Origin of the sequence: Psychrobacter nivimaris (genome assembly GCF_904846365.1) — a bacterium.
Lineage (GTDB): Bacteria > Pseudomonadota > Gammaproteobacteria > Pseudomonadales > Moraxellaceae > Psychrobacter > Psychrobacter nivimaris_B.
This window is the reverse complement of sequence record NZ_CAJHAL010000002.1, coordinates 57,672-115,342: the sequence shown is the minus strand read 5'-3', so window position 1 is coordinate 115,342 and position 57,671 is coordinate 57,672. Positions and strand designations below refer to the sequence as shown.

General features: G+C 42.7%; 42 protein-coding genes (1 of these 42 only partly in view). 18 read left to right on the top strand and 24 right to left on the bottom strand.

The annotated features are described in order from the left end of the window. Positions 1-6 precede the first annotated feature (6 nt). Complete coding sequence (gene fdxA / locus JMX63_RS01490) at positions 7-330, bottom strand: ferredoxin FdxA (RefSeq protein ID WP_160021089.1); 324 nt, start codon at positions 328-330, stop codon at positions 7-9. Positions 331-536: 206 nt separating this feature from the next. After that, positions 537-3,647, bottom strand: a complete 3,111-nt coding sequence (gene mutS / locus JMX63_RS01485) for a DNA mismatch repair protein MutS (protein WP_201570384.1) — start codon at positions 3,645-3,647, stop codon at positions 537-539. 453 nt (positions 3,648-4,100) lie between these two features. On the opposite strand from mutS, the gene secA reads away from it, so the two are divergent. Beyond that, a complete protein-coding gene (gene secA, locus JMX63_RS01480) occupies positions 4,101-6,902 on the top strand; it encodes a preprotein translocase subunit SecA (protein WP_201570374.1) in 2,802 nt (933 codons plus the stop codon). Positions 6,903-7,143: 241 nt separating this feature from the next. Further along, entirely contained in the window at positions 7,144-7,677 is a 534-nt protein-coding gene (locus tag JMX63_RS01475; protein WP_201570365.1) for a hypothetical protein, read from the top strand. A gap of 124 nt (positions 7,678-7,801) precedes the next feature. On the opposite strand, the gene JMX63_RS01470 is transcribed toward JMX63_RS01475, so the two are convergent. From JMX63_RS01470 to JMX63_RS01450, 5 genes are all read right to left on the bottom strand, one after another. Beyond that, positions 7,802-8,368 (bottom strand): YsnF/AvaK domain-containing protein, encoded by a 567-nt coding sequence (locus JMX63_RS01470; RefSeq protein WP_201570363.1) that lies wholly within the window; start codon positions 8,366-8,368, stop codon positions 7,802-7,804. Between the two features lie 246 nt (positions 8,369-8,614). Then, positions 8,615-9,463: a DUF2382 domain-containing protein gene (locus tag JMX63_RS01465; protein ID WP_201570361.1), complete on the bottom strand. Its 849-nt coding sequence runs from the start codon at positions 9,461-9,463 to the stop codon at positions 8,615-8,617. 398 nt (positions 9,464-9,861) lie between these two features. Further along, a complete protein-coding gene (locus tag JMX63_RS01460) occupies positions 9,862-11,043 on the bottom strand; it encodes a thiolase family protein (protein ID WP_201570359.1) in 1,182 nt (393 codons plus the stop codon). 109 nt (positions 11,044-11,152) lie between these two features. Then, complete coding sequence (locus JMX63_RS01455) at positions 11,153-12,493, bottom strand: homoserine dehydrogenase (RefSeq protein WP_201570357.1); 1,341 nt, start codon at positions 12,491-12,493, stop codon at positions 11,153-11,155. A gap of 446 nt (positions 12,494-12,939) precedes the next feature. Beyond that, positions 12,940-13,794 carry a DsbC family protein gene (locus JMX63_RS01450; protein WP_201570355.1) on the bottom strand — a complete coding sequence of 285 codons (855 nt, stop codon included), beginning with the start codon at positions 13,792-13,794 and terminating at the stop codon, positions 12,940-12,942. Positions 13,795-14,199: 405 nt separating this feature from the next. Between JMX63_RS01450 and JMX63_RS01445 the strand changes: the two genes are divergently transcribed. After that, positions 14,200-15,141, top strand: coding sequence for a DUF808 domain-containing protein (locus JMX63_RS01445; protein WP_057758232.1), 942 nt, complete (start codon positions 14,200-14,202; stop codon positions 15,139-15,141). Between the two features lie 116 nt (positions 15,142-15,257). Here JMX63_RS01445 and JMX63_RS01440 read toward each other — a convergent pair whose 3' ends face one another. Then, positions 15,258-19,442 (bottom strand): Rne/Rng family ribonuclease, encoded by a 4,185-nt coding sequence (locus JMX63_RS01440; protein ID WP_201570353.1) that lies wholly within the window; start codon positions 19,440-19,442, stop codon positions 15,258-15,260. A 1,188-nt stretch (positions 19,443-20,630) separates the two neighbouring features. On the opposite strand from JMX63_RS01440, the gene JMX63_RS01435 reads away from it, so the two are divergent. Next, entirely contained in the window at positions 20,631-21,641 is a 1,011-nt protein-coding gene (locus JMX63_RS01435) for an RluA family pseudouridine synthase (protein WP_102078082.1), read from the top strand. Between the two features lie 132 nt (positions 21,642-21,773). After that, positions 21,774-22,481 (top strand): HAD family hydrolase, encoded by a 708-nt coding sequence (locus JMX63_RS01430; protein ID WP_102078083.1) that lies wholly within the window; start codon positions 21,774-21,776, stop codon positions 22,479-22,481. A gap of 123 nt (positions 22,482-22,604) precedes the next feature. Here JMX63_RS01430 and yihA read toward each other — a convergent pair whose 3' ends face one another. Continuing rightward, complete coding sequence (gene yihA / locus JMX63_RS01425; RefSeq protein ID WP_102078084.1) at positions 22,605-23,375, bottom strand: ribosome biogenesis GTP-binding protein YihA/YsxC; 771 nt, start codon at positions 23,373-23,375, stop codon at positions 22,605-22,607. 404 nt (positions 23,376-23,779) lie between these two features. On the opposite strand from yihA, the gene JMX63_RS01420 reads away from it, so the two are divergent. From JMX63_RS01420 to JMX63_RS01405, 4 genes are all read left to right on the top strand, one after another. Then, positions 23,780-24,115 carry a c-type cytochrome gene (locus JMX63_RS01420; protein WP_201570344.1) on the top strand — a complete coding sequence of 112 codons (336 nt, stop codon included), beginning with the start codon at positions 23,780-23,782 and terminating at the stop codon, positions 24,113-24,115. A gap of 318 nt (positions 24,116-24,433) precedes the next feature. Beyond that, positions 24,434-25,102 carry a c-type cytochrome gene (locus tag JMX63_RS01415; protein ID WP_101205531.1) on the top strand — a complete coding sequence of 223 codons (669 nt, stop codon included), beginning with the start codon at positions 24,434-24,436 and terminating at the stop codon, positions 25,100-25,102. 354 nt (positions 25,103-25,456) lie between these two features. Next, positions 25,457-26,590 (top strand): hypothetical protein, encoded by a 1,134-nt coding sequence (locus JMX63_RS01410; protein ID WP_201570342.1) that lies wholly within the window; start codon positions 25,457-25,459, stop codon positions 26,588-26,590. Next, on the top strand, positions 26,578-26,949 hold the full coding sequence (locus JMX63_RS01405; RefSeq protein ID WP_227673200.1) for an RnfH family protein: 372 nt from the start codon (positions 26,578-26,580) through the stop codon (positions 26,947-26,949). The genes JMX63_RS01410 and JMX63_RS01405 overlap by 13 nt, the downstream gene beginning before the upstream one ends. A gap of 33 nt (positions 26,950-26,982) precedes the next feature. On the opposite strand, the gene JMX63_RS01400 is transcribed toward JMX63_RS01405, so the two are convergent. Continuing rightward, entirely contained in the window at positions 26,983-27,402 is a 420-nt protein-coding gene (locus tag JMX63_RS01400) for an outer membrane protein assembly factor BamE (protein ID WP_201570340.1), read from the bottom strand. Between the two features lie 317 nt (positions 27,403-27,719). On the opposite strand from JMX63_RS01400, the gene fur reads away from it, so the two are divergent. Continuing rightward, complete coding sequence (fur, locus tag JMX63_RS01395) at positions 27,720-28,154, top strand: ferric iron uptake transcriptional regulator (RefSeq protein ID WP_057758249.1); 435 nt, start codon at positions 27,720-27,722, stop codon at positions 28,152-28,154. A gap of 298 nt (positions 28,155-28,452) precedes the next feature. On the opposite strand, the gene JMX63_RS01390 is transcribed toward fur, so the two are convergent. Together JMX63_RS01390 and JMX63_RS01385 are read right to left on the bottom strand one after the other, a co-directional pair. Further along, complete coding sequence (locus JMX63_RS01390) at positions 28,453-29,574, bottom strand: PilT/PilU family type 4a pilus ATPase (RefSeq protein ID WP_165598362.1); 1,122 nt, start codon at positions 29,572-29,574, stop codon at positions 28,453-28,455. A 132-nt stretch (positions 29,575-29,706) separates the two neighbouring features. Next, positions 29,707-30,762 (bottom strand): type IV pilus twitching motility protein PilT, encoded by a 1,056-nt coding sequence (locus tag JMX63_RS01385; RefSeq protein WP_057758253.1) that lies wholly within the window; start codon positions 30,760-30,762, stop codon positions 29,707-29,709. A 354-nt stretch (positions 30,763-31,116) separates the two neighbouring features. On the opposite strand from JMX63_RS01385, the gene JMX63_RS01380 reads away from it, so the two are divergent. Next, entirely contained in the window at positions 31,117-31,833 is a 717-nt protein-coding gene (locus tag JMX63_RS01380) for a YggS family pyridoxal phosphate-dependent enzyme (protein ID WP_101205534.1), read from the top strand. A gap of 46 nt (positions 31,834-31,879) precedes the next feature. On the opposite strand, the gene JMX63_RS01375 is transcribed toward JMX63_RS01380, so the two are convergent. Further along, the gene (locus tag JMX63_RS01375; RefSeq protein WP_201570338.1) at positions 31,880-33,154 is read right to left on the bottom strand and encodes a hemolysin family protein; all 1,275 of its coding nucleotides are present in this window, start codon (positions 33,152-33,154) and stop codon (positions 31,880-31,882) included. 212 nt (positions 33,155-33,366) lie between these two features. Then, positions 33,367-35,058 carry an NAD+ synthase gene (locus tag JMX63_RS01370; RefSeq protein ID WP_201570336.1) on the bottom strand — a complete coding sequence of 564 codons (1,692 nt, stop codon included), beginning with the start codon at positions 35,056-35,058 and terminating at the stop codon, positions 33,367-33,369. Between the two features lie 874 nt (positions 35,059-35,932). On the opposite strand from JMX63_RS01370, the gene JMX63_RS01365 reads away from it, so the two are divergent. The 3 genes from JMX63_RS01365 to epmA all read left to right on the top strand — a co-directional run bounded on the left by JMX63_RS01365 (position 35,933) and on the right by epmA (position 39,357). Next, positions 35,933-37,060, top strand: a complete 1,128-nt coding sequence (locus JMX63_RS01365) for an AI-2E family transporter (protein WP_101205537.1) — start codon at positions 35,933-35,935, stop codon at positions 37,058-37,060. 108 nt (positions 37,061-37,168) lie between these two features. After that, positions 37,169-38,278: a 4-phosphoerythronate dehydrogenase gene (locus tag JMX63_RS01360; protein WP_101205607.1), complete on the top strand. Its 1,110-nt coding sequence runs from the start codon at positions 37,169-37,171 to the stop codon at positions 38,276-38,278. A gap of 50 nt (positions 38,279-38,328) precedes the next feature. Then, positions 38,329-39,357, top strand: coding sequence for an EF-P lysine aminoacylase EpmA (gene epmA / locus JMX63_RS01355; protein WP_102090784.1), 1,029 nt, complete (start codon positions 38,329-38,331; stop codon positions 39,355-39,357). 158 nt (positions 39,358-39,515) lie between these two features. Here epmA and JMX63_RS01350 read toward each other — a convergent pair whose 3' ends face one another. The 6 genes from JMX63_RS01350 to JMX63_RS01325 form a co-directional block, all read right to left on the bottom strand. Next, positions 39,516-40,157, bottom strand: coding sequence for an NAD(P)H-binding protein (locus JMX63_RS01350; protein ID WP_201548558.1), 642 nt, complete (start codon positions 40,155-40,157; stop codon positions 39,516-39,518). A gap of 235 nt (positions 40,158-40,392) precedes the next feature. After that, positions 40,393-40,842 (bottom strand): YaiI/YqxD family protein, encoded by a 450-nt coding sequence (locus JMX63_RS01345; protein ID WP_102093310.1) that lies wholly within the window; start codon positions 40,840-40,842, stop codon positions 40,393-40,395. Continuing rightward, entirely contained in the window at positions 40,842-42,230 is a 1,389-nt protein-coding gene (locus JMX63_RS01340) for a 5-(carboxyamino)imidazole ribonucleotide synthase (protein WP_201570334.1), read from the bottom strand. Before JMX63_RS01340 ends, JMX63_RS01345 begins: the two co-directional genes overlap by 1 nt. Before the next feature lie 197 nt (positions 42,231-42,427). Next, positions 42,428-42,979 (bottom strand): 5-(carboxyamino)imidazole ribonucleotide mutase, encoded by a 552-nt coding sequence (gene purE / locus JMX63_RS01335; protein WP_101205542.1) that lies wholly within the window; start codon positions 42,977-42,979, stop codon positions 42,428-42,430. 107 nt (positions 42,980-43,086) lie between these two features. Beyond that, on the bottom strand, positions 43,087-44,043 hold the full coding sequence (locus tag JMX63_RS01330) for a metallophosphoesterase (protein WP_101205543.1): 957 nt from the start codon (positions 44,041-44,043) through the stop codon (positions 43,087-43,089). Positions 44,044-44,146: 103 nt separating this feature from the next. Then, the gene (locus JMX63_RS01325; protein ID WP_101205544.1) at positions 44,147-44,755 is read right to left on the bottom strand and encodes a rhomboid family intramembrane serine protease; all 609 of its coding nucleotides are present in this window, start codon (positions 44,753-44,755) and stop codon (positions 44,147-44,149) included. Positions 44,756-45,178: 423 nt separating this feature from the next. Between JMX63_RS01325 and JMX63_RS01320 the strand changes: the two genes are divergently transcribed. Both JMX63_RS01320 and JMX63_RS01315 read left to right on the top strand, forming a co-directional pair. Continuing rightward, positions 45,179-46,825, top strand: coding sequence for a hypothetical protein (locus tag JMX63_RS01320; protein WP_101205545.1), 1,647 nt, complete (start codon positions 45,179-45,181; stop codon positions 46,823-46,825). Positions 46,826-47,119: 294 nt separating this feature from the next. Beyond that, complete coding sequence (locus tag JMX63_RS01315) at positions 47,120-48,715, top strand: OmpA family protein (RefSeq protein ID WP_101205546.1); 1,596 nt, start codon at positions 47,120-47,122, stop codon at positions 48,713-48,715. A 112-nt stretch (positions 48,716-48,827) separates the two neighbouring features. Here JMX63_RS01315 and nagZ read toward each other — a convergent pair whose 3' ends face one another. After that, a complete protein-coding gene (gene nagZ, locus JMX63_RS01310; protein WP_101205547.1) occupies positions 48,828-49,904 on the bottom strand; it encodes a beta-N-acetylhexosaminidase in 1,077 nt (358 codons plus the stop codon). Positions 49,905-50,357: 453 nt separating this feature from the next. On the opposite strand from nagZ, the gene JMX63_RS01305 reads away from it, so the two are divergent. Beyond that, a complete protein-coding gene (locus tag JMX63_RS01305) occupies positions 50,358-52,568 on the top strand; it encodes a carboxy terminal-processing peptidase (protein ID WP_102078101.1) in 2,211 nt (736 codons plus the stop codon). A gap of 545 nt (positions 52,569-53,113) precedes the next feature. Here JMX63_RS01305 and JMX63_RS01300 read toward each other — a convergent pair. After that, entirely contained in the window at positions 53,114-53,599 is a 486-nt protein-coding gene (locus JMX63_RS01300) for an FKBP-type peptidyl-prolyl cis-trans isomerase (protein WP_057758283.1), read from the bottom strand. 313 nt (positions 53,600-53,912) lie between these two features. On the opposite strand from JMX63_RS01300, the gene JMX63_RS01295 reads away from it, so the two are divergent. Further along, a complete protein-coding gene (locus tag JMX63_RS01295; protein WP_227673199.1) occupies positions 53,913-55,943 on the top strand; it encodes a M61 family metallopeptidase in 2,031 nt (676 codons plus the stop codon). 171 nt (positions 55,944-56,114) lie between these two features. On the opposite strand, the gene copM is transcribed toward JMX63_RS01295, so the two are convergent. After that, complete coding sequence (copM, locus tag JMX63_RS01290; RefSeq protein WP_101205550.1) at positions 56,115-56,978, bottom strand: CopM family metallochaperone; 864 nt, start codon at positions 56,976-56,978, stop codon at positions 56,115-56,117. A gap of 221 nt (positions 56,979-57,199) precedes the next feature. After that, positions 57,200-57,671, bottom strand: the 3' portion of a protein-coding gene (locus JMX63_RS01285) for a pseudouridine synthase (protein ID WP_101205551.1). The gene runs 143 nt beyond the window's last position; 472 of the gene's 615 nt are visible here — the last part of the coding sequence; its start codon lies off the right edge, out of view; its stop codon occupies positions 57,200-57,202.

Below are 57,671 nucleotides of genomic sequence, written 5' to 3'. Positions count from 1 at the left end.
AACTAGTTACTTCTCTAAATACTGAATCTTGCCTTCGACACCATCCCACTTTTCAGCTTCCGGCAATTGCCCTTTCATTTCAGTGATATTCGGCCATTTTTGTGCCAAGTCAGCATTTAGCTCCGTAAACATCTCTTGCCCTTTGGGCACTTCATCTTCTGAGAAGATAGCATTGGCGGGACATTCAGGCTCGCATAGCGCGCAGTCGATGCACTCATCAGGATCAATGACGAGGAAGTTCGGGCCTTCATAAAAGCAGTCCACAGGACAGACTTCCACACAGTCGGTGTATTTGCAAAGAATGCAGTTATCTGTAACGACAAAGGTCATAGTGATGTCTACCTGTTATTGGATTGGCTGATATAGTCAATCTCTTTCAAGAGAATTATTGTTTCAGCCTTGCCTGAAGTATTATTTATACCTCTGCGCTCAGCTGCAGTGTAATTCTTTCAAATTAAATAAACTATAAGGGCTATATAGAATAGTTGGAAAATAAAGCGTATTTTAGCGCCTTTACTACACTTTGACAATTCCCTTTAATGACTAATGATTTTCTTAAGATGATAAAGTAAATCATGCGCTTGCTTAGGTGTCAGGCTATCAGGATCAATCGTACTTAGCTCGTCCTGTAGGCTAAATAGCTGATTTTGTTTTGGATTACTAATTGCGTCTGATGTTTGAGCGGTATAACTTACTTCTTGATTGAGAGTAGCATTATTATAACTCTCTTGCCGTTTATCCTTTACTGACTTAGTTAATTCATTTTTATCATCAACAGTTATTACTTTATCTACGGTTAAATGGTCTGACTGTAAGTTGTCTGCTAAATAGCGCTTAGCATCCTTTAGCACTTGGGTGGGAATACCAGCCATTTTTGCGACATGCAGCCCAAAGCTAGAACTCGCTGCGCCATCTTTAATTTGATGCAATAGCAATAACTGACCATCGATTTCACTGGCGGCTACGTGAACGTTACGGATATTAGCATGGTGGTTACCAGTACCCTTTGTCAATTGTGTCAGCTCAAAATAGTGAGTGGCAAATAATGTCAGGCAGCCAATCTCGACTAGGCGATTGACACAGGCATGAGCAATGGCAAGACCGTCAGTGGTGGCAGTACCGCGGCCGACTTCGTCCATTAATACCAGTGATTTGTTCGTTGCTTGATTTAAGATATTGGCCGTCTCAATCATCTCTACCATAAAGGTCGATTTGCCACCTGCCAAGTCATCAGCTGAACCAATACGAGTAAAAATGCGGTCGATATCACCAATATGAGCACTAGCTGCTGGCACAAAGCTGCCGCAATGAGCGAGTAGGACTATCAAAGCCGTTTGGCGCATATAGGTAGATTTTCCACCCATATTAGGACCGGTAATCAGAAGCAGTCTTTCAGGGGTATCATCAATACCTAATGCACAGTCATTGGCGACAAAGTGGTTTGTACTTAGTGAGTTACCGTTCCTGCTGTTGGCGTTTGTCTGATTTAATGCCGCTTCAACCACGACGTGACGACCTTGACGAATATCAATATTGGTTTGGTTTTTGGTCACTAATTTGCTTTGGTCTTTTGCATGTAGACCCATGATTGGGCGCTGCCAATTATAGGTCATGGCAAGCTGGGCCCAATTGCTTAGCACATCTAATTGGGCGATAGCAGCACTAAGCTGCTGTAGGTCAGCCAAGTGTTGGTTTAATTGAGTGAGCAGCTCTTGATATAGCTGCTTTTCACGAGCCAACGCCAAGGACTGGGCGCTTAGATATTCTGTCTCGACCTCCTTTAGCTCATCAGTGATAAAGCGTTCACTGCTTTTAAGCGTTTGCCGACGGATAAAGTGGGCAGGGGCATTTTTCGCCTGCATTTTGGACAATTCAAAATAGAAGCCGCTGACTTTATTAAAGCCGACTTTTAGACTCGGTAATTGATTGTCTTGACGGGCACGCTCAACCATCTCGTCTAGCGTCGATTGAATATTGTCATGCAAATGGGTAAGGCGATCAAACTCTTCATCATAGCCCGCCGCTAGCATTCCTCCATCGCGGATATGCGCGGGCGGCTCAATGACAATAGCGCGCTCAATTAATTCGGCGATGGATTGAACAGCAGGTAACTTAGCTGGTAATTGCTGCATCAGCATCGGTAACAGGCCAGTGTCTTCATGGTTGATACCTGACTCTGTCAATAGGGTAGTAAGCTGAGCGCTACTAGCGATACCATCGGCGAGCTTGCGTAAGTCACGAGGCTTGGCACTCATTAGCCCGATTCGACTACTGATTCGTTCAATATCGCCAATAGTATTCAGCGTTTCTCGTAAACGTGTAACCAGTGAGCTATCTTTCAAATCCTGGTTTGACTCAATTGAGTCACTCTCTGGGCTTAGCAAACAAGTTATCGCATCTAGACGCATATTGATACGTGAATGCTGACGCAGTGGACGCTTCATTTGCTGCACGAGTAGGCGCTTTCCCATCGGGGTCTGACAATGATTCAGCACAGATATCAAAGAAGTGCCATTGCTACTAACAGGGGTAAATAGCTCGAGATTTTTCTGGCTATTGGCATCGATAATTAGGTAGTCATCACTATACTCGACAATGAGTTGGTTCACTTGTGGTACATGGCGTTGCTGAGTCTGACGCGCATAGTGGATAAGCGCAGCGCAGCTGGTTTGTGTAAGTGGAGCCTCAGCAATACCTAATCCATCAAGACGCTGGACTTCGAACTGCTGACAAAGCGTGTCACTGGCATGCTCACGATGAAAGTCATTGGCAGCCACTTCTATAATAGGGCAGTCTAGATTTTGTCGTAACCACAGTAGCCACTCTGAATCATTGCTTCCAATGCTGCCGCCAACGCCACCAATACTATCGCTGAGTGCTTCACTAATGATGCACTCACTGGGTGCAAAACGTGCTAACACAGTAAGCATTTGAGTTTGCAGACCATCTATATCGTTTTTATCTGCTATTAGTGTCTGGGTAGTCAGTGTACCTGCAGCCAAATCCATCTGGCTAACGGCTGCTTGTAAAGTCTGGCTATTGTCTTGCGTTTTCATAGTCGCAATATCGATGGCGACCACAGTTGGCGTATGATTAGGTGCAATCAATGCGTCATCAGTAATAGTACCTGCGGTAAGCGTCTTAACTACTTCGCGGCGCATGATGCTACCAGCAGCAGATTTGCTTTTGTCTTTTTTCTGTTTATCGCCCATCGCAGGGACGTTGGCCTTGTCACTAGCATTGCTAGCTGTTGATTCGTCAATTTGCTCGCATACGACTACTGTCTGACCGGCAGCGATCAAGCGTGCCATATAGCTATCGGCTGCATGAAACGGCACACCCGCCATGGCTATCGTGTTGCCTGCCTTATCCGTACCACGGCGCGTCAGTGTGATATCTAGTATTTGCGCCGCACGCTTAGCATCGTCAAAGAACAGCTCATAGAAGTCACCCATCCGGTACAAGAGCAATGCTTGTGGATAGTTGGCTTTCATGGTTAGATATTGCACCATCATCGGCGTATGGTCTGCTAGGTTATAGACGTCATCGCCTATACTTAAGCAGGCAGAGTTCTCTTGTTTTAATAAGGGTTTTTCTGATGAAGTAGGAGTTGACGACTGATTTTGTCCAGATGGTTTTACGGTCATGCAGAGTCTCTTATAGTGCTTTAATGAGTGTTAATAAGTATTTTATGATAGGGGTGCTAAGGGTTATTTGTCTTATATATGAGCTTGATATATAGCTTTGGCTTTATCAATAAGCCAGTTACTTATAGATAAATGGCTTAACGACAAATTTTGAGCCAAGATGCAGTAGTAGCAAGCGTATAAAAATCAAAATGTGAAAAATAATAAAGTCGCTGAAAAAGCTAAGAAATTTAACAAGGTATTCGCTATTTTAACACGTCCTACTAGGTTTTTACTGTGGCAAATATCTACTTGCTGCCCTTGTATCCATCAGCGTCATAACCATATATAATGACGGCACACTTAATTGGGCGATACTAAATTAGGTAGTACTTAGTCGGGTGATGACAAGGCAGAGAGCTAAGCTTTGGCTAATGCGCACTAATTATCGAATATTCCATAGGTCAAAAAATTATGTTATCAAAGATTATAGGCAGTGTGGTTGGCACCAAAAATGACCGCGAATTAAAACGCATGCGTAAAGTGGTCAGCAAGATCAACGCACGAGAGGCTGAAATACAAGCCCTGTCTGATGAGCAACTACAACAAAAAACTGAAGAATTCAAAGCCAGACATCAAGAAGGCGAAAGCTTAGATGCATTATTGCCAGAGGCGTTTGCTGTCTGCCGCGAAGCATCGTTACGTGTCAACGGCATGCGTCACTATGACGTGCAGCTGATTGGTGGTATCACCTTGCACGAAGGTAAAATCGCTGAGATGAAAACTGGTGAAGGTAAAACCCTAATGGGAACCTTGGCCATGTATCTAAACGCGATCAGCGGTAAAGGGGTTCATCTAGTCACGGTCAATGATTATTTGGCTGCACGTGATGCTGAGCTAAACCGTCCGTTGTTTGGGTTTTTGGGTATGACTGTTGGTGTGATTTACTCACAGCAGCCGCCACAAGAAAAAATCGAAGCTTATCAAGCCGACATTACCTATGGTACCAATAACGAATACGGTTTCGATTATCTGCGCGATAACATGGTCTTTAGCCTTGCTGAGAAAAAACAGCGCCCGTTAAACTTTTGTATTATCGATGAAATTGACTCAATTCTGATTGATGAGGCTCGTACGCCGCTTATTATTTCAGGTCAAGCTGAAGATTCTTCACGCATGTATGCGCTGATTAATACGATTATTCCTGTGCTGATTCGTTCAAAAGACGAAGAAGCAAACAAGAACAACGAAGAAGAAGACTTCTGGATTGATGAAAAAAATCGCCAGATTGAAATCAGCGAAAAAGGCTATGAAAAAATCGAGCGCTTCTTAATCGAAGTGGGTGAGCTGGGTGAGAATGAAAGCTTATATAGCCCAAGTCGTCTGCCACTTTTGGCTCACGTTCAAGCGGCCATCCGTGCGCATCACGTATTTGTCAAAAACGTTCACTATATTGTGGATGAAGGCGAAGTGGTTATCGTTGATGAAAATACAGGTCGTACCATGCCTGGTCGTCGCTGGTCAGAAGGCTTGCATCAAGCAGTAGAAGCGAAAGAAAACGTTGAGATCCAAGCAGAAAACCAAACGCTTGCCACAACGACCTTCCAGAACTACTTCCGTCTATATGACAAGTTATCTGGTATGACGGGTACCGCTGATACTGAAGCTGCTGAGTTCAAATCTACTTACGATCTAGATGTCATTGTCATTCCAACGCATGAGCCGATTGCTCGTATCGATATGGATGACCAGATTTTCTTAACCAAGTTAGGCAAATATAAAGGCATCATTCGCGAAATTAAAGAAATTCAAGCCAAAGGCGCGCCAGTACTGGTTGGTACAGCGACGATTGAGGCCAGTGAAGAATTGTCTTACTTGCTTGATCAAGAGGGCGTTAAGCATAACGTCCTAAACGCTAAGCAGCATGAGCGTGAAGCAGAAATTATTGCACAGGCAGGTAGCCCAAAATCAGTCACAATCGCCACCAACATGGCGGGCCGTGGTACGGATATTATCCTTGGTGGTAACTGGCAGTCGTTTATCGAAGATATCGATGCGGTTAGTCCAGAGGAGATGCAGCGTCTAAAGTCTCAGTGGCAAGTCAAACATGACCAAGTTGTAGCAGCTGGTGGTTTACATATCATCGGCTCTGAGCGCCATGAGTCACGTCGTATCGATAACCAGCTACGTGGTCGTGCTGGTCGTCAGGGTGACCCTGGCATGTCACGCTTTTTCTTATCGCTCGAAGATGATCTGATGCGTATCTTCGCAGGCGATCGTGTGGTCAACATGATGCGTGCGATGGGTCTCAAAGAAGACGAAGCCATCGAACATAAAATGGTCTCTAAATCGATCGAAAATGCGCAAGGTAAAGTTGAGAGTCGCGATTTTGATGCCCGTAAAAACCTATTGAAATACGATGATGTTGCCAATGAGCAGCGTAAAGTTATCTATGGTCAGCGTGATGATTTATTAGCAGAGATGGACTTATTAGAAGCCATCGAAGTGATGCATCATGAAGTATATAATGCGATGATCAATCAGTTTATTCCGCCTGGCTCTATTGATGATCAGTGGAATATTGACGGCTTAGAAGATGAGTTAGAAGACGAATTCAAAATCTCAATGCCGATTAACGATTGGTTGGATGAAGATCGCCGTCTGGATGAAGAAGGGCTGCGTGAGAAAATCGTTCAAACGGCGATAGATCGTTATCACAGTCGCCGTGAGCAGATGGGTGAAAAGGACGCTGCTCAGCTTGAGCGTCATTTTATGCTACAGAGTCTAGATAAGCATTGGAAAGAGCACTTAACGCAGATGGATCAGCTACGCAAAGGGATTCATCTGCGGGGTTATGCACAGAAAAACCCTGAGCAGGAATACAAGCGTGAGTCGTTTGAATTGTTCCAAATGATGCTTGGTGCGATTAAGTCTGAGACCGTACAAGACTTGTCACGTGTTCATATCCCAACCAAGGAAGAACTGGAAGCATTAGAAATTCAGCAACGTGAGAACGCTGCCCATATGCAAATGCAGTTTGAGCATGACGATGTAGATAACTTGGATAGCAATGCGAGTGGCTCAGCTGCCCAGCCGCAACCACAAAGCCGTAATCTAAATAGCGGTGCTGCCGCAGATGGCGTTGGTGCTGCTATCGCAGGTAACGGTAGTAATGCTAATGAACCAAACCCATATGCAGGTATGAATATCAGTCGTAATGCAGCGTGTCCTTGTGGCTCAGGTCTTAAGTACAAGCAGTGTCATGGTAAAATTTAGTCGTTAGTCGTGGCAAGTTATTAGCTATGTACTGAAATGCTGTTGTAGCAAGCTCTTACCTGAAAAAGCCCTTATCTTAAGTAGATAGGGGCTTTTTTATATCTGTTAGATAACTTATGCAAACTTAAAACTTGCTAGATTAAGACCAACAAACACTTTGTATTGATTACTTACAAATTCAGCATAGGCGTGAATTTATGGACACGCTATAGTGTTTAACATATTTATTTGGGAGAGTGTCATGAGTGTAGAATTCTTAAAAAAAGTACGCAGCTCAGTAGTTTTAACAAGTCTGTTGGCTGGTGCCTTGACGGTCAGTGCTTGTCAGCAACAATCAGAGCCAGAGTCGGGCATGGAAGAAGGGGCTAATACAGAAGAGTCCGTTCCAATGTCAGCGGAGCCCGCTGAACCTAGTGATGTTGTCGTCGATGCTGAAGACGCTTCGCTTAATGAAGTAGAAGGTGATACGGTTGCTTCTGTTAATAGTGGCGTGACACAGATACTGTATTTGTGCTCACCTGAGTTAAAAGTTGATGCAACCTACAAAGAAGAAACCAATCAAGTGGTGGTTGCAACTGACATGGGTACAGTAACGTTGAATCAAACCAATGAAGGTAGTAATCCTGAAGTGTTTGAAGTGGCGACCGCAATTGATGGTGGTCAAGGCTTCACACAGTGGCGTGTAGGGCATGAAGCTCGTAAAACTGGCGTCATGCGTACTGCGGGTGCAGATGAGTCAAATGTTAATACATTCGAGTGTAATGAAGCCTCATAGTTGGTCTTCAATACTGAGTAAGTGATAGGCATCAAAAAAGCAACGCTAAGATAGCGTTGCTTTTTTATGTTGTGACATAATCTCTATCAATCATACAATTTCGTAGTGGCTAAACTATCAGCGCTTATTTTAACGGAGTTGTATCAGAACCATGAGCCAACAGACCTTCTTCAGTCACATCTAACTCTTCATGCTTGAGCTCTACTTGAATGCTATCAGTATGCACATGGGTGTTTTTGTTAATTTCGATATCTTGAATAGCGTAGGTGTCTTTGGTAATAGTAGCCACTTGGCGAGATAGCACAATATCAATCGGTTCATCGCCAATCTCTATTTGTTTACCATTAATGGTCACTACAGCTTTGCTATCCAAAGAAGGCTCGACGTGGCGCAATATATCTTTTTCATCGTAGTTACCAGAGAGTAAATCTTGGCTTTCTGCGTCATGATAATCAGTACGAATGGTGATATATTCTTCTACCAACTCAATTGGCACTTCAACAGTCTTAGTACGTGAATGCTTGGTGACGGTTACTTTACCCACATCCAAGCGTTCTTTGTTAATGACAGGACGCTCTTCTAATAGCTCTAAATGTCCAACATTGACGGTATTATTCGTCTGCTTCGTTGAGATATTTTGTTCTTTATCCAAGTTGTCTTGGTAAAGACTATTTCCATTTTCAGTAGTCATTATTATTCCTTTATAATTATAAAATGATGAATTTCTAATAATTTAAAACGTTATATGTTAAACGACCATATATATAACTAGCTACATTTAATACTATAAACCATTCGCTCATGTTATGAATACAAAAAAGACCAGAGACATGCTCTGATCTTAATCGCTAAACATATGAGCTTAGCTACTCATTACTATCATATTTAACTGACGATACAGAAAACTTACGTCGTTAAACTATAACGTATCAGCATATTACATGCCACGTGCATGGCGTACATCTTCTGCTGTGATACCATCACGGTCTACTAAGTTACCTTCACGGTCAACCACGTTGCCGTCACCATCAACATCTAGCTCTTCGCGTTGAATGGTCTCAACCACAGTTTCAGTGTGATGATCGGTCGTCTTGCCAACATTTACTTCTTCAGAAACATAGGTTTCTTTGCTGACGCGAGCACGTTCGGCCTGTAGCTCAACTTCAACTGTTTCAGTAGCATCGAGATCACCAATACGACGATCTGTTGGGCGATCTACGCTAGTACGTTGGATATTGGCATGTTCTTCTTCTAGATCTACATCGACATTGCGCTCTTCAGTAACGACATGCTTACCTACTTTTACTAGACCAGCAACGATACGGTCTTTGTTTACCGTTAAACGCTCTTCTAATAACTCTAATGTATTTGGTGCATCATAAGAGTGGTCTGCAATATCGACGCGATCTTCTACAGGGAGTGTATCAGCAGTAAATGCTTGACGATCTCTTTCGTACTGCTCTTTATAACTGTACTGGTAGTCGTGATCGTACACTTCCATGGCTTCTACTTGTGTTTTGGTCAAGCTATCAAAGAAGACATCATCACCAACGATACGGGCTAAACCTGCTGGTACCAGTACTTCTTTTGAGCTGAACCAGCCGCCTGCATCTACGATTAAGTAACGAATACGACCAGTGGTATCTTCTACTAAAGCACCTTCGATCTTACCAATTTTTTCTTCATTGATACCGTAAGCAGTTTTGTGCGTTGGGTCATAATAGTCATCACCAATCAAATCTTGATGAGTAGCTTGAATATCTTTTAAACGGATTAGTTGACTCATTGTTATATTCCTTTTTCGCGAGTTTATTTTTTATAATGTAATGGTTGATGTTGTTATTAATTTTTAGTGAAACCATATTTATTACAGTTGAAGGTAAGTCAAACGAATAGCTTCCCTATCAACTTGTAGCTATCCTAACACCGTAATTTTTGATGAGATATATGAGCAAGGTAGCAAAGTGTGCACTTGCAGTAATTGCGTGTAATAGGCTGTAAGTGGCATAACATAGGAGGGGGTAGAAGTTAACGAGACTTTACACAGAGTAATATTCAACATTCATCGAAAGAAAAGAGACACAAAAAAACCGCATTACCATTAGCAATGCAGTTTCTCAATAAACAATAATTATCTAAGTATTAGTTAGCTAACTTACTTTAAGTCAGTTAGACCTGCTTTATTTAAGCAAGTTCAATAGCAACAGCTACCGCTTCACCACCACCGATACATAGCGTTGCGATACCTTTTTTGCCACCAGTACGTTTTAGAGAGTTGATAAGCGTAATCAAAATACGAGCACCTGAACAGCCTACTGGATGACCAAGGGCACATGCACCGCCTTCGATATTTACTTTGGCATGATCAAGTTTCAGCTCGTCCATTGCAGCCATAGTAACCATCGCAAAGGCTTCATTGATTTCCCATAGATCTACATCATCTACTGACCAACCAACACTTGATAGTACTTTTTCAATGGCACCGATTGGCGCAATGGTGAACTCGCTTGGGTGACGTGAGTTTGAGGCAGTAGCAACAATGCGAGCTTGATAATCAAGGCCTTCAGCTTTCGCTTGTGACTCTTTCATTACTACGACGGCTGCAGCACCGTCTGAGATTGAGCTAGCGTTTGCAGCAGTAATCGTACCGTCTTTAGCAAATGCTGGACGCAAAGTAGGAATGCGATCAGCATTAGCAAGGGCAGGTTGCTCATCGGTATCAACAGTTTGCTCGCCTTTGCGCGTTGCAAACGTAACAGGCTCGATCTCATTTTTAAAATGGTTGTCTTTGATAGCAGTCAGCGCACGGTTCAATGACTCAATAGCAAACTCATCCATCTGCTCACGTGTATAGCCTTTTTCATCAGCCATTTCTTGAGCAAACATACCCATTAGCTTACCAGTATCAGCATCTTCTAGGCCATCTAAGAACATATGGTCTTTGACTTCTTTGTGACCCATACGATAGCCGCCACGTGAGCCTGGCATGATATAAGGTGCATTGGTCATTGATTCCATGCCGCCTGCGACTGCAACGTCGAAGCTACCGGCTTTGATACCGTCATGCGCTTGCATGACTGCTTTTAGGCCTGAACCACAAAGCTTATTGATCGTGACAGCACCAGTCGCATCCGGTAGACCTGCTTTACGCATGGCTTGACGGGCAGGGCCTTGACCCAGACCTGCCGTCAAGATACAACCCATAATGACTTCATCAACACTGTCAGCGCTAACACCTGAGCGTTCAACAGCAGCTTTGATAGCGGCGGCGCCCAGCTCGGTAGCACTCATGTCTTTTAGTGCGCCTTGAAAGCCACCCATTGGTGTACGTGCGCCGTTTAGGATTACAATTGCATCATTTGACATCGTTATTATTCCTTGTTGTGCGTTTTGATTAAGTATCTACCAAGAAATCAGATGCCGTTTGGCTAGCTTTTGCTTATATTATAAGCATCTGTCTTCTTCAGTATGTGGTTTATGCTAGCTCATCTAATCGTATGCGTACCACTTTATCAGTAATGGTCTCTAACTTTTCAATTTTTTCGATAGCAAGATTCATCTGACTCTCAACCACAGGTAGCGTCAGAATAATCACCGGCACTTGACCTACTTTATGCGCAGGCTTTTGCAAGATTGCATCGATGTTGATACCGGCATCACTTAGGATGCGCGTGATATCTGCCAGTACGCCTGGGCTATCATAAGCATGCACACGTAAATAATATCCAGTTACCATCTGATCAGCACGCAATATAGGAGTGTCTGATAGCTGATCAGGGATAAATGCTAAATGCGGGACATGATGACCAGTGTTGCTCTGGTCGTCGCGGTCTTTGCTACCCAGCACACGAACCAAATCCATGACATCGGCCATCACTGCAGAAGCAGTTGCACCAGCCCCAGCCCCATCGCCGCAATAGAGCGTCTGACCAAGTGGATGTGAGTTAACCAGTACTGCATTTTTCACACCATTGACGTTCGCCAATAGTGCATCTTGCGGAATAAGTGTCGGGTGTACGCGTAATTCAACCCCTGCGTCACCATCGTTTTCGCTATCGCGGCGTACGGCAAACCCTAAATGCTTGATACGGTAGCCAAGCTCTTCGGCATAGTTCACGTCTTGCAGGGTAATACCAGTGATACCTTCACAGTAGACTTTATCAAATTGTAGCGGAATACCAAAAGCGATAGAGGCGAGTAGCGCCAATTTATGAGCGGCATCAATACCTTCAACATCAAAAGTAGGATCTGCTTCTGCGTAACCTAACTCTTGTGCTTCGCTCAATACGTCGGTAAAAGGACGGCCCTTATCACGCATTTCGGTCATGATAAAGTTACCAGTACCGTTGATGATACCTGCGAGCCAGTCGATTTTGTTGGCGGCCAGTGCTTCACGCATTACCTTGATAATTGGAATACCGCCTGCTACCGCTGCTTCATAAGCAACGTGTACATTGTTTTCTTCAGCGAAGGCAAAAATCTCATTACCGTGTTCAGCGAGTAGAGCCTTGTTTGCCGTGACCACATGTTTGCCGTTTTTGATGGCCTGCATAATGACGTCTTTGGCTAAGGTGGTACCACCAATCACTTCGATAACAATATCGACGTTGTCGCTTGCGGCAATTGCCATCAGATCGCTGTTTTGCATGATATTGGTATCAATATCATCACGCTGACGACGTGTACCGACTTCGGTAATAATAATGTCGCGTCCGCTACGGCGTTTTAGCTCATTTAAATTGTCATTGATCAGATTGATCACGCCCGTTCCGACGGTGCCTAGACCAAGTATCGCTAGTTTGATGGAATTACTCACAGTATCCTCAAGAGGTTAAATACAATGAAGTCAGTATAAGCGGTGACAGTGTCAAATGAGTCTGCGACATCAAACATAACGTCTGTGCGCATTGCCTAGTACTGCCTGCCTATCTACTTCATCATAGTTGAATAAAAAAAGCTCAAATAAAAGGGGTGTTGCTCATTTTGCATCGCGCTTTATCGTATCATACCGACAAGGCATTGTGACGTCTATACAATCTCATAAAAGCCAATGTTCTAAAGGCTAATATCATAAAAAACAATGTCCTGAAGGCTAATGTCATAAAAGCCAAGTTTAGAAAGACAACGTCATCAAGGTTATATCAGCTGACGATTATAAAAAAGCGGTAGCTTCAATCTTGTTTGGCATATGTATATGTCATTTATGCTTGATTGCCAATATTAGTTGTTAATATGAGTCACTAATATTGATAACTCAAATGATTAATTAGCGCCTACTGCTTGGGCCAATTCTGCTGCAGGCAAATAGCCACCTACTTGTTGTCCTGTCTCGGTAAACACCGCAGGCGTACCGCGCACACCAAGTCTTGAGCCTAGAGCCATATGTTCTTGGACAGGGTTGGCACAGCTAGGAGCCTGTACGTTGGCACCGATTTTTGCTTGATCCATTGCCGCTTTACGATCCTGACTACACCAGATCGCTTCCATCTTTGGTACAGACTCTTGACTGCGTGGCCATGCCAGATAACGAACCTCGATACCGCGTGCATTGATATCATCCATTTCTGAATGTAGTTTGCGACAGTAGCCACAGTCTGCATCGGTAAAGGCATAGATGACAGCCTTGGTTTCACCGTTTGCTGGATAAATCACCATGTCTTTTTTATCGACGGCTTTTAGCGCTTCTTGTGCTGTCGTAGCAACTAGGGCGGCACTGATATCAACCGGAGCGGCATCACCCACAGCGATGATCTGACCTTGAATAATATGCTTGCCAGCTTTATCAGTAAAGAAAGAAGGTAGACCTTCAGCGGTCACCCAATAAATACCATCCATATCTGTCGGTACAGCTGAAACGATAGTTTCCTCGATACCAGAGCTTTTTAGGTTCGCCTGTAACGCCTTCACCACGGTTGCATCATTACCAGCTGAGGGCTTAGCAGCAGTGGCATTTGTCTGTGCAGCGTTTACAACACTGGTATTGCTAGTTGCATCAGCGGCATTGTTTGAGCAGCCAGCAGCGATACCAACTAACAGCGCACTCATCATAAAACGAGATAGAACGGTACGAGAAAGAGGATTACGTAAGGTGGTATTTTTGATAGTGGGGAACGGCATACGGGTTTCCTATAGGCGTCGCGCCTGATCATGAGTTCGTTATAAAAAGCGCTATAAACTTTTCTATATAGTAATGTGTCTTGGCAGTGTTTTAAAGGTCTAACATTGAAGAAGTTCTTATAACTTATTGATAATAAAAGATAGGTAATAACATCCTTCATATTACCATATTTACGCCAAATAATAGCGAACGGAAGGCAGCCAAGAAGTATCAGTAAAGCCAACTTTAAAGAATAGCTATCAACATAAATTCAAAAAACAAGATACATTTGTGCTATTTAACATAGTTGCTTGAACTTGTAATCTAGGACTAATCGCATTGTTTCTATAAAAATCTGTATAAAGTGCATTGTATGAACCATTTGAGAACGACTTACTTTAACAAATTTGCTTTAAGGAGCACACATGGCAGGTGCCAGTTTATTAACCTTACTCGATGACATCAGCGTCTTAATGGATGATGTGAGCGTCATGACCAAAGTTGCCGCCAAAAAAACCGCGGGCTTAGTTGGTGATGATTTAGCACTCAATGCCGAGCAGGTCACAGGGGTTAAGCCAAATCGTGAGCTCCCCGTCATTTGGGCAGTAGCCAAAGGCTCTGCCGTGAACAAAGTGATTTTAGTACCAGCAGCGCTATTGATCAGTTATTTTATACCGTGGTTGATTACTCCGCTATTGATGATCGGAGGGCTATACCTGAGTTATGAAGGGGCTGAAAAGGTCATTCACAAGTTTTGGCCGAAATTGTTGCCTCATGATGAAGAGCAAAATGCCCGTTTAAAAGCCAATGCAGATGAGTCGGTAGATTTGGTCGCGTTTGAAAAGGACAAAATCAAAGGTGCGATACGTACCGATTTTATCTTATCAGCTGAGATTATTGTTATCTCTTTAGGCGCAATTACAGCAGCTGGTGGCGATATCGTCCAAAAAGGTATCGTACTTTCGATAGTGGCTGCTGTCGTGACCGTCGGTATTTACGGCTTAGTTGCAGGCATCGTCAAGATTGATGATGCGGGTCTGCATTTGATTGAAAACTCACAAGCAGGTGATAGTAAACGCAAGTTTGGCGAATTTATGCTTGCAGCTGCGCCAAAGCTTATGAAGTTTTTATCCATAGCGGGCACGATTGCGATGTTCTTGGTGGGCGGCGGTATTATCGTTCACGGTATCGGCTTTTTGCATCACAGTGTAGAAGACATTGCCCATCTTACTGGAGTATTTGAAGGGTTAACCGCGTCATTGTTAAATGGATTGGTCGGACTGATTGTTGGCGCTATTGTAGTGGCTATTGTTACTACTATTGGTAAAATCCGTGGTAAAGATGATACAGCGTCTTCTGCACATTAAGCTTATTTGCTTTTTATTGTCTCTCGTTTGAATTAGCAAGTAAGTTTGACTGTATTAAAATAAAAAGCCCCAAAGCTACGAGTAGCTTTGGGGCTTTTACATTTGAGCTTATATGACTAGCTGTCGCTGTCTGCATCATCAGATGCTAGCTTTTCAGCCTGCGTCGGCTTTTTGTGATCCGTCTTAGGCTTACGAGTGCGCGCCTTTGGTATTTTTGGCGTAGTCAAATTAAACATACCAGTCTGTGGTAGCAGTTGCTCAGCCACATTTTCGATCATGTTTTTATAGCTGGCTATAGTCGTCTTAGACTTAGCTGCTTGACTATCATCTTTGCTAGCTTCTTTAGTAGCTTCTTCTACTGCCGATTCAGTCGTCTGCTCAGTCTCTGCAGCTATGTTTTCTGCAACATCTTCTACCTCATTGACAGTTTGCTCTGTAAGGGTTTCGACTTCTGCATCCTTAGCCTCTGACTGAGTACGCTCGAATTCTAGCAATTGCTCACTATCAGCACTGATATTATCAGCTTGAGCCTGATTGGCGAGGGCAGTTGCTTCAACGTCATGCGCATCGACTTCGCTATCGGTTTGCTCAGTGATAGCTGGTTCCGCGTCACTTACTTGTTCAGCAGGTACGCTCAATACAGCGGGTTCCTGATAATCAGGATGCTGTCCGCGCGGATCGTTGCTAGCACGCTTAGTGATAGCATGTGGCTCAACGTCTGTCTTACCTTGTGCTGCTGCAAATTGACTGACGGCTTGGGTCATCGATTCAAAGCGTGCGAGGTAGTCGGCAGCCAATGGTTGATAGCCATAGTTGCTAAAGTTAAAGCTCTGGCTAGCAGCATCAGAGCTATTATTACCACCCTGAGATTGCTCATTATGCAACGCAATAGTCGCGATAAAGCAGTTGATAATGCCTTCTTCTGCTAAGCGCGTTTGAGCCTCTGGTAGTGTGGCACGAATAAACTCACCAACCGTGCCACGTATTGCTGGCACATTAGTGGCAGCTGGCTTGTTCGCTTGAGTGGCTTGCTTAGCGAGTACTACACGTGGATCGTTACTCGCTTGACCAAATTTCTCAGCAGTCACGTAACGTGCGCCAAATAGTGCTTCATGGGTTAGCTCAAGTGCTGAGTTACTCACACTACTTGTGTTTGCACTATTACTATCAGCCTGAGTAGTTTGAGCTTCATCACTCTTACTCACATTTTCAGCAGTCTTGGTTTCCTGCTGTTTTGGAGTCTGAGTTTCTTTAGCTTCCTCTACGTCAGCAGTTACCGATGTTGGAGCTTCCGCTTTACTTTCGGTGTCACTCGTAGAAGTCGATGCTGCCTCTACAGCTACAGGTGCTTTTTCCTCTTCAGCAGCCTGCTGATGCTTAGGCGCGTCGTTCTGCATCTTAGCTTGTTCGGTAGATTCACGCTTATCGTCATTTACCTGATTAGCATGGGTTTCCACCGTACTTTTTCCGTTATCGCTTTTCTTATCAGCGTTCGGCGCACTGGTGTTTTGCTTATCAGTGTTCTGCTCATTGCTACTATGCTTATCAGTAGGTTTTTGGGCAGCTGTTTCGTTTGAACGCTCATCTTTTGCTACGTTATTTGTCGCGCTTTGCTGCTCACTAGGCTGAGTTTTGGCCTGTGTGGATTTGCTATCATCTAAAGATAGATGCACCACTTCAGGGGCTTTTAACTCAGTTGGCGCTTCATTGACCTGTAGCACGACCTCGTTAGGGTCTTGATTGCGACGTGCACTATGCTGATTTTTGCTATTGGCAGCATCGTTGTTTCTAGCGTTCTGCTGTTTGCCCTGCTTAACGTTGTCAGCCGTTAGTGTCTCACCGCGCTCTAGCTTACCGCGTGAGCCGCGTTGGCTATGCGATTTACGCTTAGTACGAGTTTGCTCATCTGCTTTAGAGCTGTTTTCGTTATCAGCATCACTGCGCTCGCTTGCGTTACGATTGCTGTTCTGTTGACTGCTATCTTGGCGGTTATTACGATTGCGATCGTTCGTGCGTCTGTTATCGTTTTGACGCTTGTCTTGCTGTCTTTGGTCTTGAGTATCAGACGATTTGTCATCAGCATTGTTTGAGTTAGTACTTTCTGAGCTACTGTTTACGTTGCCAGTATCCTCGTCAGTTGTCTCTTTTCTTTGACGCGGCTTAGAAGATCTAGACTTACGCGGCTTACGTCTTCTTCTGTCTTCATTGCTGCTGTCGTCAGCATCGCTGTCATTACGACGCGCCTGTTGACGGTTAGCGTTATTATCTGACTGTTGGCTTTCGTTTTTCTGACTGTTGCTTTGTTGAGTTGGCTGCTCACCAGTTGCAGCTGCACTATTCAATGCATTGCTATCAACTTGACCAAACGAGCCTAAGCTTTGCGCGCCCGTGTTTACTAGCGCTTCGATTGCTTCAGCGGCATCTCGGCTACTGACACTAGGCGTCGTAGTGGCTTGTGGTGCTTGAGCAAATAGGTTTGATAACCACGCAACGGCTTTTGGTTGAGCAGTAGCTTCGACACTCTGTGTCTGCGGTGCTACTGGAGCGGCGACAATAGCGGTTTTATTGGCTTGCGGTGCATGTGCAGGCGACACATCGTTGGTGTTTTTATGATTACGACGATCATTGCTATGATTTACCGTATCGTTCTGTGCTTGCGTAGCTGCGGCCTGCTGTGTGTTTGAGCGGCTCTGCTTATCATCTGCAGTTTTACGAGGCTGGCGAGTAGGCTGCTGTTCAGGACGCTCTTTTTCAGCAGTCTGCCAGTCAACGTTGTAGCCAAGGTCACTATGCTCTTGTTGCTGAGTATCAGTGATACGTTCATAGCTCGATGGTGCAAAGCCATCACGGTTGAAGTGCAGCTTGAAGTTTGGTGATTCTAAATGCGCGTGTGGCAAAATAGTGATACGCGTGCCACTGTCTTGCTCAAGATAAACCAAGCTGTCGCGCTTTTCATTTAATAAGAATGCCGCGATGTCTGTCGGGACTTCTGCTTGTACTTCACCTTGACGTTCTTTAAGGGCGATTTGCTCAATTTGACGCATGATAGATAGCGACAATGAGCGCAAGTCACGAATCATACCGTTGCCATGACAACGTGGGCAGATATAGCCTGTTGACTCCTCTAATGAAGGACGTAGACGCTGACGGCTCATTTCCATCAAACCAAACTTAGAGATATCACCAAACTGAACGCGCGCACGATCATATTTGGTCGCGTCGATTAGACGTTTTTCTACTTCTTTTTGGTGCTTATTGTCATTCATGTCAATGAAATCAATAACGATCAAACCACCCATATCACGCAAACGAAGCTGACGAGCAATCTCGTCAGCTGCTTCTAAGTTGGTATGGTAAGCGGTCTCAGCAACGTCTGAACCTTTGGTTGACTTAGCTGAGTTAATGTCGATAGAGACTAGTGCTTCTGTTTGGTCAATAACGATTGAACCACCTGATGGCAGACGAACTTCACGCTGATAAGCGGTTTCGATTTGTTTTTCGATATTAAAGCGCGAAAACATCGGCTCATAGTCAGTATATTTGCGTAGCTTTTCGGCTTGTTTTGGCATTACCGCATCGATAAACCCAGCCGCTTCAATATAAGCATTTTCGTTATCAATCCAAATCTCAGCAATATCATCACGCAAATAATCGCGAACAGCACGTGTGACAACGCCCGCTTCTTGGTGAACCAAGCGCGGTGATGGGTATTTTTGGTTTTGTTCTTGAATGGCTTGCCAAATGTTGAGCAAGTGGTTTAGATCGTGCTGTAAGTCTTCTTGTGTTTTACCAATACCAGCAGTACGGATGATGACACTCATGCCTTTTGGTAAATCAAGATTGCTCAGCATACGCTTCATATCTTCGCGCAGTTTACCCGAGATTTGACGTGAGATACCACCACCGCGAGGGTTGTTCGGCATTAATACCAGATAGCGACCGGCTAATGACACATACGTCGATAGGGCAGCGCCTTTATTACCGCGCTCTTCTTTTTCGACTTGGACGATTAGCTCGTCGCCTTCTTTAATCAGTTTTTTGATGTTTTCGTCGCGTGGGTTGCCGCTTAGGTATTCAGCAGAGATTTCACGAATCGGCAAAAATCCTTGACGCTGAGAACCGTATTCGACAAATACTGCTTCAAGCGATGGCTCGACACGGGTCACATGACCTTTGTAAATGTTAGATTTTTTTTGCTCGCGAGTACGGTTTTCTAGGTCGAAATCGTACAGGTGGTTGCCTTTACATAAGGCGACACGAATCTCTTCGTTTTGAGTGGCGTTGATCAAAATGCGTTTCATATTTGTATCCTATGAGTACGCATGACAACGATAAGACAGTCTTTAGGACATAGTGGCAAGTGTGGCTAATATTGTGATTAGCGTGTGTAGATGTTCATTAACGGTAGAACGTAAATCGTGGGTTTATAAAGCACATGGGCTTTTTCAATGGCTTCTTTTTTACCTGAAGTAATGAGCGGCGCTCAGATTAATATCAGTAATATAGGGTGTAAGGCTACGGTACTTATATTTTATCATCAGTAAACTTGGTACATATATGATTGGGTCAGCGAGTCAAAGCGCTCTTATTCTCAGTACGTTCTATTGGTAGTGATTTCAGCGCACGTTGTAAGCGTGGGCGAGGGTCAGTTACAGTTCTAAAAAATACTGATATTAAAAAGGCGTAGTGCTGTTGCCATTCATCCATCAAAGTCTAACAATAATATCGCGGTCATGATTGCTACTATTATAGTGGCGTCACTCAGCGGTTGTTTATTCAGGCGAAGCAATTGGTTACTCTTTGTTTATCGTTCTTTGTATAGCGTCAATAATATCTTGGGTGTCTCAAGGTTAGGTGTCGCAGCTTTTGTTATCAGCGGGGCGTACTTGGCAAACAGAGTAATGGACCAGCTTGTCAGCGTGGTATCGTATTTACATTGTTATCGTCATCTGTTTGACCACCAATACTTAGGCAGCTATCGAGTTACTTTTCGATCCTAACGTTAAACTACCCATACTTGCTCAACTATGCTGGCATAAAGAACCATCAGATAAATAGTCATTAAATAATGATTGGTTATCGAGTACGGTCGTTGTCATGCAATTAGTGAGTCAGTGTTGTATGGTAATCGGTTAATAAGCTGATTTATTATCAGCGTGATCAACGCGATGGTATTTAGTGTCACTATTTATTTTATGGTACCGAATAACATTCAGTACAGTATTTTTAATTTGTAGGGCTATATTTGGTAAGTAATACCTCTAAATAAAAATGCGCCCTAAAATCAGATGAAACGTGTCAGGTCAGCAGGATAAATAGTGTCTACCTCTTTACTAGCAAGTAGTAGAAAACTGACAAGCAATAAAACGGTGGTCAACTATTTGTAACAACAATGATTATTGCTGTCGCCTCTGCTTAATTGTCGCTCAACATGCTAAACTATAGCAAATCTTTGTGTAAATACCTAACTAAAAATGACAAACTCAAAAATGACTGACGACGCTACTACCCATGAAGCCCCTGCTATTTTTAATAGCAAAACACGCCCACAAAGCGCTGACGATGAGATTAGCAACTTCGGTAAGGTGAACTACCTCGAAGTAACGCGCCATCAACACGATCAGCGTTTAGATAACTTTTTGTTAAACCGTTTAAAAGGTTTACCAAAATCACATATCTACAAAATGATTCGCTCAGATGAGATACGCGTTAATAATAAACGCTGCAAAGCACACGATAGAGTGCAGCGTGAAGATGTGGTACGTATTGCTCCTGTAGAGCTAGCAACGCGCGAAAAACCAATTATTAGTACCGAGTTCGCCAAAAGCTTGCTGGCGCGCGTGGTCTATGAAGATGACGGTTTGCTAGTGCTAAATAAACCTTCTGGTATCGCTGTGCATGGCGGTAGCGGCTTGGACTTTGGGGTTATCGAAGCCATGCGTGAAGTGACGGGTAAAAAATACCTAGAGCTAATCCATCGCATTGATAAAGACACATCAGGGCTACTGATGATTTCCAAAAAACGCTCAACGCTCAAAGTATTGCAGCAGCATTTGGTAGACAAGACCATTCAGAAGCACTATCTGTGTCTTGCCAAAGGGCAACCTGCGCTCAATGAGCAGCGTATCAATGCACCATTGCTACGTTACACGCTTGCTAGTGGTGAGCGCCGAGTGAAAGTAGATAGCCAAGACCCACAAGCGAAAGAAAGCCAGACTGATATCGTTATCCATGATCGCTTTATGATTAATAGTCAGCCAGTAAGCTTAATTGAAGCCAAGCCATTGACGGGTCGCACTCATCAAATCCGTGTGCATTTGGCGCATATCGGTCATGCTATCTTGGGTGATGACAAATATAACGTTCATGATAAATCAGGCGTCCATCGTCTGTGTCTACATGCATGGCGCTTAGATATTCCAGGCTACAAGACCATTACTGCGCCATTGCCAGACGATATGGCAGATTGGCTACCAGAAACAACGAAATTGCCTGAATAATTTTTCAAAATAAACTCTTAAGCCAAACTATTTTGTATTTTCCTAAACGTCACGATATCTTATTTTTACGAATAAGCCGCCGTGACGTTTTAGTATCTGCTATTTATTATTAATATTCATTAAGGTGACTTCATGACCAAACCAGCTACAACTTCAGAGCGTGTTATAAATGCTCAACCATTAGCAGAACACAATCTGTCTGATAAGACGTTGATTATTTTTGATTGGGACGGCACGTTAATGGATTCAATCGGCCTGATTGTTGATTCTATGCATGTGGCTGGGGAAACACACGGGTTTAAGACGACTGATAAAGCTGTAAAAGACATCATTGGTCTGAGTTTAATGAATGGCATTAAGATTTTATATCCGCAGGCAAACGATGCGCAGTTGCTTGCCATTCAGCAAACCTATGCAGAGTACTATATTGCCAATAGTCACAGTACGCCGCTATTTGAACCAATAGAGCATATGTTGCAAACTTTGCAGCAGCAGGGAAAAACGCTCGCCGTAGCAACTGGCAAAAAAAGAAAAGGGCTAGATCGTGTATTAGATGCCTCCGATAGCCATGATTACTTTGCGATTACGCGTTGTGCTGATGAGTCAGGCTCAAAACCTGATCCGCAGATGTTGACCGATATCTTGGATTATACGCAGCAGCAGGTTTCTGATGCTGTGTTTATCGGTGACAGTATCTATGACATTCAAATGGCAACAGCATTGGGCATGACCAGTATAGCGGTGAACTATGGTACGGCAACGAGTGCAGAGCTTGCTGCGCAAAATCCAACCTATCAGGTTGATACTCCACAAGCGCTAGTGGATTTGCTATGCGGGTAGAGCTACTTTTATAATTCTTATTGTTTTTATAACATAACGATAATAATAATGAGTGAATAAACAGGCAATAAAAAAGGGTTTATCGTAATAGCGATAAACCCTTTTTATTAAAGACAACGATATTTATTTGTTTTCTTTATCAACGCTCTCTTTTTCACCGCTTTCTTTTTCAATAGCGTCTTCTAATTCAGCACCTTCTAGCAATGCAAAAGAAGACTCAATGATTTTGTCTGCATCAAGCTGATACTCATACCAGTTGCCCATTATCCCAGCCAACTCATCGAGACCTTCTTTTCTGAGCGCCGAAAACAACTGAATGGTACAGTTTAAGCCCAGTTTTTTCAGGCGTTTACGAGTCTCAAGAAGGGCGTTCTTAGAAGCACCGTACTTCAGCTTATCTGCTTTAGTCAGCAGAATATGTACTGGCAGCTCACCATCGTTTGCCCAGTGTAGCATTTGCTCATCAAAAAACTTAAGCGGATGGCGAATATCTGTCATTAGAACCAGACCTGCAAGGCTTGAGCGTGATACCAAGTATTCTTCTAGCTCAACTTGCCATTCTTTTTTCATCTCTAGCGGAACAGCGGCATAGCCGTAACCAGGCAAATCAACCAAACGTCTGTCAGTATCACCGATACTAAAAAAGTTAATCATCTGCGTGCGTCCAGGTGTCTTAGACGAGCGAGCCAATTGACGCTGATTGGTTAAGGCGTTGATGGCTGATGATTTGCCAGCGTTTGAGCGCCCTGCAAAAGCGACTTCCAATCCCATGTCAGGAGGACAGAGACGAAAGGTAGGTGCTGACATCATAAACTCAGTTTGCTGAATTTTCTGACGAGATTTGGTATTGAACAAAGCATGTTCAGCGGCGACATCGTTAAACGGGGTACTCATAAATGGCTCATTAATCTTAAAAAATTGGATGCGATTATAAAATTTTAGTCAGCTGATGATTCAAGTCATCGGTGCGGTCAAGTAATTGGTCAAGAAATAGGTAAATCAAGGTAAAAGGCAGTTCTTTATCAATACAGTTATGTGCAAATCATAAAAGTAGCTATTTAATATTACTGGCTATTCTATACTATTCCGTGTCTTACTTATTGAAATAACTGCGATTAGCATCATATAAATAGTAGGATAACATTAAAGTTGGCCAGTCATTACGACAAGTTCTCAGCTTTAACAAAGCCATATCCAAATTCTCTATGTTTATATGACATATATTGTTACAATGTTTAACGAGAGACGTTTAATAGAACGATTGATGAGACACGTGAAATATCACGAGGAGGTGCTCTATGTTTTCAATCAGTAAACTTCTTAGCACGAGTTATCGCACTATAATGGCTAGCAGTGCTGCACTATTATTAAGTGGTATTATGATTAGCAGCGCAGGTGCGGCGGATATAGCTACTACCTATAATAACTCATGTGCAGCCTGTCACGATAGTGGGGCATTGAATGCCATCAAAAAAGGTGATAGTACTAAATGGCAACAGCTGATTAAACAAAAAAGTATGCCGACGCTTATCAAATCTGTCAAAGGTGGGATGCCGCAGATGCCAGCAGGTGGTCTTTGCGACAAATGTAGTGATGACGATTATCGTAAACTTATCGAATATATGAGCAAATAATCGGCTTATAAATATAATTTGAATATATAAAATAAAGCGCTGGGCTAATAACCTATTTGCGCTTTTTGTTTTTGCGTCATATTGTATATTGTGTTGCCAGAAAACTGATGGATACTATGATTAAGTAGGCAAATGATACAAAGTCTTGCTATAATAATCGAAAATAAACCCTGATGTTAGTAAGTACTTTCAGACTGCTTGTGTCCAAGACCTTAAAATATACGCCATTCTCATGATTAAAGAGACGGCTATATCAGGTATCTTACCAGTGCAATCACTCTAAATAATGCTTACGCCGAGCTAGTAGGATTTGTATCAATGAAAAAGTTAATCGCTGCTGCCAGCTTATGCGTTGCAAGTTTCAGCGTACAAGCTGCTATTATTGTTCCTGAATATGACGTCAATGCAGGTCAAAAAGTTGCAGAAACCGTTTGTGCCGCTTGTCATGGTCTTAATGGCGTCAGCATTGTTCCTGCACAGCCAAACCTTGGCGGCCAAAACGTAAAGTACCTATATAAACAGCTAGTCAACTTTAAAGCAGGTTATCGCAAAAACGGTATCATGCAGTCACAAGTTGCTAATCTGTCTCAGCAAGACCTAGCCAACGTAGCAGGTTATTATGCCAGTCAAGCACCTTGGGGCGTTGGCTACGGCAATCCTGCAACCAACCAAGAAGCGACTAAGCTATTCTTGGGCGGTGATAAGTCGCGCGGTGTTATTGGCTGTGCAGGTTGTCATGGTCCAGATGCTGCAGGTAATACTTGGGCTGCATTTCCAAAGCTAGGCGGACAGCACGCTCAGTATATTGCTACTCAGCTAAAACTATTCCGTGCTGCTGGACGTGTTGATGATATCGATAGCGATGACCAAAAACGAGTCAATGATGCAGCCAAAGAAGGCGAGATGGGTATGATGCAAACGGTTGCATCGAAACTATCAGATCGTGACATTCGTATCCTGTCAGACTATGTAAGTGCTATTCACTAATTGAGTCGCACTGATTCAGTATCTGATACATGCTTTGCGTTGCATAGAAGGCCATTGAGTAAAGCCACTGAGTATTGAATCGCATATTGATTATATCTGAATGACTAAACCCCGATTTCGGGGTTTTTTTATAACTGTTTGTCCCTTATATTAAGACAGTATTTAGATGAATTCATTTACAGAAGCCAGTCGTTGCTCTGTATAATTATAAATTATCGTTATTCACTTTATACCAATTTTCAAAATATGGTTAGCCATGTCAAACATGTTCAGTCTACTATGCGTGGTACTTGCACTTGCTTTGTTTGCTAGTCCAGTTTTTGTAAATGGTATTAGATCGTTTGGATTGAAATTATGATGATCCGTTATGCTTCTTATTTTATCGCGGCGCTACTACCGTTATTGCTATTTCGTTGGTTTGCACCTGCGTCAATTGATGAGATTGACTTTTGGTTACTATGGCTATTAGCCATGGTATTGGTTGCGCTGCCAGTTGTTTACGCTGAGATAGCATTGGCCTATCGCAGTGTCGAAGGCCCTCTAGCGGGTATGCAAAAGCTCACTCGTGAAGCAGATGTCAGTCCAATCTGGCGCAGCTTTGGTTGGTTAGCGGCACTGGTTTCTATAGTGATTGCAGCATTGGTTATATCTGGCGCAAGTACGGGTATATTGTCTGCATTGACTGAGCTAAATAGCGTACCCGATGTACCTAGCTTCGCAGTTGCTGCAGGTCTGATGGTCATTGCAGTACTTTTAAGCTTGCTGGGTGTTACGCCTTTACCTATTGGTTTGGGGTTGATGGTAATAGGGTTGCTGCTAGGGTTCGCAAACGGTGTACCAAATGCTGGTTTTGCCATGACTGATGTCAGTTTGACTGAATGGGCTCGCGCAGTCGCGTTAGCATTAGTCAGTGTCGGTGCGGGTACAGGACTATACTGGTTCGGTCAGAACTTGGTGAGTAAGCAGACAGTCACAGCAGTAGAAGCAAACAATCAGCAAGTAAAAAACAGAGCGGCTACTCGTGAGTACCGTGCAACCAAGCTAGTGTTACCGATTTGGGTGTTGCAACTGCTGATAGGAGTAGTGGCTTTATTTACTAATGGTATGTCGCTACCACCAATTGGACAGCTGTTATATTGGGGCGGGGTGTTATTTGTGGCCAGTTACTTACTACATTACAGCACGCAACAGTTAACACATAAGTTTGGATTATTGGTTAGTTTGATAATCACTTTTGCTGTAGCGTTATTATTAGTGGTTGCGATTCCGACAGCATGGTTAGTTGGCATCTTGGTCATTATTAGTAGCATTGCTGTACTATTATTATCAGTATTTGCGGGTTGGCAGATGAAGATTAGCCATCTACGCAAGTCACTAAATTTTAGTAATGAAGCAGTTTATAACTTGTGGCGAGTGGCGATACGTTTAGTCGTACCATTAGCATTACTGCTAGCACTGATAGGTTGGGTGATGCAGTGGTTGAGCTAACAGTCGAAGGTCGTGACAACAGTGTGCCACAGTCTACGCAAGCTAATTTAATGACCGTATATCTGGCGTATGCTGAAAATGAGCAGCGCCAGCATTATCTAGCTTTGCAGGTTAGACAAGGTACTAGTTTGCATGAAGCGTTGGCGCAAGCGGGATGGCTTGAAAAGTTTGCAGAACTGGCAGCGTGGTGTGAGCAAGTAATAGATATCACCACGCCAACTGCGAAACGTTGGCATGTGGGTATTTATGCACAGAAACAGCCATTAAGCTATTTGCTACAGCCTTTTGATCGTATCGAGGTATATCGTAGTTTAAGCGCTGATCCTATGTCTCAGCGCAAAAATAAATCTCGTAGCTAACCGTCAATTATCTAAGCTAATAGGTTTCGCTGACTATGATGCTGGCAGACTTTCAATACCTTCGATGCGCGTGACCAAACCATTATCATCAAAATAAACAACTAAATGCTGGCTAGCGTTTTTGACATCTGCAATGCCTTTACGGCTACCTTCAGTGCCTGCTTTGTAGTCATAGATATAATCCCAGCGTTTAGGCTCAAGCGTATCTCTAATCGCAGGACTGCCAAGGATATAAAGTACTTGGTTCTGATTCATCCCTACTTTTAGTTTTTGTGCTTGGGTTTGAGTAATTGCTGTGCCTTGAGGCAAATCAATCTTATAAACGCTCAATAGTGAGCAGCCAGACATAGCGACAGTAGCGCTCAGCATACTGGTGATAACAATGTTACGTAGTACGCTGGCATGGCTTAACGGACGAAAATTTAATGTCTTTATCATGGTAAGATGACTCATAAGAAATGAATTAGGTGTGGCCAGCGTGAGGTCGTACCAGTCTGACCGACAATCTTGGACAAATGATACGTCATTTACTTGCAATTGCCTACCACTTACGACATTATTTACCAAACACAATCTGAATAGTTAGATTAATTATATTTTAAATTCATAGGCTTGCATCTCGATATTTAGAAAATAATAAGAGAGATGTCTGCGTAAGTTTTATCAGTTTATTATTAATCATTTACTTTATATTAAATAAAAATAATCTTTGTTGATTATTTATCTCATATTTTCTATTTGTTAAGGCTGTCACAGTCAAAAGGGATATTATGGCTTCTTTTACCAATCAAGATTTACGTAGAGCAGGACTCAAGGTCACGTTACCTCGTATCAAAATTTTAGAGCTATTAGAAAGCGCAGAGCTGCACCACATGAGTGCAGAAGAAGTGTATAAGGCGCTTATCGAGCAAGGTGAAGATGTAGGTCTTGCCACTGTCTATCGTGTACTGACACAGTTTGAACAAGCAGGTATTGTTGAGCGTCATAACTTCGAAAACAATCTATCTGTATTTGAGATTACCCAAGAAGAGCATCACGATCACCTAGTTTGTGATGTGTGTGGCAAGATTATAGAGTTTCATAATGAAGTCATCGAAGAAGAGCAACTAAAAGTAGCAGAAAAACATGGCTTTAAACTGTCTGGGCATTCTCTCGTGCTATATGGCATTTGTGCGGATCAAGCCTGTAGAGATAGCGCGAAATAATTGTCTAGCGTACTAGGGCGTGTCTTCATTTCAAAAATGGTGATAAAAATGAGATAAATTGCCGTCAAACAAGAAAAATAGCGCAGATAATATCGGGATATTAACCAGCTATTTGACGCTGTTTGGCAAGATTTAGCCATTTTTAGCCCATTTAGATGACTATCGGGTGAATTGAAGACACGCCCTAGTAGAAACGCTTATTTCTACTAGTACTACGATATTGAACAGTAAAAAACCCTCGTTATTTATAACGAGGGTTTCTTTTTATATGTCTATTATGCCTAGAAAGCGCAATAATTTAGCTCACATCTAACGATAAACTATCAGCACCTTCATCTAAATTAGCCTTGCCGTTTTTGCTACTGAGCTTAATTTTTAGGCGTAGATCATTAGGAGAGTCGGCATGTAAAATCGCTTCTTTATACGTTATCTCTCCTTGTTCATACAAATCAAAAAGTGCCTGATCAAAGGTTTGCATGCCACTGTCTCGTGAGCGTGTCATCACATCTTTGATTTCATGGACTTCTCCTTTACGGATATAGTCACTAATCAGCTGCGAATTTAGCAAAATCTCAATAGCAGCGCGTCGCCCTTTACCATCAGGTGTGGGGATAAGTTGCTGCGCGATAATAGCTTGCAGGTTCAACGACAAATCCATAAATAACTGGTTATGGCGATTGGTTTCAAAGAAGTGAATGATACGATCAATTGCTTGGTTAGCGTTGTTTGCGTGCAACGTTGCAAACACTAGATGGCCAGTTTCTGCGTACTGAATAGCATAGCTCATGACTTCACGGTTACGAATCTCGCCGATTAGGATGACATCGGGTGCTTGGCGTAGCGTGTTTTTTAGGCCCGCTTCAAATGAATGGGTATCGATACCAACTTCACGCTGGGTAATAATACAGCCGCGATGCTTATGAACAAACTCGATAGGGTCTTCTATCGTAATAATATGACCATGAGAGTTTTGATTGCGATGTCCTATCATTGCAGCAAGGGTAGTAGATTTACCTGTACCCGTTGCGCCAACTAATAGAACAATACCGCGTTTTTTCATGGCCAATTCTTTTAAAGCTGGCGGTAAGCGTAATTCTTCGACCGTTGGAATGTTATTTTCAATTTTTCGTAAAATCATTCCTGCCATATCACGCTGTACAAATGCACTGACTCGAAAGCGAGCTTGCTGTGCTTCATCAGAGATAGCAAATTGACACTCGTTGGTTTCTTCAAACTCTTTTTGCTGGCTTGGCGTCATTACACCTTTGACCAATCTCATGGTTTGCTCAGCACTCAAAGGGGTTCTACCGACAGGTAAGATTTTTCCATTCACTTTCATGGAAGGCGCTACGTCAGCAGTAATAAAAAGGTCAGAGCCATTTTTGCTGATCATTAATTGTAATAGTTTATCAATATCCATATCGCACCTGCACCGGATGTAAGTCGATTAAAATCATATTTTAAATACGTCAGTAAAAAGTAATAAAGTAGAAACAGAGACCATAAGTTGTTTGTTATTTTTAGTGGTATCTGTCAATACTATCTATCAGTACTACAAAAATGCCTCAGGTTGCTTGGCGTAAGGACGTGCAACATCCTTACTAATGGTTCCTTTACTTACCAAGTTCTTTAACGTCTGATCAAGGGTAATCATGCCATCGCCTGCACCCGTTTGGATAGCAGAATACATTTGAGCGATTTTGTTCTCACGTATCAAGTTACGGATAGCAGGGGTGCCTATCATGATTTCATGGGCGGCTATACGTCCACCTGCTTGACGACGTAACAGGGTCTGTGAAATAACAGCTTGCAACGACTCGGATAGCATAGCGCGGATCATATCTTTTTCAGCGGCAGGAAATACATCAATAACACGGTCAATCGTTTTAGCCGCTGAGCTGGTATGCAAGGTGCCGAATACTAAGTGGCCAGTTTCTGCTGCGGTCAACGCTAAGCGGATAGTCTCAAGATCACGTAGCTCACCAACTAAGATAACATCAGGATCCTCACGTAGGGCAGAGCGCAGTGCTGGCTCAAAACCCAAAGTATCACGGTGTACTTCACGCTGATTGATCAAGCTTTTTTTAGATTGATGCACAAATTCAATCGGGTCTTCGATAGTTAAAATATGCTCTTTACGGCTTTCGTTAATATAATCAATCATTGCCGCAAGTGTTGTCGATTTACCTGAGCCAGTTGGGCCCGTGACCAATACCACACCACGCTTAAAGTCTGAAACGCGTCTAAAGACATCGCCCATACCTAAGTCTTCCATCGTTAATACTTTAGAAGGAATGGTACGAAATACAGCGCCTGCACCGCGGTTTTGATTAAAAGCATTGACACGAAAACGTGCTAGATTAGGAATTTCAAAAGAAAAATCCGTTTCAAAAAACTCTTCAAAGTCGGCACGTTGCTTATCATTCATGATGTCATAAATAAGCTGATGCACGACCTGATGGGTCATCTCTGGCATATTGATACGGGTCATTTCACCATCAACACGTATCATTGCCGGCATACCCGCTGAAATATGTAAATCTGACGCCTTATGCTTAACGGTAAAGCGCAGCAAGTCTTCGATATTAAGATTGTTTTTTTCGGCCATAATTTGATATTCCTATCACTTAGTCTAGGTAAGACAAAATACTATAAAAGTACGTGGTAAACTATCTATCGATAACCTTAATATAATAAGAAATGGCAAGAAGCTCACTAGTACAGGTCTTTACCATCACTAACACATTCAGTAGCATATGTTAAAGCATGTAACAATATCATAACAAGACTGTGAGTATTTAACCATCTACTAAATTAAGAAAAACTAGAACTGTATCGTTTTAAAATAATTTTCATAGAAGTTATTTCTAATTTACTTTTAAAAATCGGATAGTTATGTTTTTTTATAATAAAAATTGCAGAAAAAAATTTCAAAAAATTAATCAAGCAATAAGGGCAAAATATGAAGGAAATGAATGGCAATATTGATGAAGTGACACTTATCGATAACTGGCAACAAGTTAGTAAGCAGATGAAGCAAGCGTGTGATCATGCTGACAGACAGGCTGATAATGTTATGCTGCTGGCTGTTTCGAAAACGAAACCTGCCGATATGATCGCAACTTTAGCAAAGCAGGGACAGCGTGATTTTGGTGAAAACTATCTACAAGAAGCCATCGAAAAAATTACTGAACTTAAAGCTCAGCCTGTAGGCAAAAGTATCGTTTGGCATTATATCGGTAGTATTCAACGTAATAAGACACGTGACATTGCAGAGCACTTTGATTGGGTGCAAACGGTTGAGCGCGATATCATTGCCAGACGATTAAATGACCAACGACCAGCTGACCTACCACCGTTGAATGTATTGATCCAACTAAATATCGATAACGAAGACAGCAAGTCAGGATGTCTGCCAGCCCAGTTGCCAGAGCTGATAACAGCGATCAAAGGGTATGAGCGCTTACAACTGCGAGGTTTGATGATTATTCCTGCTAAAGCAAATACGGATGCCTTTGCACGAACTAAGCAGTTGTTTGAAGAGGTTAAAGTAGACTATCCAGAGCTAGATAACTGGGATACGCTTAGCATGGGTATGAGTGGTGATATGGCAGAAGCGATAGAAAACGGCACAACGATGGTACGTGTCGGCACCGCTATCTTTGGTCAGCGTGCTTAAAACGATATGAATAGGCTAGTTAAGCATTTTTTAACTAGCCATTAGGTTAAATGATATCTTCTAATTTAGTGACTAACATCTGCGTAATTTTAAGATTATCAGTCGCAATAATCTCAAATCGATAATTGGCATACTCAATCGTGTCAGTCTTTTTAGGGATTTTTCGAAGCATATACATCATAAATCCACTGATAGTCTCGTAATTTTGACTGCGTGGTAGGTCGACGATATCTAATGCACGAATCACATCTTCGATAGGGGTCATGCCATCGATTAACCACGAGTTGTCAGTGCGCTGGACAATAGGTTGCTCCTCTAACGTTACCAACTCACCCATCACAATGCTCATCACGTCCTTTAATGTGATAACACCAACGACTAGGACGTATTCATTCACGATGACCGCAAAATCAGCGCCAGTGGATTTAAACATCTCTAAGACTTCAAACAAAGACAACGTATCAGGCACGAAAAGTGCTGGCTTCAATAGAGCTTTGTTCGTTAAGCTAACTTCTTGTTGGTTCAAAACCAAAGCTAAAAAGCTACGAGATTCCACATAACCAATGATATGTTCTAAATCATCATCATGGCAGACCAAAAACTTATTGTGTGGCTGTTCAATCATGATATTCACGACTTCTTCAGTACTTGTTTTGGTATCAAAATAAACGATATTTTCTCGAGGGTTCATCACTGAGGTGACGGTACGCTCCTGCATATCGAAGATATTTTCGATCAAGTGATGCTCTTGCTTCTTTAGTACACCCGCTTCAGCACCTGCATCCATCACGGCATAAATATCTTCTGGTGTCATATCATCTTGACGTATGGTTGAGATGCCAAAAAGCTTAAACAGGATATTTGCAGCCCCATCGAACACCCATATAATGGGCTTTAGTATAAATATTAACAACATCATCGGGCGCACAAGCCGTACCGCTATCGTCTCTGCATTTGACATGGCCAAACGCCTAGGCATTAGATCAGCAAGTAGTGAAAACAAACTCGTAATAAGTACAAACGATATGACTGATGCTATCGTTTCACTATTCAATAACTGCTCGAGATAAGGACTAATGGCCGACTCACCCACGGCACCAGCTGAAATAGCGACCGCATTTAGCACTATTTGTACTACGGTGATAAAGCTACCAGGATGCTCTTGCATATTGAGCACATCAAGTGCGCGAACATCGCCTTCTTTTGCCATAATTTGGAGCTTGATTTTGCGGCCTGCAGCGATGGCAATCTCAGCAGCAGAGACAAAGGTACTTAAGGCAAGCAGTAAAAGAAGAAAAACACTAGCGGTTAGCAAACTCATGACGTACTCGAAAAAAAATAAAGATAATTGAGGCAAATAGTTGGTGAAACTGTGTGGAAAAGAATATGGCTAGGTGTAGACATTTTTGGTGGGTAAAAACCAAAAAAGCTGGGCAAGCACCCAGCTAATAGTAAAAAATTCGATATCTTGTAAAACTGGCTAACTAGTACCTCTCAACTTATAGATAGCAGAAGTTGAGAGGTGTGTAGTAATTAACCTTTGATTGACCACTTATTGACTAATGGATAACGGCGCTCACGTCCAAAAGCTTTGTGGCTAATCTTAGTACCGATAGGAGATTGCAAGCGTTTGTATTCGCTGTTGTCTACCATTTTGATGACTTTAGCGACCATATCAGCATCAAAGCCTTTATCAATAATCTCTTGATAGCCCATGTCTTCATCGATATATGACGTCAAGATACTATCTAACACATCGTAGTCCGGCAAGCTGTCTTGATCCTTTTGATCTGGACGTAATTCAGCTGATGGCGGACGGGTAATAACGCGCTCAGGAATAACCGGCGTATCTTCTAAACGGTTACGATAGCTCGCCAATTTATAAACTTGAGACTTATATACGTCTTTTAGTACGTCAAAGCCGCCAGCCATGTCGCCATATAGCGTTGAGTAACCAACAGCCAATTCTGACTTGTTACCAGTCGTGATAACTAAATGACCGAATTTATTGGACAATGCCATCAAAATCACACCGCGAGCGCGCGCTTGGATGTTTTCTTCTGTCGTATCCGCTGGCGACTTATTGAATAACGGCGCTAGCGTATGACGGATGCCTTCGACAGCGTCAAAAATAGGGCAGACGGTGTAAGAAACATTTAAGCGGCGCGCCTGTGCTTGAGCATCTTCTAGACTGATTTGAGAGGTATACTCGTATGGCATCATGACCGCATATACCTTATCAGCGCCTAGAGCGTCAACAGCAATACAAAGCGTCAATGCCGAGTCAATACCACCTGACAACCCGACAATAATGCCAGAGAACCCTGAATGGTTGACATAGTCGCGTAGACCGACGACTAACGCTTGATACATTTCAGATTCACGGCTCAAGGTTAGAGGCGCTTTGGTCTGCTCGTTGAATTTAGCAGTTTTTACATCTAACGTAGCCAGTAGCAACTGGTTCATAAAGCGCGGCGCTTCATGAGCAATGCTACCGTCAGCTTGTACAGCCATAGAGCCACCATCAAACACTAGATCGTCTTGCCCGCCCACTGCGTTGACATAGACGATAGGTAGTTTGTTTTCACGGCTACGCTTGGCAAGCATAGTTTTGCGATTGTCTTGCTTTTCAATCTCAAAAGGTGAGGCATTTAAGCTTACGATTAGATCAGCACCTTGCTTTTTAAGCTCAGAGATAGGCCCTTTTTCCCACAAATCTTCACAGATAAGCAGACCAATAGTAATGCCTTTATAGTCAAATAAAACTTGATTACGACCTTTATCGAAGTAGCGACGCTCATCAAACACGCCATAATTTGGCAAAATTTGCTTATGATAAAAGCCTTTTTGATGACCATTATGCAGGATGGCAGCAGAGTTAAAAGTACCGTGATGATCTACATGCGGATAGCCGACAATCATGACGATATCATCGATATCACTCAAAGTAGACAAAGCGCTTTTGACGCGGCCAGACAAGCTTGGACGTAGCAATAAATCTTGTGGAGGGTAGCCCAAAAGAGCTAACTCTGGGAATACGATAACGTCAGCACCTTGTTCGCGTGCTTGTAATGCTAGGGTACGCATTTTTTCGACATTGGTTGCGATATCACCGACCAAAAAATGTGATTGAGCTAAAGCAAAAGTGACAGTATCTTGTGGTTTATTGGTCTTACTGGCTTCGTTTGAGGTGTTAGAGTTGGGGTTATCAGTGTCTTTTGACATTGTTATTGTTCCTATCGATATATTATTAAAATTTGATGTGTCTGTATTGATCTCAAATAAAATCAAAGTAAATCCGAAATTAACTCAAAACTGCGCTCTGGCATATCAGCTCAAATATTGAGCTGATATGCTGAGTCTAAATTTCGTATAAGCCTTTATAAAAGACTTATGATTTTGCTCAAGTAACTCACTCTAAGTGATAGCGACACCCTAAAATGAGAACTTATGATAGTCTAAAAGAAGACGATATAAGCAGGTGTTGAAATCTGGCTCAAAGGATTCAATGTCTGTACGACGATGTAAATAAACATGTGCAAATAAACTTAACTACACTGAAAAGCTTAAAATAATTGCTTTAGTATAACATCAATTGTCGCGACAAATAGAACGCACCAGTGGATTCCCTTATAAGATAACAGTTTAAAAGCTGAACATAAAAGCAGTTTTCAATACATCATTTTTACACACTAAATTCATGCATTATGCGCTAGTCATTATCGTCGTCATCTAGTAAGCTTGCATAGACAAAGTTGTAAGTAAAGATTACAACAACGCGTTATATAATTCACACGCTTTATTGCATAATAAAGCGTGCTAACCGCATTTTTATTATTTTATCTATAATGAGAAAGGGCTTTGAATTCGCGGTATGGAACTGGGCACATTCATACTATTTAATCGTCATACTATTTAATTGCCATATTACTTAATCGTTATATGATTTCATAAGTCCGACCCAATGCTTTTTTGTATGATTCGCAATTCTCGCTAATGGATATGGCTTACAGACAGTGTCTAAGAGCTGATATTCATCACACATTTATAAACTCGCCAGCAAAACTATCGTTTGCTGTCCGCTTTTGGTTTATACGCTATGATTGAAAACTGGACAAAAGAATTTATTATTCAGCGCTTATTGGCAATTACGTTGCTAGTGGTACTGTTCGTATTGTGTTTTCAAGTGGTGCAGTTTTTTATTGTGCCAGCGCTGTGGGCAGCGATTTTGGCCTATGTAACTTTTCCTATTTATAATTTCTTCCATGAAAAGGTAAAGCTAAGCCCAGACTTTAGCGCCGCTATTATGACGGTGAGTATTTCACTGATAATAGGCGTGCCATTGGTCATCGGTGTATTTATCTTGCAGCAAGAAGCTTTGAGTTTAATCAGTAATTTGATTTACCGTATCAAGGTAGGTTACTTAGATGTGCCTGACTCCCTCAAAGATTTGCCTATCATCGGCCAGCAAGTCAAAGACGTGCTGTGGCGTATCAATAAAAACCCAGAAGGGACGCTAGAAGCTTTTCGCATTTGGGTTCAGTCGCATTTATATTATGGCAAAATAGCCTTTGATGTGGTGTTCAGTAGTTTGGCCAAACTCGGTATGGCGTTAATGACACTCTTCTTTTTTTATCGTGATGGCACCAGTCTGGTTCGGCAGATTCGTCAAGCGCTGCGTAACATCATCGGTAATCGCATTGATGGTTACATCGATTCTGTGGGTACAACTACGCGCGCTGTGGTATACGGCATTGGGCTGACGGCATTGGCTCAGGCACTATTGGCTGGTATCGGCTATTACTTCGCTGGTGCGCCAAGTCCTATCTTATTGACCATTGTCACGTTTATTATTGCCTTGATTCCATTCGGCACACCATTCGTTTGGGGCGGTGTGTCGATTTGGCTATTGAGTCAAGGGCATACTGCAGAAGGTATTGGTTTGGCACTGTGGGGTGTACTGGTGATTAGCTGGGTAGATAACTTGATTCGTCCTATCGTCATTAGCGGCGCGACCAAAATCCCTTTTATCATTATTTTTATTGGTGTACTGGGTGGTCTTACAGCATTTGGTTTTGTTGGTTTGTTTATTGGGCCTGTCGTGCTGGCTATTGGGCTTGCGGTATGGCGCGAGTGGATATCGCAGCATAAGAATGAGATATTTGCTCAGCAAGAGGTGATGCTTTCTGACCCTCGTGCGATAGATCCTGTGCATGGACCGGAATAATGAGTCGCTAGCAAATACGATGTAAAAAATTATCGATAGAGATGATGAATAATGACAAATGAGAATATGGCAGATTCGACGAATAATAAGACCGATAAATTAAGTACAATTAAAAATATCACTATTTTAGCGGACAGTAATATCACCAGTCTGAATGATTTTTTTAATGACTCTACGCTTGGTCATCTGACTGAGCATACGGTTGATATCATTGCTGTTGCTGGTCGAGCTATTGATGCAGCGCTACTTGCTAGAGTACAGCCAGATGTACTGCTGATACGCTCGGTGACGAAAGTAAACGAAGCGCTATTAGTGAATAATAACAGCGTGCAATTTGTTGGGTCTGCGACTATTGGTACCGACCATGTAGACCAAGATTATCTAGCGTCTCGCAATATCACTTTCGCCAATGCGGCTGGTTGTAGTAAGCATTCTGTGGCTCAATATGTATTGACGGCTATTTCCACTTTGCGTCCGCAGTATTGGCAGCAGTCGGCGTCATTAACCTTAGGTATCATTGGCCTTGGTAATATCGGTAATACGCTTGCTCAATATGCCTATGATTTGGGTTGGCAGGTGCTAGGTTATGATCCCCTGTTACCAGCCTCCAAAACTAACAATGCTAGCTTGGAGCAGGTACTTAGCCAAAGTGACGTGGTTAGTCTGCATGTGCCTTTGACCAATGAAAAGAATGCGACGAATCCTAAAGGTAGTGATTACCCAACACGTCATCTGATTAATGCAGCTGCATTAGCAGCGATGCCTGCCGATACGATATTGATTAATAGTGCACGTGGGCCTGTAATTGAGGAAAGTGCGCTTGAAGCCGATATTGAGCGTACTGGACGTCAAGTGGTGCTAGATGTGTTTGAGCATGAGCCGGAAGTCGCAGTAAGCTTACTATCCAAACTTGCTATTGCTACACCGCATATCGCTGGCTATACGCTAGAAGGTAAGCTGCGTGGCACACAAACTATTTATGATGCATTGTGCGAAAAATTATCGATACCTCTAGCTCAATCTATGTCCAATCTGCTACCGTTAAATATGTTCTTATGGTCTGAATTAAAATCATATCCAGACAGACTGCCAAAGTTTTATGACATCATGCAAGATGATACCTCGTTACGAAATAAAGCAGTTGATGGGCAAGTAAGTGGTGCTGACTTCGACGGTCTGAGACGTGATTATAACTTGCGCCGTGAGTGGCAGTTTTAATTAAACGAGATACTGAGCAACCAATTATTAATCAGTCGCAGTAGAGCCCAATGACTCAAGCAAATAACATTTCTTCGCAGCTTATTACTTCTAAGCCTAGCTACGCGCCAACCATGACACTTGCAATGGCACAACAGCGTGCGCAATTTATCAGCAATATTCGTCAGTTTTTTACCAGTCGACAAGTGCTGGAAGTGCAGACACCGCTATTATCCCAAGCAGGCAATACAGACACTTTTTTGCAGTCTGTAGCAGCTCATGTGACCTATCAAGACCGTCCGCGCACTTATTATCTGCATACCTCGCCTGAGTTTGCAATGAAGCGTTTATTAGCCAGCTGGCAAGTACCTATTTATCAGATTTGTCCTGTCTTTCGTGATAATGAAATAGGTACGCGTCATAATATTGAATTTACGATGCTTGAATGGTATCAACCGAATTATAGTCTGGACGAGATAGCAACTGAACTTAATGAGTTGTTAGAAGCGCTTTATGGTCATTCTGTTGTGATGAGTCATTATCGCTATGTCGATGCTTTTATGGATTATGTTGGTATACATCCGTTGACAGCGAGTTTAACTGCATTGCGAGCCGTGGCAGAAGATATGGGTTTGACAGGATTTAATTTTAATAATACTGATGATAGCGAAGAAAATCGTCGTCAGAGCTGGTTAGATTTGTTATTCAGTCACGCCGTAGAGCCAAACCTAGGTCATGATTTGCCGACATTGATTATAGAGTATCCACCTGCGACCGCTGCGTTAGCGAAAACCGCTATGGATAAAGACGGTAATAAAATTGCGAAACGTTTTGAGCTGTATATCAATGGCATTGAAATCGCTAATGCTTATGATGAGCTAGCAGATGGTCAAGCATTGCGTGACCGTTTTGAACAAGACAATCAATTACGTGCGCGTCATAATCTACCTAAAATGCCAATCGATGAGCATCTATTAGCTGCCTCCAATGATTTGATACCATGTAGCGGTATCGCAGTCGGTATGGATAGATTGCTAATGGTTGTAACAGGTGCAAGCAGCTTGGAAGAAGTCATCCCTTTTCCCAGTGGGCAAGCATGATTGAATACGCGTCTTTTAGGTTAGCTATAATCTAAATACATAATAAAAAGGTCGCTACCTATTTACCAATTAGATATTGGCGAATCGATAACGACCTTTTGTATCGGCTGCTTCTAAAATCTAGCGTCCACAATCAATTCTGTTAATACTAAACTTATTTATACGGTAGCAACTGCTTCATTAATATCGATGTCACCATTGTGTAGATTGAAGACTTTGCCTATCGTGTTATCCGCTGTGAGTACAGCAGCCAATGTTGTCGCTACATCTTCGATGGCATTCTCACCAGAGCTGGTATCATTAATAGTAATTTTACCAGTACCTGCGCGTTCTTTTAGTGCGCCTGGCTGTACAATAGTGTAATCCAGCGAGCTGTTATTCACTAACCAGTGATCGGCGTAATGTTTAGAGATGTAGTATTCTTTTAGGTCTGCAATACCAGGGTTTTCATCCCATTTGTCAGTTTCTAATGAAAAGACTGAGCTCAGCATAATATAACGTTTAATGCCTTTATCTTGTGCAGCCTGCATCGTTTTTACAGCACCATGCAAATCAACTTCTAAGACGTTCTTGCCACCAGATCCTGCAACAAAGTAAACAGCCTCTATATCCTGATCCAGTTGTTTTTCAATAGAGTCTTTACTGGCTGTAATGTCTAAATCTAGCTGGGTATAGTTGTCATTATCAAATAGTTTTTCTTTCTGACGAGTCGTGCCAATAACTTGATGGTCATCAGCCAATAACTGCTTAACCAAATCACCGCCCACTCGACCACTTGCACCAACGACTAAAATTTTCATAATCATTCCTATTTTTATTTAAATTCTATTGTTTAAATTATTCAGTAAGTTTATTTATCTTAAAAACCGAATATAGAGTAACAAAGATAGTTAGCACGCTTCGTTATAAAGCGTGCTGATTGAATAGTGTTTGGTTATAGAGTGTATACAGTTTGCAAGGAAGCAAACGTTGATCAGATGACATCATATAATAGATGACAGAACAGGTAGGCGTCAGATAGAACCATAGAAGGCACTAACGAACCAAGCGATTGAGACCATCGGCAAAGGCTTTTTTATCACGATCACCGTAGGGCTTTTGCCCGCTCATTTCCTGCAACTCTAGGACACCAGTACCGCGCATGGTGTCCATAAAGTCGCGCATATTGAGCTTTTGCTTGATGTTGTTTTTGTCGTAGACCACGCCGCGCGTCGTCAATACCATACCACCTTTATCCAAAATGTCATTGGCCAAAGGGATATCGCTAGTGATAGCCAAATCACCAGCTTGTATCTGTTCGACGATATAATCATCAGCTTTGTCGAACCCTGATGGCACGACAGTCATAACAAGTAGGGGCGACTTGCGTAACTTAATCGGCTGATTGGCCACAAATATGGCCATGGTCTTAGTACGTTCAGCCGTTTTAATAATCAAATCTTTGGCAATCAATGGTACCGAGTCTGCGTCCACCCATATCTGCATTATTTTTTGGCCTTCTCAGATTTTAATGGAGTAGCAGTCAGGCTGTCTGTTTGGCTATCTTTAGTGTCTAGTTCATCAGATGTGGCATCATTTTGAGCACTGTTCTGAGCACTGTTCTGAGCACTGTTTTTAGCATTACTCGTAGTATCGACGTCTGCTTTACTAGGCTGAGTATCTACACTTGCATACTCTTTATCCAGACCAACCTTGTTTGGCAAGATAGCAACCAATTTTGCCATAGCAGGCTCTAAATCAGTCACGTCGTTAGGCATCAAAGTAATATGGCCAATTTTGCGATCGTCACGCTCAGCCTTATGATAGCTATGATAATGAGCGCCATCGATATTTAGCACTGCACTGATATCGGGATATTGACCCAGTACATTCACCATAATCGCAGGATGCACGTTATCTGTATCACCTAATGGCAAATTAACCACAGCACGGATATGGTTCTCAAACTGGCTGGTGATAGCGCCTTCGATACTCCAGTGTCCAGAGTTGTGTACCCGTGGCGCGATCTCATTCGCCAATATTGCGTTGTGACCGCGAGCATCTTTGGTGACGAATAATTCAAGCGCCATAACGCCGACATAGTCCAAATGGTTCATGACTTTAGTAATAGCGTCTGTTGCTTGTTGAAACAGATGACTCGTGCCAACAGCAGGCGCTTGAGTTTTGGCCAAAATACCGTTGTGATGATGATTTTCGACCAAATCGTAACAGCGTACCTGACCATTTTGCGCTCTTGCTGCAATAATAGACACTTCACGACTAAAGTTAATAAAGCCTTCAGCAATTAACGGCGCAGGTGTTGGCGTGAGTGAACCTTTACCGCTGACGGCGTCCTTTAAATCTAGCCAAGCAGCCTTAATATCACTGTCTTGCTTGATAACGAACTGTCCCTTGCCATCGTAACCACCTCGGCTGGTTTTTAGAACGATAGGCAGCCCTAATTCTTTACAAGCGTGCTTGAGCTCAGCTTCAGAATTAACTTCTATAAATGGCACGGTTGCAATATCAAGCGTGTTGAACATCTGCTTTTCTTTTAGACGATCTTGAGCGATATCAAGCGCAATCAATGGTGGGAACATGCCTTGCTTGCTGCCAGATTTTGACAAGCTAACCAGTTGCTCGACCGTAGACGTTGGCGTGTTTTCAAACTCTAACGTAAAGACATCCGCTGCTGCGATAAAGTCTTCTAATTGATCGCTATGAAAGACACGACCGTACAAGCTGGCAGGGCATTCTGGATTGTCTTCTAAGAATACGCATTGGTAACCCAATGGCATAGCGGCTTCGGCAAGCATCATACCAAGCTGACCACCGCCTAAAATACCGATGGTACGAATGGTTTGGGTAACAGGATAAGCGTTTGCTGTAGTCATGGCAGGCTCTTTGAATAAAGGTGAATAAGATGTTTGGTCTATTAAAATCTAAAACTCAATGGGTGAAAATAGGAAAAGGTGCACTGTATGCACCTTATCTCTACTCAGAATTGCTTAAAAATATACAGTAATAGCTTCAATTGTTAAGCCTTCAATCTAAAAGACTCTGCTATAAGAGCTGATCGATTTATATTTACCTAAGGATTGATAATACCTGGTGTTGGGCTAGCGAGAATGGTCTCAGTCTGAGACTGGCGCATCTGATCGAGCTTAGTAGCAATCGTATCATCATGCAATGCCAGTACTTGAATTGCAAGTAGGGCAGCGTTATAAGCACCAGCAGCACCAATCGCCAAAGTACCAACAGCGACGCCTTTTGGCATTTGTACGATAGACAGTAGACTATCCCAACCGCTCAGCATAGATGACTTTACAGGTACACCAAAAACAGGTAGCGGCGTTTGGCTGGCACACATACCTGGCAGATGAGCGGCACCGCCTGCACCAGCGATGATCACTTGTAGACCATTATCTTTTGCGATTTTGGCATAATCAAATAATCTGTCAGGCGTACGGTGTGCAGAGACAACTTCACAATCAAAAGCAATGTCAAAGTCTGCAAGCAATTGCGCAGCAGCACTCATAGTTGCCCAGTCAGACTGCGAACCCATGATAATGCCGACTTTTGGCTGACCAGCAGGAGAGGTAATTGGACCGTTCTGGTTAGCAGCAGTATTCGTGGTGCTCATGATTGGATATCCTCAAAAAGACCATCATACAAAAATTTTGCTACACTCGTAAAGCCAAGTTTGACTTTTAATACTGGTATGGCGTTAATTGCAGTGATATCACGATTTTATGTTTGCTTTTCATCGTGATAGTGCTGAACAAAATGCTTGGCCGTCAATGGTAATGGTTGTTCGGTATCTAACTGGTAGCAGGTCAAATAACCGCTATCCACTGCTGCAGAGTAGTCGGTACAGGCAACTTGTGGACTGAGTGGCTCAGGGGTACCAGTGAGCCAATAATGCCCGACGAACACAGGTTTATGAGTTTTTAGCGCAAATTCTATATTTTCAGCCAGCGCATCAGGTGGTATCTGCGCCAACGCGGACGATGGAGCACGAGACACTTCACGAAGTGTGCGTGTATTTAACTCATCTAGCCACCAGCGTACTCGTACTCGTGTACGCTCAGTACCTTCTTTATCTACCATCACAATGCCATCAGGTAAGCTTGTTTCAACCCCTTTTAGTACTCGCTCTAAAGCGTCAAAGGCGATGGTATCTTCTTTAGCCGTCGCGATTAAACCTGCTGGAGTCAGACAGTTATCGTCAGTCAGAAGGGGTTTTAGTATTGCCATGCTATCTGTATCCCAGCAAGCATGTACAAAACAGGCGTAGTCGGTCTCAATCCATAATGGAATTTCGTATAAACGCTGCAACCAGTACTCATGTTGCTCTGAGCCAAATGGTATCTCTGCTAAAAACGCCTCGTGTTGGCGTCTATGGATATCATTGTGCGAGCGTAAATACTGGCTAGTATTATCAGGATCGCGCGTGGCATATGCCAAAGCATTATATTCATGGTTGCCCATCACTGCATCGGCCACATCGGCATCTAGCATCGCAAAGACAATCTCCAGTGTAGCTAGTTGCTGTGAACCACGATCGATCAAATCGCCGATGAACAAAGCCCTGTGACCTATTGGTGGCACGAAGTGCTGACCGTTATGCTTATAGCCTAACTGATGCAGCAGACCGACCAGCTTGTCTGCATAACCATGTATATCACCGATAATATCTATAATCATAATGTATTACTAAATCTCAAATGTAGAAGTGTACCCTGCGCAAAATAGAGCTCATAAAATATTGCAGTCTTTAAAGTGCTAGCTTTATTATACGTAAAAATGTCTAAAATCCCGGTGATAGCAACGCATTGATAAAATGCGGTAGTACTTTTGGTTCCAAAACGATCGTGGCGATAACGCCAAATGCGCCGCCCCACATATGAGCCATATGATTGATATTTGAACCACCGCGTCGATCCGCATAGATACTATAAAATATATAAGCGACGGCAAATAGTATCGCAGGAATAGGAATCACGGCAAAGAGATAAATCCTCTCCCATGGTGCTAACAGAATAAAAGCAAATAACACAGCCGATACGCCGCCTGATGCGCCTAGACTCAAATAACTGGCGTTGTTCTTATTTTTCACGTAACTTGGAATCATGGCAACGATAATTGCCAACACATAAAAAACCACAAAACCGTAGCCTAATAAAAACGGCTGATATAGTCCTTCGATAGCACGTCCAAAGAAATACAAAGTAAACATGTTGAAGAGCAAATGCATACTATCAGCATGAATAAAGCCATGGGTCACAAATCGATCCCATTGCCCATTGTTGACTGCTGGCGGGTAAAAAATCAGTCGATTAAATAGCGTCTTGTTTTGCCAAGCCAATAAGCTGACAATAACGGTAATAATGATAATAAGCGTCGTATGGTTTAACAAAGGAAAATCCTTAGGCCGTGCCTGATATGTGACAATGTTACAAATGACAATCTACAAATGACAATATTCAAAGCCTAAGCGTTACGGCTGAGTAAAAAATAAGTTTGACGTCTGATCCGTATTAAGTACTAACCATTAGCAATAGACTAATACTAACAGTAGTTGCGATAACGCAAATACCTATTGTGTGACAAAACGATGCTTTTTTATGCGGTTATAGTGAATAATGTAGCAGTGTACCATGCAACATAAGTGAAACTTTTAGAGCGATGGTAATGAAGACACCAATAACTAAGGTAATGCTTAGACTAGTTACGAGTACGGCCTTAGATAAAAAAGTAACATTTCCAAATGATGTAGATAAAAATAAAATAAGTGCTTAGTTTTTGCACATTCAAATAAGGCTGATAGAGGCAGTGGAATATGAACATTATTGACCAGCTAGAACAAACAGTAACCCCAGCTGTAATGGGTAATGATGACAGCAATAATGTCGCCTATTTCAATCTACTTGAGCAGTTTTATGCTGTTTTGGCCGCGCGCCTAGCTGTGCCACAGGTTTACTCACAGTTGCTGCGTACTGATCAAGTAATTACTAGCAGTAATAATGAAAGCCCTCTATTTGAACAAATATGGCAAGATAAAAGCCTGCAAAAAACGATTTTCCAAGAATTGGCAGTTACCCATCACATTGATGAACAGACAACTGAGCAATTACTAATTAGCGCTACCCCGTTGGCATATCGTGAGCTAAAAGTATTGGCTAATGGGCAGTTCTTGCCAGCATTTCTACAAGAAAAACAGGCTGCTTTACGACCATATTTACCTATCTGGGCAACCGCTGTGATTACGGCTCCTCAAAGCGTTAGTCAGCAAATACAAACAAGTTTCAATTCAGATGATGACTATGTGCCAGTACATATGCCAGTAAGTGACGACATATCGAATAGAATTGAGGACGCTACTTTAGCTACTGGCATAGCTGGCATAGACACACCAACAACGAATAATGATGCAGAAAGTATAGAGCAAATATCAACTGCTGAGCGTGCAAACACTGAAGCGTTAGATAACGATACGATGGCCAATAGCGATGCTATTCATGCCAATCCAGCAGCCTACCATTTGGCAGAAAATAGTAATTTAAAGCATGCACAAGTACGCACTCGCAATCAACGAAACGATCTACTAATACGTGTGTTTTTATTAATAGTAGCTCTAGCTGCGCTTGCACTAGCAGCATGGGCATTATTAGTGAAACCCAATAATGAAATACCAGTAGAGCCTGTGGCCACGGCACCTGTTGAACCACAGCCAGCACCCGTGCCTCCTGTACCAACAACGACTCCTGTTGAGCTTATTGTCGGTGTAGACAACGGCGGTAACTTGTACACTTGTAGCGCGACCGTTGGCGATGCTGCACTGCAAAGCACGTTGCAACAGGCACTCAATACAAGCTTTGGTGAGCAGGCAAGTATTTGTGAATTAAACATACAGGATGGGGTAGCAACCACAATCGCTAATATGCCTGCCGAAATACTGTCCAATGTCTTGACGATGCTTAGATCAACACCATTTGCACGTTTGCATGTGCAAAATGATCGTCTCACACTGGAGGCGCCAGACAATATGCTGCTGCAAAAACTGGTTACAGAAGTACGCAACTTAGCACCAGCGATGGTGGTCGAGAGTACAGCACCATTACCGTTGCCTGATAATAGCAATATTGGTGATGCTACGAACAACATGGCAAACGCAAATAACCAGTTTGTAGATGATGGGGCGGGGATTAATAATCAACTCAATAATAATGGGGTAAATAGTAACTCTGGCGAATACCAAGCATCAGATGATGATACTGGAGATCGTGTGATACCAACTCCTTTGCCTAACAATAATAACAGTTTTAATAATGCGCCCAACAATCTGCCTACCAATGGCGCGAGTAATATTCCCAACAACTTTCCTTCAAATAATCAAACGACCAGACCGCCAGGCCCTTTCTCACCTTCAGAAGTGGATGAGATGGCAAACACGATTATCGTTGCTGAACCAGCTCAAGTTAGGTAGTTTTTATAAGGCACGCTGTTTTGTATGGCGTGTCTTTTTATATGGCCTATCTTTTCATGTAGCTTGGCTATAGTTACGTGTGCCATCCGAAACATTACTTACTGTATCATTTGCACAACAACGTACAGACTGTGAATAGCAGCTTAAGAATTTTATAATAATCAAAACCAAATAAAGTAGTTTGATGGATTTATCGCCACCATGACTACTATGACGATTGAATACAAAAGAATGAAATAGCTGCTTTTTGAGCAAACGAATCATATAAATAAAAATTAAGGGGAGAGCCATATTATGGATATTATTAGCCACTTGACACGCACCGTCAGCCCAGCCGTATTGGAAGATGACCGTAGCCCAGCTAAGAAAAATCTACTAGAACAGTTTTATGCCATTTTTGCTGCTCGTCTTGCAGACAATGATACTTTTAGCCGCTTTGCCAATGAAAACATTGCCCGTGATGACAATGCTTTTTATGACCGTGTATGGACAGAAGGGGCACACCGCGACCAAATCTCTCGCGAATTAGCAGGCAAACATAATGTCGATGCAACGGCCTCACGTGGTTTGATTGCGATGGCAGCGCCATTGGCTTTTCATGAGATCAAAAGCTTGGCTGGTACCACGCCCGTTCCGCAATTTTTGAATGACAACCTGAACAGTTATCAGCATCATATCCCTGCATGGGCGGGTACTGTTTTGCCTGCTAGTGCGGTCGCTGCCACCTCTACGGCTGGTACACCTATTTCTGATACCACCAGTACAGCGCCATTACAAAGAGAAGAAGAGCCAAAAGAGAACTTTATGAAAGCGCTGCTACCTATTATTGGTTTGATTATCTTGGGTGCACTGGCTTGGGCACTACTCAGAGGCTGTCAAGAAAACCCTGAGCCTGTAGCAACGCCAGCGGCTACAGTACAGCAAGGGGCGCAAGGTAATGAGGCATTAGCGGTTGCAGGCGCAATTGAGCCTGCATCACTAAGTATCGCAACTGGTGAAAATAGCGAGCTGTATGCTTGTCGTATGAGCGTGGGTGATGAGACACTACAAACCAATGTTATGAACGCTTTGACTGGTGCATTTGGTGATGAAGCCAATAAATGCCGTGCTGATGTTGATGATAACTTTGCAGTAGATATGCCAGCATCTGCTCAGTTGGCAACGATATTACCAATTATTAAAAATGTACCGAACGCGAGTATGATTATTAAAGGTGATAACATCACTGTCAATGCTCCTGATAAAGCTGCATTGGATAAGTTGGTTGCTGACTTACAAGCAGCTGCTCCTGCCATGACCGTGCAAGCTGAAGGTCCATTAGACTTGCAAGGTGAGATTGATGATAGTCTGGCTGCTGCAGATGTGGCGATGACCAATCTTGGTGAAAACCCAGATCCACGTGATGTTGCCCGCGCTTTGAGTATTCAGGTGATTAACTTCCAAGTAGATGAAGCGGTTATACCTGAAGTCAATAAAGCGCTGTTAGACCGTGCTGCAGAAATCATCAATAACGTACCTGATATGAAGCTGATGATTGTCGGTCATACAGATAGTCAAGCCTCTGATACCTATAATATGGAGCTGTCTCAGGAGCGTGCTGAGTCAGTGAAAGCATATCTAGTGTCTAAGGGAGTTGATGCCAGTAAATTAGCTACCAAAGGCATGGGCGAATCAGAGCCAATCGCGGACAATTCAACCGAACAAGGTCGCTTCCGCAATCGCCGTATCGAGTTTATGGTCAATGACGAAGTGGTCAGCGCCAATGATGGCATGATGATAAACAGTGATTCCCTAGATCCAGATATGAACCCATTAGATAGTAATAATGATGACTTGTTACCAGATGGCGATGATGCTACCCAAGGTACTGCGGTAGACCCAAGCAATTAATCTATTTGTTCTTATTTTGATTATAGCTACGCAGTAGTAGTTAAATGACAAAAACCGCATCTTATAAAGGTGCGGTTTTTTGTATGCTGCTCGATGATAGTGAAGTAAGCTATTATTTATACAGAGTAGGATCTGTTGATTCCTTAGCAGTCTGACCATCAGCTTGCGCATCAAAAAAAGTCTGAGTAACATTTTGCTTGGCTTGCTGCCAGTATTCAAATTGCTGGCAGGTAGACTCAAGATCGCCTTGCCATGTTGGGATATTGCCGCGCATGGTTTTGATACGTTGCTGGTTAGGGTAAGGCAAATCTTGCGCAGCTTTAGCAGCTTCATGAGCAGCCACACGGTCGTTGCATACGAGGGCAATATCACAACCGGCATCAATGGCCGCTTTTACGCGAGCACTGACATCACCAGCCGCCTTTGCACCTGCCATCGATAAATCATCAGAGAATAATACCCCATCAAATTTAAGCTCATCTCGAATGATATCTTGTAGCCAAATTTTGGAGAAACCTGCTGGCTTGTCGTCTACTTGCGAAAATATCACATGTGCTGGCATAAGAGCGTCCAGACTATGTAGCGTTTGAGCAAAAGGTTGCATGTCGCTATTGATGATTTCATCTAAGCTACGCGTATCAATGGCTTCTGATACGTGAGAGTCAGGAGCGATGGCACCATGACCGGGGAAGTGTTTACCAGTGGTTGCCATACCAGCCGCTTTCATTCCGCGCATAAACTGTGTTGCAAGCGCAGTGATGGCTTGCGGCTCATGATGAAAGCTGCGATCACCGATGACTTGGCTAATACCATCTCTATCCAGTACGGGTGCAAAGCTCAAATCGATTCCTACAGCCAGCACTTCAGCCGCCATTAGATAACCGCAATCGTAGGCGCAGCTGAGTGCTTGGCTTGGGTCTTGATTGAATAGCTCACCCAATCGACCCATAGCAGGTAGGGGCGTGAAGCCTTCACGTAGCCTCGCGACTCGTCCACCTTCTTGGTCCACACCGATAAGTATGTCTTGATTGTGATAACGTATATCGTCGCATAGTGCTCTGACTTGGGCCGCATCTGTGACGTTACGACCAAACAATATTACTCCACCGACCTGTGCTTGTTTAATCAAGCTGACATCTTCAGCGGTCAAAGCGGTACTATCGATATCTATCATTAAAACGCCGTACATCGCGTGATCCTTATTATTTTATATATGGTTATATTATGAATGTGACTGACTATGCCTGTCTTATCACTTATCAGTCATTGTTCAAATATCTTATTATGACAGTTATTATTAATTGAGCATAATGTGGCAGATTATTAGGGTCAAATCAATTTGCTAATAGCCTTAAGTTTAGTCATCAAATCAATGTTGATAGCCCTCAATTACTATGTATGATAAAAGTGATAGAAAGTTTGGTATGTACAGAGGTAGCGTGTAAGATTGCTTATACAGTTTGAGACAGTTCAGTATTTATGCGCGTGATAATATTGATTGATTTTTGACTACATATCAGTATTTAATGATGCATAAAGTATAAGAATAAAACACAGCATTTATAGGTCATAACAGATTTGAGCATTTCTAATTCTGATGAATTACCCAATACTATTAACTTCAAATAACTAGGTACATATGATGAAAAAACAACCAGCACAGTGGTTACTCAGTGCAGCGTCAGTGGGCATCGCCGGTATTATCTTGACCCAAAGCTACGGTACTGCAGTCGCCGAGACCAATACGGGCAGTTTCGTTCAGACCCCTGAGCAAAAGGTTACCACCCGTCAAGTAGCCGCCTTGCTGGATCGCAGTCATTATCTCAATCAGCCTTTAGATAGCAAGACTGGTAGCGAAATCCTATCAATGTATATTGATAGCCTTGACCCAAACCATACGTTGTTTTTGCAATCTGATGTCGATGAGCTGAAGAAAAAACATGCTGAAGACTTTGGTGCTCGCCTAAAACAAGGTGATCTATCTGCAGGGGTAGAGGTGTTTGATCGTTACCGCAAACGCTCAAATGAGTACTTTGCGATGGCCACCAAGATGCTCAAAACAGACATTGATTTGACAGGTAACGACACAATCATTCTTGATCGCGAAAAACTCGGCCATTTTAAAACCAAAAAAGAGCAGCGCGATTACTGGGAACGTCAGCTAAAGTTCCAGTTGATGAGCATTACCCTCGGTCAAGAAGACGAAAAAGCCAAAGAGAAAGTATTTTTAAGCAATCCAGATATCACACGTGGGCAAGACTTGGTACGTAACGATGAGCGTACACCAAATGAAATTTTACAAAATCGTTTGTCACGTCAACAAGAGCAGTTTAAGCGTCTTAAAGATGATGAAATCATGGAAACCATCTTAAATACGGCGATGCTCACTTATGACCCGCACAGTAATTACTATGCACCGATTCAAGCGACCGAACTCCAAATCCAGTCTAGTCTTCAGTTAGAGGGTATTGGTGTCTCTATTCGTCCAGATCGCAAAAATCCGGACTATACCCGTATTGTGACTTTGGTCGATGGTGGTCCAGCCGCTAAGTCAGGTCAAATCAAGCCCAATGATTTGATCGTTGGTATCGCAAAAGATGGCGAAACCATGACGGACGTAGTTGGCTGGTCAACGCGTGAAATTGTCAGCTTGATTCGTGGTAAACGCGGTACATCGGTCACACTGAAATTACGTCAACCTAATACGCCAGATGCTAGCGCCCGTACAGTCACGGTAGTACGTGATATCATCCAGCAAGAAGAGTCAGGCGTCACTCAGCGAGTAGTAGAAGTGCAGCGTCCTAATATTGATAAGACACCAAAGCGTATTGGCGTACTTGAGATACCAAGCTTTTACTTAAACTATCGTGCGCGTCGCAATGGTGAAGACTATCGTAGCGTCAGTATCGATACTGAAAAAGCGCTAAAAGAGTTGAACAAACAAAATATCGATGGCCTAGTGGTTGATTTGCGCAATAACCCTGGTGGCTCATTAGATGAAGTTGCCAAGATGCTAGGTTTCTTTATCAAGAGTGGACCACTAGTACAGATTCGTGATAATCGCGGCAATATTCAAGTATATCGCGACAACGATGGCGGCGAGCAGCTGTATGATGGCAAAATGTCGGTTATTACCAACTTAGCATCGGCATCAGCCAGTGAAATCTTTGCCGCTGCTATTCAAGACTATGGTCGCGGATTAGTGGTTGGTAGTACGACAACTGGTAAAGGCTCTGCGCAAATTCAGCTCGATAGCTTAGCTTTAGGCTCTGCCACCTTGACTCAGCGTAAATTTTATCGTGTCACTGGCGGTAGTACACAGAATAAAGGTGTCGTACCAGACGTTGAGCTAGTCAATATCTATGATGATGCAACCTTTGGCGAGCGCGCTCAGAAAAAAGCATTGCCTTGGGACACTATCAGAACAGCGCCGTACAAGCCTGAAGGGAAGTTTACCAGTGATACATTGGCGACGCTCAATCAACAGTCTAAGATTCGCCAACAAAAAGACCCGCAGTTTACTTATCTGTCGACGCTAAATGATATTCGTAACATGGATGATGAAAAGAAACCTGTTCGATTAGATATCAATAGTCGCCGAGCTAAAATGCAGCTAATTGAGAAACGCTCATTAGAAGCAGAAAACAAGCGCCTTATCGCAACTGGCGAGCGTCCATACTCTAACTGGAATACTTATCAAGCAGCGATGGATGCAAAATTTGAAGAACGTAGCCGTATGAAAGCAGCTGAACGTCCAGAATTACCAGAGGATGAAGCGTTTATCAATGAGGCAGCTTACTTGATGCTTAGCGCTGAACCTAAGACAATGCTTAGCCCTGAAGAGAAGCTATAATGTGAAGTTATTATAATGTTACGTAATCTATGTAAGCATATGCTTACATAGATTGACGTTTAGACCTCTTACCAACGAAGGGTCAATCTGCGACTATAACTGTACGGCACGATTGAACGAAACGGTTCATTGATACTAGGGATTGGTATCTTAAAGGTCGCACTAGGGATAAGTAGTTTGCTGATTAAGGATGATAAGGCTGGATGCCTGTCAGTTATGAGATGCCCCGGGATTAGGTATCACGTAACGCTAACATGGATGGTTGGTAATAAAAGCCGCATGACGCTTGTCGTTATGCGGCTTTGTTACGTCTGGAGACTAGTAATTTTTGTGGCGGATTTTCTAAGTAGATAGTATTTAAATTGAGCAGCACTGTATACGGAATTAGTAGTCAGTTCATAGATGAGCACATCTACATTAATTCAAAACTTACCATGAGATAAGCATAAAAAAGGCCAGTAACCTTATCGGCTACTGACCTTTTAGATTAGAGAATAAATTTAATAACTTATCATCTAACTATTTTCACTATACTCTAAAAGAGATTAGTGCTCAACGCCACCTGCACCATGTACATGGCCATGGTTTAGTTCGTCTTCAGTTGCTGCACGTACTTCTTGGATTTCAACATCAAATGTCAAACGCTTGCCAGCCAATGGATGGTTTGCATCAACAGTAACTTCTTGATCGTTTACAGCAGTCACAGTAACCAACATTACTTGGCCGCCAGCTTCTGACTGGAACTGCATACCAGGCTGAATGTCATCAACGCCTTGGAAGTTGTCACGTGGTACGTGTTGTACTGCTTGCTCTTGGTATTCGCCGTAGCCATCAGCAGGTTCAACGACTGCATTAACTTTTTCGCCAGCAGACTTACCTTCTAATTGTGCTTCTAGGCCTGGGATAATGTTGCTGTGACCATGTAGATAAGCAAGTGGCTGACCTTCTGGTGACTGGTCAAGGATATTGCCTTCGTCGTCTTTTAGTGTGTAATTGAATTTGACGGCAGTGTCTTTTGCGATAGTAGTCATAAAATATCCTAAATATATCTATGTAAAAAATTAAATACGGTTGCAATAAACCTAAAAAAGCCAATCTGCAAGCCAAAAGGCCACGTCATTAGTCAATTATCATCAGTTTATTAAAGTAACTTTAGCAGTTAGCATCTTTAATTGAGATGGCCCACATAACTTTCAAGGCAAAAAACATAAAAAATGCCAATTAATGCCACAATTTACAATAATAACTGCTATTTTCTATAGCTATTGGCTATTCATGGTTTGGGAGTTGCTTTTTTAGAGCAAGACTTCTAGCATAATTATAAAAATAAGGATGAGAGATACGATGACTGCATTTGCCAATACCACTACTAAACAACTAGCGAGCAATGTTTCAACCAATCATGATGATACTAAGGCTAAAACGATAGCTGATATAAGCTATCAATTTGATTTTGCCCGTTTCTACGAGCATTTGGTCGATGTCTCACTGAGTTTTACAGCAGTATCCGACGCTCCGCAGCTTTGGTTACCAGCGTGGATACCAGGCAGTTATCTGATGCGTGAGTTTGCCCGAAACATCACTGCGGTACATTATCAAATAGTAGGGGCTCAAACAGCGGATAGTAACAAGCAACCAGCGACTTATCGCGCGCAAAAAATTGACAAAAACACATGGCAGCTGCCAGCGGCGCAAGCAGGGCAGAGGGTCATCGTCGAGTACGAAGTCTATTGCTATGATTTATCCGTGCGTACGGCCTACGTCGATCAGCAACGACTTTACGGTAATTTCACCTCACTTGCGCTCGCCGTCGAAGGGCAAGAGCAATCACCTGTTCACGTTAGCTTGATTGTGCCTAATACATTTTTTGCAGACAAAGAAAGTAGCAAAGTACTGTTGGCTTGTGGGTTGGACGCTACGCACCTGCAAGTTGATCAGCAGCAAAAAGGCCGTCAGCAAACGAATAGTCAGCACCTTTATAAGTTACAGGCAGCCAATTATCACGAGCTGATTGACTATCCATTCGAAATCGCGGAACAAGAAAAGTTTGATTTTATTATTCATGATAATGAGCACCAGACGCTGCATCATAGCTTTTACCTGTCAGGCAAGCAGAATGCCAATCTAGGTCGATTACAGCAGGATATTACTCAGATTTGTCAGACCTACGTAGATTGGTTAGGCGATGCGCCATTTGACGATTATACGTTTATGACCTTTGCCAGTGGTCAAGACTATGGTGGGCTTGAGCATATCAACTCTACTAGCCTTATCACCCCGCGTAATGACTTGCCAAGCACCAATGAGCCAAAGTTACCAAGTACAGATTATCAGCGGTTTTTAGGATTATGTAGTCACGAGTATTTTCACTCATGGTGGGTTAAGACGGTACGTCCTGATGTCATGATCGATGTCGATTTACGCCGTGAGGCATTTACGCCATTACTTTGGGTATTCGAAGGGTTTACGTCTTATATCGATGATTTTATGTTGCAAGCATCTGGTGTAATCGATAAAGCCAATTATCTGCGTCTCCTAGCCGAGCAAATCAATCGCTATTATCAGACCCCAGGGCGTGGTAATCAAAGTGTAGCAGAATCAAGTTTTGATGCTTGGATTAAGCTGTATCGTACCGATGAAAATACAGGCAACGCAGGTATCAGCTACTATAATAAAGGCGCGTTGGTAGCTCTATGTCTGGATCTAATCTTACTCAAAAATAGTGATGGTCGTTATCGTTTGTTTGATGTGGTCAAAGCTTTTTATACTCAAGCTAAGCAGAACGACAGTAAGCGGATTGGTATCAATAGTGCTGACATGGGCTCAGTCATTGAGCAGTTTATGCCGCTAGCAGAATGGGAGAATTTTGAACGCCGTTATGTCAACGGGGTAGAAGAGCTGCCAATTGAAGCGTTGCTAGTTGCAAATGGTGTCAAAATACAGGCGAATACTAAAGAAACGGCTGACAAGCATGTGCCTTGGGGTATGCGATGTAACGAAACGCTAGCTGGGCTCAAAGTCAATCGTGTGATGCGAGATAGTATTGCGGCTAAAGCTGGTATTTCAGCACATGACGTTATTATCGCGATTGACGGCATCAAAGCGGATACGAAACAGCTTACCGCCTTGGTTAATATAGCGCATCCTGTTGAATGTTATTTATTCCGTCGTGATGAGCTGATGTGTGTTCAGGTTCAACCCGAACCGACAACCAAAGTTAAGTCGCGAGATGAGACAATTAGCATGACTGGAGCAGTACCTCCTCATAAAGTAAGCCTACGCTTAGCAAAAGAAGATAAGACGCTAGACAATGATAATGAGCAATTAAAAGGTGAGGCAGGTTGGGAGACATGGCTTAATGTTATGAAGCGATAGCCTCAATGCTATATAAAATACCTTTCCATACGAAAAACCCTTCCATATAAAAAACCCTCTTCCGAGCAATACTGTTTAGAAGAGGGTTTTTTTAAATCACTTTTAATATTGTAGATATATCCAAGCAACTTAAATGCTCGATAGGTCAGAGGTTGGCGAGAAGATATACATTTACTGCTCTTTAGCTCTGTTGTCTAGATTATCTGGGTTATCTGGATTCTTATTATCGGTAGTTTTAGGATCAATATTTTCATCTACAGAGCTATCGTCTTCGTTGCTACTTGCAGCCTCAAGCGCAGCAATCCAATTTTTCATCATATCAATTTCAGTTTGCTGGGTATCAATGATGTCTTGCGCCAACTGACGCATCTCTTCATCTGTCCCATATTCAAGCTGAACTTTTGCCATGTCAACAGCGGCAATATGATGCGGTAGCATGCCGCGTGCAAATGCCATATCAGGCACGGGATCAGACACACCCAAAGTCATTTCGCCATGCATATTTTCCATGCTCTTAGCATATGCTTGCTGCATTGCCACAGTATTTGGCTTAGGTTTGGCAGCATCAGGATGGCTAGCCAACCACTTGTTTAAGACATCGATTTCAGCTTGCTGGGCCGTAATGACATCTTGAGCAAGTTGGCGCATCGCTTCATCAGTACCATACTTGAGCTCTATTTTTGCCATCTCTACCGCGCCGCGATGATGTCCCAACATGCCTTTAGCAAAAGCGGTATCGGGATCGTTATACCTCATCCCAATCATCATCTCGTCATGCATTCTAGTCATCGATCTCGTATAGTCTCTGAGCATATCGCTCATTTGAGACTCATCACTGACACTGCTATCGCTATCATTTGTTAGAGTATCATCTGCCATACCGTCATGCTCAGCATGTGGCATATCAGTCACGGGCGGTGAGGTTTCTTCCGCAGGATTTGATTGGTTGTCCTCAGTCGTTGGCTGACAGGCGCTCAATACAAGCGCCGCAGAAATGCTAGTGACCAACGAAAGAAAACGACGAGAAGCAATCATGACATATCCCTATTGCGAAAAAACCAAACGATAAATGGATAATACCTATTATACATAATCAATTACGTGCTGAATGTTAGCAGATAAACCTTACCCATTCGAGACACTATGTTTAACAGGTCGTAATATATTAGTGTCAGAGCTTTATATTAGGGGCTAAACAGCTAAATAGCCAAACAGTGTGAACTAATCAACAATATATAAACTTAAAACTATCTAAACTAGCTAGAAATACCTAGCTGACGACAGTGTTCGCTAGTTAGATGAACGCGTACAAACTCTCCAACAGCTAACTCACCTAGCTCAAATCCTGCCACTGACCAACGTATCAAACGCAGACAAGGCAGACCGACATGCGCTGTCATACGTCTAACTTGGCGATTTTTACCTTCATATATTGTCAGCATTAGCCATGAGTCCGGTACGCTTTTACGCTCACGTATTGGCGGATTGCGCTGCCAGAGTACCATCGGTAGCTCATTTTCACTGACGTGTTTGACCTCAGCAGGTAGCGTTTTACCATCTTTTAAAACCACGCCACGTTTGAGCTTATTGAGTTGCTCAGCAGTAGGGGTTCCTTCTACTTGCACTAAATAAGTTTTACCTTGTTTGCGCCCTGCATTGGCTTTTGGCGGATGAGTAATTGCTTTATTAACTCGACCATCATCGGTCAAAATCAGCAAGCCCTCTGAA

Bases quoted from the DNA above. Each gene is read 5' to 3' on its own strand.
- JMX63_RS01385 (WP_057758253.1), bottom strand. From the start codon at position 30,762: ATGGCCGAAAAAAACAATCTTAATATCGAAGACTTGCTGCGCTTTACC.
- JMX63_RS01460 (WP_201570359.1), bottom strand. From the start codon at position 11,043: ATGTCAAATGATGCAATTGTAATCCTAAACGGCGCACGTACACCAATG.
- JMX63_RS01465 (WP_201570361.1), bottom strand. From the start codon at position 9,463: ATGAGTCAACTAATCCGTTTAAAAGATATTCAAGCTACTCATCAAGAT.
- JMX63_RS01420 (WP_201570344.1), top strand. From the start codon at position 23,780: ATGTTTTCAATCAGTAAACTTCTTAGCACGAGTTATCGCACTATAATG.
- JMX63_RS01315 (WP_101205546.1), top strand. From the start codon at position 47,120: ATGGATATTATTAGCCACTTGACACGCACCGTCAGCCCAGCCGTATTG.
- JMX63_RS01345 (WP_102093310.1), bottom strand. From the start codon at position 40,842: ATGCAGATATGGGTGGACGCAGACTCGGTACCATTGATTGCCAAAGAT.
- yihA (WP_102078084.1), bottom strand. From the start codon at position 23,375: ATGAGTACCCCGTTTAACGATGTCGCCGCTGAACATGCTTTGTTCAAT.
- JMX63_RS01340 (WP_201570334.1), bottom strand. From the start codon at position 42,230: ATGACTACAGCAAACGCTTATCCTGTTACCCAAACCATTCGTACCATC.
- JMX63_RS01470 (WP_201570363.1), bottom strand. From the start codon at position 8,368: ATGACTACTGAAAATGGAAATAGTCTTTACCAAGACAACTTGGATAAA.
- JMX63_RS01450 (WP_201570355.1), bottom strand. From the start codon at position 13,794: ATGCCGTTCCCCACTATCAAAAATACCACCTTACGTAATCCTCTTTCT.
- secA (WP_201570374.1), top strand. From the start codon at position 4,101: ATGTTATCAAAGATTATAGGCAGTGTGGTTGGCACCAAAAATGACCGC.
- JMX63_RS01415 (WP_101205531.1), top strand. From the start codon at position 24,434: ATGAAAAAGTTAATCGCTGCTGCCAGCTTATGCGTTGCAAGTTTCAGC.
- JMX63_RS01390 (WP_165598362.1), bottom strand. From the start codon at position 29,574: ATGGATATTGATAAACTATTACAATTAATGATCAGCAAAAATGGCTCT.
- JMX63_RS01475 (WP_201570365.1), top strand. From the start codon at position 7,144: ATGAGTGTAGAATTCTTAAAAAAAGTACGCAGCTCAGTAGTTTTAACA.
- JMX63_RS01350 (WP_201548558.1), bottom strand. From the start codon at position 40,157: ATGAAAATTTTAGTCGTTGGTGCAAGTGGTCGAGTGGGCGGTGATTTG.
- JMX63_RS01330 (WP_101205543.1), bottom strand. From the start codon at position 44,043: ATGATTATAGATATTATCGGTGATATACATGGTTATGCAGACAAGCTG.
- JMX63_RS01295 (WP_227673199.1), top strand. From the start codon at position 53,913: ATGACTGCATTTGCCAATACCACTACTAAACAACTAGCGAGCAATGTT.
- purE (WP_101205542.1), bottom strand. From the start codon at position 42,979: ATGAGCACCACGAATACTGCTGCTAACCAGAACGGTCCAATTACCTCT.
- JMX63_RS01370 (WP_201570336.1), bottom strand. From the start codon at position 35,058: ATGTCAAAAGACACTGATAACCCCAACTCTAACACCTCAAACGAAGCC.
- nagZ (WP_101205547.1), bottom strand. From the start codon at position 49,904: ATGTACGGCGTTTTAATGATAGATATCGATAGTACCGCTTTGACCGCT.
- copM (WP_101205550.1), bottom strand. From the start codon at position 56,978: ATGATTGCTTCTCGTCGTTTTCTTTCGTTGGTCACTAGCATTTCTGCG.
- JMX63_RS01440 (WP_201570353.1), bottom strand. From the start codon at position 19,442: ATGAAACGCATTTTGATCAACGCCACTCAAAACGAAGAGATTCGTGTC.
- JMX63_RS01400 (WP_201570340.1), bottom strand. From the start codon at position 27,402: ATGAGTCATCTTACCATGATAAAGACATTAAATTTTCGTCCGTTAAGC.
- JMX63_RS01435 (WP_102078082.1), top strand. From the start codon at position 20,631: ATGACTGACGACGCTACTACCCATGAAGCCCCTGCTATTTTTAATAGC.
- JMX63_RS01320 (WP_101205545.1), top strand. From the start codon at position 45,179: ATGAACATTATTGACCAGCTAGAACAAACAGTAACCCCAGCTGTAATG.
- JMX63_RS01380 (WP_101205534.1), top strand. From the start codon at position 31,117: ATGAAGGAAATGAATGGCAATATTGATGAAGTGACACTTATCGATAAC.
- JMX63_RS01410 (WP_201570342.1), top strand. From the start codon at position 25,457: ATGATGATCCGTTATGCTTCTTATTTTATCGCGGCGCTACTACCGTTA.
- JMX63_RS01365 (WP_101205537.1), top strand. From the start codon at position 35,933: ATGATTGAAAACTGGACAAAAGAATTTATTATTCAGCGCTTATTGGCA.
- mutS (WP_201570384.1), bottom strand. From the start codon at position 3,647: ATGACCGTAAAACCATCTGGACAAAATCAGTCGTCAACTCCTACTTCA.
- JMX63_RS01445 (WP_057758232.1), top strand. From the start codon at position 14,200: ATGGCAGGTGCCAGTTTATTAACCTTACTCGATGACATCAGCGTCTTA.
- epmA (WP_102090784.1), top strand. From the start codon at position 38,329: ATGACTCAAGCAAATAACATTTCTTCGCAGCTTATTACTTCTAAGCCT.
- JMX63_RS01300 (WP_057758283.1), bottom strand. From the start codon at position 53,599: ATGACTACTATCGCAAAAGACACTGCCGTCAAATTCAATTACACACTA.
- fdxA (WP_160021089.1), bottom strand. From the start codon at position 330: ATGACCTTTGTCGTTACAGATAACTGCATTCTTTGCAAATACACCGAC.
- JMX63_RS01305 (WP_102078101.1), top strand. From the start codon at position 50,358: ATGAAAAAACAACCAGCACAGTGGTTACTCAGTGCAGCGTCAGTGGGC.
- JMX63_RS01375 (WP_201570338.1), bottom strand. From the start codon at position 33,154: ATGAGTTTGCTAACCGCTAGTGTTTTTCTTCTTTTACTGCTTGCCTTA.
- JMX63_RS01430 (WP_102078083.1), top strand. From the start codon at position 21,774: ATGACCAAACCAGCTACAACTTCAGAGCGTGTTATAAATGCTCAACCA.
- fur (WP_057758249.1), top strand. From the start codon at position 27,720: ATGGCTTCTTTTACCAATCAAGATTTACGTAGAGCAGGACTCAAGGTC.